Consider the following 57,671-nt stretch of genomic DNA (forward strand, 5'->3'; position numbering starts at 1 on the left):
GTCAAGCACCGCCAGGTCCAGTTCGGCGACCGGCGAGAGCAGCATGATGCCGGCTGTGTTGACCACGACGTCGACACCGCCGAAGGCCGACTCGGCCGCCTCGAACAGCGCCGCGACGTCGTTCTCGTCTCCGACATCGGCTCGCACACAGATCGCGCGGCCGCCACGACCGGTGATCGTCTCGGCCAGCAGCTCGGCCTCGGCCGGCCGTCCGGCGTAGTTGATCACGACGGCACATCCGTCGTCGGCGAGACGCTGACAGATCGCCTGGCCTATGCCGCCGGAACCTCCGGTCACCACCGCCACCCGGTCACGTGCCGGGCGCACTTCCTGCTGATCGGTCATGGCTTGCCTTTCTCTGTCGCCGCGGTGCGGGACGAATATCGTTCGGTTCCCGGCGACCGAGTGCCGCGTTCGGTCCCTCGAGACGCGTTCATCGTGTTCCGAGCGGGCCCGAGCCCTCTTCCGCCAGACGACCGGTCCGGCCACGGGTCCGGGGAACGACAGCAGGCATCGTGTTGCGAGCGGGCCCGAGCCTTCTTCCGTCAGATGACCGGTCGGGTCCCTGATCCGGGAACCGACAGCAGGACAGCGAAACGATGTTCTGCCTCGCCCGGCGGCCCAGGCCGGCCGCGAATGTGCAGCGTCCGGCCTGACTTACGGCGGGTCGACGACGCCCGAAATCCCGTTCTCACGCGGCGACGAGCCGGCCGACAGGTCGTGTGACAGAAGACCGCACGGCCACGGCAGGCCCACGATGGCCAACGCCTTCCAGGCAACGCGAACGAAAGGACTGACCCATGCCCGACAACGCTCTGAGGGGGAAGACCATCCTGGTCACGGGTGGTGCGAAGAACCTCGGTGGCTCGATTTCACGTGACCTCGCCGCCGCCGGGGCCGGCGTGGCCGTCCACTATCACAGCCGCTCCGACAAAGGCCTCGCCGAGGACACGGTGGCCGCCTGCATCGCGGCGGGAGGTGACGCTTTCGCGATCGAAGCCGATCTGACCTCGGTAGCAGAGATCCGCCGGGTGCTCGACTCGGTGATCGGCCGCTACGGCTCGCTCTACGCCACCGTGAACACGGCGGGGCTTGCGAAGGGCCACTCGATGACCGAGGTCACCGAAGACGAGTACGACGCTCACTTCGCCATCAACGCCAAGGCCGCGTTCTTCGTCATGGCCGAGACCGCCAAGCGGATAGACGATGGCGGCAAGATCCTCAACTTCGTGTCATCCCTGCTGGCCGCCTACACCGGCCGGTACTCCGTGTACGCCGGCAGCAAGGCCCCGGTGGAGCACTTCACGCGGGCATTGTCCAAGGAGCTGGCCGGCCGCCGAGTCTCGGTCAACAACCTGGCTCCCGGCCCCATGGACACGTCGTTCTTCTGGGACGCGGCGGCGCCCGGCGAGGATGCCTTCTCCAAGGCTCAGACGCCCTATGGCGAGCTCACGAAGGTCGAGGACGTCGTTCCGTGGGTCCGGTTCCTACTGACCGACGGATGGTGGCTCAACGGCCAGACCGTCTTCCTCAACGGCGGTTTCGCCACCCGTTAGCGCTTGACGTGGCACGCGGGGCCGCCGGGGGCCGGCCCCGCGCCGCCCGGATGGGGGCGCGGCTAGTCGCCGCCGAGATCGGCCAAGCGCAACTGGCCGCGGGATGTGATGCCGAGCTTCGGGAAGATCCGGTGGAGGTGATAGCCGACGGTCCGGTGAGACAGGAAGAGTCGCATCCCGATCTCACGGTTGGTCATCCCGCTTGCCGCCAGTTTGGCTATCTGCAATTCCTGCGGGGTGAGTCCGTCCAGGGTGTCAGGCGCCGGCCGGGCAACCGCTTCGCCCGCTGCCCGAAGCTCGACGCGCGCGTCCTCGCCGAACGCCCTGATGCCCAGCGCGTCGAAGCTCTCCATGGCCGCCCGCAGCGGAGGGCGGGCCTCGATGAGGCGGCGCCGGCGCCTCAGCCACCGGCCGTAGGCCAGCAGGAGCCGTGCCCTGTGGAACGGCCAGCTCGACAGCTGGGTCTTGAGGGCCCGCTGGTAGAGAGGCTCGGCTTTGTCGTCGGGGGCGACAAGAGGGTGGGCATAGGCGGCCATGGCCTTCAGGTAGGGCGCGCTCGTCTTCTCGGCCAAGGCGTCGAGCTGTGCGAAGTAGCGTTCCGCTTCATCGTCATGGCCGGCGCGAGCCGCCGCCTCGATCAGGTCCGCGATCCCCAGGTAGCCCACGAATGGGTGATAGGCGATGTCGGACGGGTCCAGGACCCGAGCCAGCTGCTCGAACGCATCGCTGTGCAGGTTGTTGACCATGGCATATCGTCCCCGGGCAAACTGGGCGAAGCCGAGAATGGACTGAGCGCCCACCGACAGCAGCTCCGCCTCAGTCGCCCGGATGAGCTCGTTCGCGGTTTCATAGTCCCCGCGCTCGCTGGCCAGCGTGGCCGTGGCCAGGTCGGCGACCAGCGCCCAGCGGGGCCGACCGGCGTCGCGGGACAACCGGCTGGCTTCGTCCGCCGCGGTCGCCGCCAGCCGGTGCTTGCCAAGGTGTATCGCCGCCCACGCCTGGGACGCCAGGGCTTCACCGAGCAGTCCGAGGCGACCTTGCAGGCGAAGGCCGTCGACGGCCGCGCACAGGAACGGCCAGGACAGGTCGAAGGCCCATATGGCGGTCATCGAGGCTCCCAGCGCGTGCTGCTCGGCAGGGTCGTCCACCGTCTCCGGCACGATCTCGGCCATCGTGCCGACGACCCACGCCGCTTCTTCCACCGGGTCCGCGCAGGCGGCAATGGAGAGGACCATGGGGTCGCTGTCGCTTCTCTGGAGGCGCTGCGCCGTCTTGACGACAAGGTCACGCGTCTCCTGGGCCGGGTTGCCGTACCAGCAGCCTATGGACAGGGGCCACAATGCCCTGAGCGCGAGCGCGGCGCCGTCGCTCTCGGCGCCGGCCAGCTGGTCTGCCACGTCGGCGAAGGCCCGTACCCGCTCCGGACTGAACCAACTCTCCTCGTTGAGGGCCTCCATCCACAGCGTGAGGCGAAGCCGTTCTCCTTCCTCGAGCTTCGCGGATTTCGCCTCTGCCAGCTGCCGGCGCGCGACCGCGGCGTCGCCGAGGTCGAAGTTGATCTCCGCGGAACGCAGCAGGAGGCGACCCCGGTTCGTGTTCGAGTCGCTCAGCAGCGCTGCCCGTCGCAGTGCCTCGGCTGCGGCACGCGGAGCTCCCCGGTCGAGTGCCATGAGGGCGGCTGCTTCGAGGTCGAGCGCCACGTCGTCGTCTGGACCGGGGCTGGCCGCCGCCCTGTGCCATGCCCGGCGTTCCTGGTGGTTTTCCAGCGCCCTCGCCAGCGCCGCGTGCGCGGCCAGTCGTCTCGACGGGGTGGCCGCCTGGTAGATGGCGGAACGGACGAGGGAATGCCGGAAGCGCACTTCATGCCCGTCCAGTTCGATCAGCCCAGCCATGACGGCAGGTTCCAGGGAGCCGACCGAGGGGGCCGTCCCGTCAAGGAACTCTGCGGCCCTGAGAATCTCGGCGAGGTCGCCTTCGTCGTCAGCCGCGGCGATCAGCAGAATGGTCCTGGCCGATTCCGGCAGCCCCGAGGCACGGGAGAGGAACGTGCGCTCCAAGCGGCGAGTGGTCGGTAGCCACGGCATCAGCGTCCGCGAGATGCCCCTGTCCTCGCTGAGCGCTGCCACGAGCTCGACCAAGGCCAGCGGATTGCCGGCAGCCTCGGCCAGAAGGCGGCCGCGAACGGCGTGGTCGAGGTCAGGCGCGCGCGCATCGAGAAGTGCCGTCGCCGCGTCGTCGTCCAGCCCCGCGAGCGGCAGCTCGGGCAGGCCCGCGTCGTCCAGCACGGTGTCATGCCCTTCACTCACCGCGAGCACCATGACCGCCCGCTCCGTGTCCAGCCGTCTGGCGATGAAGGCGAGGACCTCACTGCTCGGCCTGTCGACCCACTGGGCGTCGTCGATCATCACGATGACAGGCGACTCTTCGGCCAGGCCGCTTATCAGCTCCAGTGATGCCAGTCCGACCGAGAACATCTCCGGTGCGACGCCCTCGGCCATCCCGAATGCCGCCAGCAGCGCCTGCCGCTGACGGGCCATCAGGGATGAGGCACGGTCGAGGACCGGCCGCAGCAGCTGATGCAGCCCGGCGAAGGGAATCGACGCCTCCGACTGCACGCCGACCGCCGACAGAGCGCGCCAGCCCTGCTCGACCGCCGCGTCCCGAGCCTCGCCAAGCAGGGCGGTTTTCCCGATGCCGGCCTCTCCCCGCAGCACCAGGGCACCACCTGCCCCAGCCAGACCGCGGGAAGTGAGATCGGACAACAGCTGCAGCTCAACGTCGCGCCCGTAGAGCATGGCCCCTTCCACCCCAGCTTTCCTCGACCACCTGAACGCAGAACACCGCGAACATCAGGCAGGTGACGTGGCCGTGGCACCGAGCCGTCACGTCGCCGACGCTACCGACGGCGGGGGCCCGGCGGCATAGGTCAAGTGACCATCGGACGGCTGCCTGCCCTGGCGACCCGGCGGACGGCTCAGCCGGGCCGGCACCGGGAACGCCCAGGTCAGCCGCTAGCCTTCGCTGTGTGGGACTCATCGGACGCAGCGAGGAGACCAGCCGGCTACATGACCTGATCGACGCGGTACGCGAGGGCGGCGCGGCGCTGTTACTTCGCGGTGAGCCCGGCATCGGCAAGACGGCCCTGCTCGCGGAGGCTGCCGCGACCGCGCGCGCGTCCGGCCTGCGCGTACTGAACACGGCGGGCGTGGAATCCGAGGCCCACCTGCCCTATGGCGGGCTGCACCAGCTCCTGTGGCCGGTGCGCGACCGGTTCGGCGTGCTGCCGGCCCGGCAGCGGGAAGCTCTGCGGGCGGCGCTCGGCATGACCGATGCGACCGCGCCCGAGGGCTACCTCGTCGCCCTCGCCGTCCTGAACCTGCTCGCCGAGGTGGCCGAGGCCTGCCCGGTCCTGATCCTCGTCGAGGACGCGCACTGGCTTGACCCGTCGACCGCGGACGTGCTGGCGTTCCTCGGCCGGCGGCTGGAGTCCGAGCCGATCCTGCTGCTTGCCTCGGTCCGCGCCGGCATCCCCGCCCGGCTGGACGAGGCGGAGCTGCCGGACATGGTCATCCCGCCGCTCTCCGCGAAGGACGCCGCCGCGCTGCTCGACGCCACCGCGGCGGACCTGCCCGGCGCGGTGCGTCGACGGCTGCTCGCCGAAGCCGCGGGGAACCCCCTGGCGCTGATCGAGCTGGCCGCCGCAGTGGACGGCACGGACGGCGCCGCCATCCTCACGAGCCCGTGGCTGCCGCTCACCGCCAGACTGGAGAGAGCGTTCATGCAGCGGTTCGCCGCGCTCCCGGCAGCCACGCGGGCGGTCCTGGAGGTCGCCGCGATCAACGACAGCCCGGACCTCGCGGAGACGCTGACAGCCGCCCATGCCCTCACGGGGCTGCCCGTCACCGTCGCCGACCTCAGGCCGGCTGTCGATGCCCGCCTCGTCGGTCCCGATGAGAGCCGGCTGACGTTCCACCATCCGCTCGTCCGCTCCGCCATCCACAACCTGGCCAGTGCGGACCGGCGCCGTGACGCGCACCGCGCTCTGGCCGGAGTGCTGGCCGACCAGCCCGACCGGAGAACGTGGCACCTGGCGGCTGCGAGCGACCGGCCGGATGAGGACATCGCGACCGCCCTTGAGGCGGTCGCGGTCCGGGCGCAGCGCCGGGGCAGTGGTGCCACGGTCGTCGCCGCCCTCGAGCAGGCCGCGCGGATGAGCCCGGATCCGGACCAGCGGGCCGACCGGCTCCTGCGGGCCGCGGACGGCGCGGTCGAGCTCGGCCGCCCGGAAATCGTCGGCCGGCTCCTCGACGAGGCGGCGAAGCTCGACCTGTCGGGCCAGCGGCGCGCCCGCCTGGTCTGGATCAGGGCCGCGTTCGACGACGGCCTGCGTGACCGGGCCACGGACGCCACAGCGCTCGCGGACCTCGCCCAATCCGTCGCAGCCGACGGGGACACCGACCTCGCGGTCCGCATCCTCTGGAGCGCCGCGCTGCGATGCTTCTGGACCGAGCCCGGCATGGCGGCCAGGGACCGGATCGTCGACGTGGCCGAACGACTCCCGCTCGACCCGCTGGACGCCCGGCTGCTCGCCATCCTCGGTTACGCGGCCCCAATCGCCCGCGGCGCGGTCGTCATCGAGCGCTCGGAGCGACTGCTCGCGCAAGCCGTCCTCGACCCGCAGGCCGTTCGGCTCGTGGGCAGCGTCGCGGTGCTCGTCGGCACCTTCGACGTCGCGATCGCGCAGTCCGCCGCGTCGCTGGCCGGCCTCCGGGATCAAGGCCGCCTGCAGCTCCTGGCCCGCGCACTCGCGGCGCAGTCATGGGCGGCAGCGCAGCTGGCCGACCTCACTGTGGCCCTACCCGCCGCCGAAGAGGCGAGCAGGCTTGCCGGCGAGACCGGCCAGCCGTTCCTACGCGGCCTCATCCTCGCCACGCAGGCGAAGATCGCCGCCTTGCGCGGCCACTTCGACCAGGCCCGCGAGCTGGCAGCCGAGGCAGAGAAGCTCGGCACGCCGGTCAGCGCGCGAAACGTGCTCGCCACAGCACAGCACGCACGCGCCCTCGCGGCGCTGGGCGAGGGCGACTACCCTCAGGCGCTCGCCCGGCTCCTGCGCATGCACGACATGACCGATCCCTCCCATCAGCTGGCCCTGAGCTGCCACACAGTCGCCGACATCGCCGACGCGGCCAGCCGCAGCGAGCGTCCCGGCGACGCGGCCGGTGTGCTCGCCCAAATGGAAGCAGCCGCGAAAACCACGACATCGCCGTCCCTGCACGACGGCCTGCGCCTGGCCAGGGCCCTCCTGGCGGGCCAGGACGAGGCAGAGAGCCTCTTCCACGCCGCTCTCGCCGCAGACCTGACGCGGCGGCCGTTCATGCGGGCACGCACGGAGCTCGCCTACGGCGAATGGCTCCGCAGGCAGCGCCGCGCCACGGACTCGAGGCAGCACCTCCGCGCGGCTCGGGACGCATTCGACGCGCTCGGGACGTCACCGTGGGGCGAGCGGGCCCGCGGTGAGCTCCGCGCCGCCGGCGAGCGCAGCAGCGAACGGCAGGCCGCCACCAGCGACATCCTCACCGCACAGGAGTTCCAGATCGCGCAGATGGCCGCCGAGGGTCTCACCAACAGGGAGATCGGCAAGCGTCTCTACATCTCGCACAGGACGGTTGGCGCCCACCTAGCCAAGATCTACGCCAAGCTGGGCACCACGTCCCGCGTCCAGCTGCACACCGCACTCGAATAACACCGTCCCCGCCAGGTGCCACGACATGAATCAGATGCATGACCAGAGGTGGCCGGCGCGCCCGGGGACGACCGGCGGGCTTGTGGCCTGCGTCAGGGGGTGACGGGCGTCCGCGGCCGCAGCGACACGCCAATCTGCGCGAACCACTGGCGCAGGCCTGGCACCTGCGCGGGATCGGCCGCGACCCGGGCCGCGTACTCCTCGACGTCGACCTCCTTGCCCGTCGCGTCGCGCAAGGTGGCGGGGCCGGTCCACGACAGCGTCCACCGGGCCCTGCCGCTACCGATCAGCACGCCCTCGACGGCGCGGGCGAGGACCTTGGCCACAAGGTCCGGCGACGGCCGCCACCCGAGGCGGACGAGCTCCTCGTGGAGGGCGGCGGCCTGGCCGCGGGCCAGCGCCTCCAGGGCGGCGTCCAGGGACGGCTCCGGCCCGCCCGCGACCCGCTGGCCCGCGGCCGACAGGTCCCGCAGCGCCTCGTCGTTGACGCCCGCGTACATGCCCTGGGCGACCATCTCCTCCCAGGGCAGCGGGCGCAGCCTAAGCGCCTCCTCCGTCCAGAAGGTCTGCTCCACAGCGCGCGTGGCGACGGCGGGGTCCCGCAGGAGCGCCAGCGCGGGGCGCGGGTCGCGGGCGTGCGGGACGTCCTGCAGGACGGCGAGCGCGGCCAGCCGCTCCGGCAGGCTCGGGTGGGAGTCGTACGGCCCGGCCTCCTCGCCGCCTCCGTCCGCCTGGGCGATCTTCATCCGATGCGCGTCGGCGAGGGCGTGGAAGCCGCCGAACAGGTCGGCTGGACGACTGCCCGCCATGCCCGTCATGCCGACGTACCGCTCCATGAACAGATCCCAGACGTCCGCCGTGCCGTGCACCTTGCGCAGGGCGGTCCCGGCGGCCTCACGGCTCGCGACGGCGGCCGCGAATCGGTCGGCCTCCAGCTCCTGCCGGCGGGAGACGGCCTGGGAGACCCGCAGGAACAGCCTGGCGTACAAGGAGAAGAGCTTCTGGATGAAGGCGTGGTTCCGCAGGGAGGCGACCGCCGCCAGCACGGCGATCCTGCCGCGATACACCGGCGCGCCCAGCCGCGTGTGCGCACCGCTGTAGTGGCCGAGCTCGTGTCCCAGCACCGCGCGCATCTCGTCCACCGAGAGCGTCATCAGCAAGGGCAGACCGATGTACATGATGCGCCGGCCCGCCCGCAGCCCCAGCCAGCTCGTGTCCTCCCGCACCGCCGCGTTCACCTCGGCGACCAGCCGGATCTCGTCCGGCGGGCGGGTCCCCACCCGTGCGGCCAACTCCTCGACCGTCTGCCAGAGCACCGGCTCGTCCCCGCGGCCGACCGCGACGCCCGGCTCCTCCTGGCGCCCGCGGCGGTTGACCAGGATGAGGCCGCGCAGCAGCGCCAGGGCGGCCAGGGTGAGCACGATCGCGATCTTCGCCGAGCCTGCGGTGACGTGCCGCAGGACGGCGGCGTCGACGAGCACCGTGGCCCCGAACACGGCGGCGACCAGCACATAGAAGCCCGCCAGCAGGGCGAATGCGATTGTCGCGCGGAAGGCGGTGACCATGTCATAACTCCGGTGGCGGTGAGGACGAGAGGCCGAAATTAACGAATCTTGTCGGATTTGTCATCCGGAGCGCGAAAGACAGTGGGGCCCGCGCACCTGCCGGTGTACGGCAGATCCTCACGTCCACAGCCGACCTCACGGCCTGAGGTTCCTTACGGCATCACCCGGCGCGGGTGGAGTCCATGATCCAGTTGGTCTCCCAGGTCTGGCCGCCGTCATAGGAGAAGGCCTGCTCCCAGTGGCACGAGTCGGGCGTGATCCCCGACCAGATGAACCGGACGCGGATCGGGCGGCCGTCGTCGGTGTCGTCGGCGTAGAAGGTGCCGACCCCGTCGACGAAGCGGCCGACGACCGGGACCGGGTCCAGACCGCGCCTGCTGTTGACCCAGTAGATGGACCACTCGTCCCGCTCGGCGTCGTACGTCCGGACCGTCGCGCCGTCGAAGTCCTTGGTGGGCAGCGTGAGCGTGTCGAAGCTGCCCGCGCCGTCGAAGAAGCCGTACGCGACGCAGCGGCCGGGGAACTCCTCCCACTCGTCGCTGCCGACACCCCGCTTCAGCAGCCTCCGGTTGGCCACGTCCCACTCGCCGACGAGGAAGTCGAAGTCCTTCACCGTCCCGCCCCTTCCTGCCGGGTGCCGGCCAGGTGGTCGCGGCGGTCCGGGGATTCGCCCCTCGGCAGGAATGCCCGCCCGGGCCGGTCGTCGTGATGCCGGTCGTCGACCGCGATCGGGTCGAGCGGCCGCGTGATCTTCTGGATGAACGTCATGCCCGGGACAGTACGGCCCGTCCACTGACACGTATCGTCAGTGGATGTTGTCGCCCCGCCCTTGTGGACAGTGAGCACGCGTGCGCTGAAGAAAGCCCGGCGTTCCACGGCGGTGCTGGTGGCACCCATTCGCCACATGCGGGCTGGACCACCGGCGGCGCTCCAGCGCGAAGGCGCGGTAAGGAGGCGACGTAGGCTCCGCGTCAGGCTGGAGCGAGGACGCAGAACTCGTTGCCCTCAGGGTCGGCGAGGACGATCCACGACACATCGCCCTGGCCGACGTCGGCGAGCGTCGCGCCGAGGGTCCGCAGCCGGGCGACCTCCGCCGCTTGATCGTCACCGCGGTACGGCATCAGGTCGAGATGGACGCGGTTCCACACGGTCTTCACGCCGGGCGTTGTGCGGAGGAACTCCAGATATGGCCCGACACCCTTGGCCGAACGCAGCACCGCGTGATCGTCGGTCACCTCGTGCAGGGTCCAGTCCATCGCCTCGCCCCAGAACCGGGCCATGGCCCGCGGGTCCGCGCAGTCGACCACCACCCGGGCGATCGGCCCGGTGTCCCGGTAGATCTCCCGAGGCTCCAGCACGCAGAACACGTTGCCCTCCGGGTCGGCCAGAACCGTCCACGGGACATCGCCCTGGCCCACATCGGCGGGCGTCGCACCGAGCTCCTTCAGGCGCGCGACCAACTCCGCCTGATGGGCCGCGGAGGTGGTGGCGAGATCGAGGTGCACGCGATACTTCACCGTCTCAGGGTCCGGGACGGCGACGACACAGACGCAGACGGCGACGGAATCGGGCCAGACGAATCCCATCGGCCCGACGCCTGTCACAGTGGGTCCCTCGCTGAAAACACCCCAGCCGAGCGCCTCCGCCCAGAACCGGCCGAGCGCCGAGTTATCCCGAGCCTTGAAATTCAGCAGACCAAGCCGCAGCGCCATGCCGCCCACCCTATGTTCAGCAGATCAACCGGAGTGAACCCGCGCACCTCCGGCTCGATTGGCGGCAACGGGCAGGGAAGCCGAGAGCCACCTCCCGAGGGTCTCCATGCGGAGCGGTCAGTCGCTGACCAGGAGACCCTGGAAGGTGACGTCGCCTTCGTCGCCGTCCCATCGGTAGGCGAGCCCTTCGCCGGTCTGGATCAAGGTGATCCTGCCCGCGGCGCACTTGTCCAGCCGGAAGACGAGTGCCGTGCCGGAGCTGCGCGTCAGCGTCAGACTTCCCCGGCATGAACTGTTGGTGTCCTTCCAGCTTCCGGTGCGCCTGCCCGGCTCCAGCACGATCTGGACGTCGGTCTCGCTGGTTCCCACGAGCTGGTCGGGCTCGAGATGGCCTCCCCAGGTGCCGGCGAACGCGGCCGGAACCGTCCCGCCCGGCGTGGTCGACGGCACGGGAGTGGCCTTCGGAGTCGCTGTGGCATCCCCCGCGGCGTCGTCCGTCGTCACCGTGTCGTCCTGCCCCGCGCCGTTGTCGTCCTGCCCCGCGCCGCCGTCGGCCGTGACGGTCTCCCCCGGCGTGGTGTCGGCGGGCGGTGCCGGTGAGCCGGCGGTGTGCGAGACGGTCGCCGTCGTGGCGGCGGTCGACGGAGTGGCGGCCTTGTCGACGGACAGCAGGCGCGGCCCCAGCAGAGCGGCGGTGACCGATACCGCGGCCACGGCGACCACCGCCCCGGCGACGATCCCGGTGCGGGAAGCCTGCCGACGGCCGCCCGCCCCGGTGGTCTCCGGGTCCGGCGGAATCGCCCCGGCCGGACCGGGAGCCGGGAAGGCCGGGAGGATCGCGGTCATCCCACCCTGCCGCACGCCTTCCGGCCTGGTGGTCGCCGCGGCCGCGCCCGCCTTGAGCGGGTCGGGGGCGGACCCGACGAGTTCCAGCAGCAGGTCGCGGGAGACCGGCCGGCGCGCGGGGTCCTTGGCGAGGCATCGTTCTACCACCCCGCGCAGCGGCCGGGGCAGCGCCGAGGCGTCGGGCTCGGCGGTCAGGATCCGGTGCATGACGGCGGGGACGCCGGCGGCGCCGAAGGCCGGGCGGCCCGTGGCGGCGAAGACGATCGTGGCTCCCCAGGCGAACACGTCGGAGGCGGGCGTGGCCGGGTCGCCGGCGATCTGCTCGGGAGCCAGGTAGGCCGGGGTGCCGACCGGACCCGCCGTGATCGTGTCACTCGCGCCGTGCCTGGCGATGCCGAAGTCCACTACCCGGGGGCCGTCCGGCCCCAGCAGCACGTTGGCCGGCTTGAAGTCCCGGTGCACGATCCCGGCCGCGTGAACGGCCGTCAGCGCCGTGGCCGTGCCGACCGCGAGGCGTTCCAACTCGCCGCCCCGCAGCGGACCGCCGGAATCGACCCGCTGCTGCAGAGACGGCCCGTCGATGAACTCGCTCACCACGTACGGCATCCGCCCATCGACCACCGCGGTCAGCACCCGGGCGGTGCAGAAGGGCGCGATTTCGCGCATCGCGTCGAGCTCGCGGACCAGCCGCTCCTTCACCGACGAGTCGAGCCCCGACTTGAGCACCTTCACCGCGACCGATTCCCCGCGGGGCGACCGGCCGAGGAACACCACCCCCTGCCCGCCCTCGCCGAGCCGTCCCCTCAGCGTGAACTCACCCAGTACGCGCGGGTCATCAGGCTCAAGGGGGGTGACCATGACACCGAACCCTAGCGACGCGGGGGCGACCGACCCCAGTGCACAAACAAACCCCCGAACCCGTAGGTTCGAGGGTTTCCGATGTCCTGCGACATCACAATGGTGCCCCTGCGAGGCACGAACCAGACCTGCGCGCGGGCTGCCCGGTCGCCATACGGCCGAGGACCGAAGGATTGGGTGCCGGCGGGTGAGCCGGTTCGACAGGGCGACAGAACCCTTCCACGGCTACCAAAGATAGGATGACTCCTCGCGGCCAGGCGCGCCCACGGATGAAGAGGAAAGCAACCGACGGTAGGCGTACACCTCGCGGTCGCCGTCCTGGCGCTCGACCTTCCTGCCGATGAAAGTTTCATTCAGCTCCCACAAAAGTCGTCGGCCGTCCCGTCGACGCGACGGGTTACGCGGCGCTCGCGATTGTTTCCTTGACCCAACACATCAGACGTCATACGTTGCACGAAACCGAGCCTATTCATGGGATGTCCTCCGGACAAACCCCTGTGTTCTTGCCTTCGGAGGCACCCCTTTGACTGCATGCCCTGCATCAGCGTGTCCCGTCGAGTGGCGGCCGTACCGCGGCGGACCAGCCGTGGCGGTACCGGCGGTGCTCGGCCGCAGGCATCACCCCCCGACTCGCCACCAGGAGCTTCAATGAGCGTGCCGCTGAATCGTCGACACTTCATCGCGACCACTGCGGCGACCGTCGGCGCTGCCGTGCTCCCCTCGGCGATCTCGGCTGGCCGGGCCGCTGCCGCCGTGCCGCCGCAGCTGACGCTGCCGCAACGCGGCATCTACGACACGGCTGCCGCCGCGAGTTGGACCGATGCCTTCCTGAGCGGCAACGGCGAGTACGGGGCCATGCTCTACGGCGCGCCCACCCTGGAGAAGGTGGTCTTCACGCATCATCGGTTTGTGATGCCCAACGGCACCCGTGACCTGACTCCGCCGGTGCTGTCAGGCCGGTTGCCGGGCGTCAGGGACAAGGCACTTGCCGGTGACTTCAACGGTACCACCAGTGACTTCACCTCCGGCTGGTCGTTGCGCTGGACCCAGACCTTCCATCCGGGCTACGAGCTGCGGATCAGCACCCCGGGAATGACGACGGTCAGCGATTACACCCGGATGACCGATTTCAGGACCGGGGAGGTCACCTCGACGTGGACCGACAGTTATGGTGCGTGGACGCGCCGGGCTTTCGTCTCCCGAGCCGACCGGGTGATCGTCCACGAGCTCACTCCCGCGCCGGGGCGGACGATCGACACCACGCTGAGCGTCAACACGGCCCTGAGCGGCGTGCCGGGGTCCGTCGGCTTCACCACGCTGGCCACGGTCGGCAACGGTGACGGCTACCTGAACCTGCGGGGCACGTACCCCGCCGGGCAGGGGGCGTTCGGCTATGAGGGCGTCACCCGGGTGGTCGCGACCGGCGGCTCGGTACGGGTGAGCGGGTCGGCCATCGTCGTGGCCGCGGCGACCAAACTCGTGCTGCTGACCAAACTCGATCGCTACGAGTCGTCCACGGCGTGGGACGCGAAACCGCTGCACACGGCGCTGGGCGCGCAGAGCGCCGACTACGCGACGTTGCTCGCGCGGCATGCCGCCCTGCACACCCCGCTGTACGACCGGTCACGTCTCGACCTGAACGTCAGCGCCGCCGATCGGCAACTGTCGACCAGTGAGCTGATCGCGCGGCAGAATTCCAACCGCAACGTCATCGACCTCGCGTTGCTGGAGCGGATGTACGACTCCGGCCGTTACCTGTTCCTCAGCTCCAGCGGCGTCCTGCCACCACGGCTGACCGGCCTGTGGACAGGCGCCTGGGACGCGGCGTGGGCCGGGGACTTCACCACCGACGCCAACGTCAACTTCCAGGTCGCCGGCGGCAACGTCCTGTCCCTCACCGAAGCCATGGACGGCTACTTCAACCTGATCCTCGGACAGATCAACGACTGGCGTACCAACGCCAGAAACCTCTACGGCACTCGCGGCCTGCTCGCTCCCTCCCGTACCGACGGCGAGTACGGCAAGATGCTGCACTTCGACAGCGGGTTCCCCGGTCACACCTGGATCGGCGGCGCCGACTGGCTGCTCTATCCACTGCTCGAGTACTACCAGGTCACCGGTGACGCCACCTTCTACCGCACCAAGCTCGCCCCGGTTCTGATCGAGCTCGCGTTGTTCTATGAGGACTTCCTCACTCGCACCGACGCGGGCGGCAAGGTCGTCTTCGTGCCGTGCTTCTCCATGGAGAACAGCCCCGGCAACACCGGCAGGCAATTGTCGATCAATGCGACCGGCGAGATCGCCGCAGGCAAGCACGCGCTGCAGGCCGCCATCGACGCCGCCGACTTCCTGGGCACCGAGCAGGGCCCAGGCCAGGGCGTGCAACGCTGGACCGCCTTGCTGGCCAAGATGCCCGACTATCGGATCAACGGCGACGGGGCGCTCGCGGAATGGTCGTGGCCCAGCCTGACCGACCGGTACAACCACCGTCACGTCCAGCACATGTACCCGGTCTGGCCGCTGCACGAGATCAACCCCGAGGACAAGCCCGACCTGATCCGCTACGCGAGCCGCGCCCTGGATCTGCGGGGGGACGAGGGCGGGGAGGCCCACGGGGCGATCCACCGCAGCCTCGCCCGAGCCCGGCTCAAGGACGGCGCCGGCGTGTACGGCAACCTGCGGAAGATCCTCGGCAACAACATGATCTTCCGGTCGTTGATGACCTCGCACAACCCGAACCTGTCGATCTACAACGCCGACGCCGCCAACTCGCTGCCCGCGATTCTCGCCGAGGCGTTGATCTACACCAGGCCCGGCGTCCTGGAGTTGCTGCCCGCGCTGCCCGACCAGTTCGCCAAGGGCACGATCACCGGCGTGCGCGGCCGCAACCGCATCCGGATCGAGTCGCTCACCTGGGACATCAGCGCCCGGACCGTCACCGTCACCGTCGTCTCCGACGTCGCCCAGACCGTGACGCTCATCTGCCGGCGCGGGATCACCTCCGTGACCACCAGCGCAGGCGTCGCCACCTCGCCGTTGGGCAGCCATGCCCGGCAGGTGTCACTGACCGCGGACACGACGACCCAGATCACCGTCGAGCTGGGCGCCGGCGGCCCGTCCAGCGGCGTCGTCCGCCTGGTCAACCGCAACAGCGGCAAGGTGCTGGACGTCTACGGCGGCTCCACCGCCGACGGCGCCGCCGTCGTCCAGTGGCCATGGACCGGCGGCGCCAACCAGCAGTGGCGGATGACGCAGAACTCCGACGGCTCGTTCCGGCTGACCAGTGTCGGCAGCGGCAAGGCCCTCAGCAGCCCGAACGCCAACCAGGGCGCCGCTCTCGTCCAGATGACCGACGCCAACGGCACGAACCAGCGGTGGAAACTCGTCCCCGCGGCCACGAGCGGCTACTACCGGCTCGTCAACGTCGGCAACGGCCTGTGCGCGGACGTCGAAGGCGGCTCCACAGCCGACGGCGCCCGGATCATCCAATGGCCCGAGAACGGCGGCACCAACCAGGAATGGCAGATCGTCACCGTGTGACACCGGGGACCCGGCCGCGTTCCGTCGCACTACCCCGCTATCCGGCCCCTCGGCCCGCAAGGTGCACGGCCCTGCGATCGACGTCCGCAACTGCAAGACAGAGGCGCCCCGCCCGCGCAACGGCACATCCCGATGAGTTCTGCCAAGGCGGGGTGATCTCGCGGCGAAAATCTGCTCGGAACCAGCGAAAGGAACAGAGCGTGAAGTCAGCCCTGTCCACCACTGAGAAGGCGTTAGCAGCGCTCGCGGTGTTCGTCGCCGCTGTGTTGCTGCCGACCTTCGCAGGCAGTACGCCGGCCTCGGCAGCGGCCCAGGCAACCTACTACGTCGCCCCCGACGGCAATGACGCCGACCCTGGAACGATCACGTCACCGTTCAGAACCCTGCAGCGCGCGAGGGACGCCGTTCGCACGGTGAACGCCAACATGACAGGCGACATCTACGTGTACCTCCGCGGGGGGAACTATCCAGTCAGCAGCACAATCGACTTCACGCCGGCCGACTCCGGCACGAATGGTTACCGGGTCATATACGCCGCGTACCAGAACGAGACGCCGATCCTCAGCGGAGGCGTTCAGGTAACCGGATGGACGCAGCACAGCGGTAACATCTGGAAAGCCCCGCTGAGTCGCAGCAACAAGCTCCGTGCGCTCTATGTCAACGACAAGCGAGCGTACATGGCTTCGAAGACAATAGGCTCGCAGGGGTGCTACGGAACCTACACCATCACGGCAGGACAGGCGTCCTGGGCGTGGGAATCGGGTTCGCAGTGCGCGGGGGCGAAGTACAGTCTGGGCGACTTTCCCGCTATCGCCGCCAATCAGGACGACATCGAAATAGAGACGTCGACGACCTGGACCACGGCCATCGTGGGAGTCCGGCAGGTCACCTCTGACGGCACGAACCGTATAGCTCTGTTCCAGCAGCCGGGAGCGGCCATCGCCCAGGGCGCCTTCAACGGGAACGCCCAGGTCGGCGGCACCCACAAGGTCATGAACGCCTACGAGTTCCTGGACACGCCGGGCGAGTTCTACTTCGACAAGACGAGCAAGACCTTGTACTACTACAAGGCGAGCTCGGAAGACATGACGACCGCGGCGGTCTGGGCACCGAACAATGTGTCCACCCTTCTCAGGGTCGCCGGCACGTCCACGAGCAACCGCGCCCGGAACATCACATTCTCCGGCCTCACGGTCCAGCACTCCGACTGGAACCTGTTCAACGTGGCCGGCTCGGTGCTCAAGCAGGCCCAGCAGGGCAACCTCGGCGCACTCGCCTATGCCAAGCAGAACTTCCACGTCTATTACTACCGCAATGTCGACCTGGCGCCCGGCATGATTCAGATCGAGAACGCCGACGGGCTCGTCCTGCAGAACAACCGGATCCAGCACACCGGCGTCGACGGAATCACCTTGGCCAACGACGTGGTGAACACGCAGTTGATCGGGAACTACACCAACGACATCGCCGGATCCGCCATCTCTGTGGGCCATCCCCAGCATGTCTACATCGGGGACTACACCGCGACGAATCACGAGAAGTATCCGGCTCAGGCCGAAGGAGCGCCCAAGAACATCGAGATAAAGAACAACTACATCTACGACAGTGCTGTTCTGTTCAACGGGCACAGCCCCATCTCGGCGTACTTCGCCGACGGCTTGACCATCCAGCACAATCGGATCGAGAAAGCCCCGTGGTCCGGCATAACGCTCGGCTGGGGGTGGTGGAACTTCGACGGATCGTCAGGCTCGATCCAGCCCAACCGGCCGACCACCACGGCGAAGAACAACAACATCAGCTACAACCACATCATCGACACGGTGCAGCGCCTGGGCGATACGGCTCCCATCTACACGCTGGGCAGCCAGCCGGGAACCACGATCAGCAACAACTACCTGCAGGGCGTCCCGGCCGGTCACAAGTACGGACTCCACCCGGACGAAGGCTCTGCGTACATAACCTTCCGCGACAACGTCCTGAGCGTGGACAAGAATGTCACGTGGCTCATCAACTCCGACGACTTCGGGCGTAAGCATGATCTGAGCATCACGCAGACATACGGCCCTATCAACAAAGTCTCCAACAAGAACCTGCCGAACAGCACGATCCAGGACATCCTCGTATCGTCCGACTACGTCTGGCCGTCGCAGGCGTATGGCATCGCCGTGAACTCCGGACTCGAGGACACGTACAGGAACATCATCCCCCAGAGCAATCTTTCTCTGCCGGACTACGTCCTGCCCGCCAGCACGTTCGTCGGCGCCGGTGTGACATCGATTCCCATCCGGAGCACGGGCGACGCGAGCAAGACGGTCTGGCTGGCTCCCTCGGGTACGACCTCCTTCACCGCCGGCAACACGATGACCAGGGCAAGCGGAACCGCGACCTCCATCGCCGTTCCGACGTCGACCGGTGAGTATCGGCTCTACGTGGTGGACGCCCAAGGGAACCGATCGGCTGAGTCGAAATCGCTCGTCAGGCAAGGCAACGGCGGGAGCGGCCAGCAGAGCGGCTCGATCGTGGGCGGCCAGTCGGGTCGATGCGTGGACGTCAGCGGCGGCACTGCGACCAACGGCGCTCAGGCGCAGCTGTGGGACTGCAACGGACAGACCAACCAGCGGTGGACGTACACGTCCAGCAAGCAGCTGCAGGTGTTCGGCAGCAAGTGCCTGGACGCCTACGGCCAGGGCACCTCGAACGGCACGCAGGTGGTGATCTGGGACTGCAACGGACAAACCAACCAGCAGTGGAACCTGAACTCCAACGGCACCATCACCGGTGTGCAGTCCGGGTTGTGCCTGGACGCCAACGGCGCCGGCACCGCCAACGGTACGAAGATCATTCTGTGGTCGTGCAACGGCGGCGCGAACCAGCAGTGGAGCCTGCGCAGCTGATGTGAGGTCCTACCGGGCCGCGGACGGTCATACGCACCGCCCGCGGCCCACCCTGCCGACGGTCGGGATTCCGTCCGAAGGCGTTGCTGCCCTCGTGCAAGATGGGGACGACGATGCGGTCTCCGGGCTTGATCTCGTCACCGCGGATACCCTCGATCGACTCCCGCGAGCTGTAGCATCCATCACCCGTCGTGTGCGACACGGCGGCGGCGACCGTGATCCCCAAGCGTTCCTGCTCCGCTGGGACGGCAGGGCCTTTCGTCCACAGCCAACCTCGTCGGATGTCGGTTCCGGTTGAAGCCTGGCTCTGGCACTAATTTCGTGATCTTCCCGCGCTCAGCTGCCAGTGCTGCTGATCATGCTGGGTGACGATCTCGGAGTTGCTCGCGGTCCTCTTCCCTCACCTGTCCGGCCTGCAGATCGACGGCGTGTATGCCGACGGCGCCGCCCGGGATGCAGCGCCGGTCACCGTCCACCTGCAAATGAGCCCGCTCGTCCCGAGCGGCGGTCCGGCCGTCTGGCCAGGCGGACCCGCCACAGGTGTTCCCTCATCCACCAGTTACTCGCACAAGGCCGCGACCATGTCCGCCGTGGGCGGGGCGAAGATCTACACACCTCGTGCCCCGTTCGTCGCGGCGCGGCGGCGGAGCCGTACGACCAGGACGTGGAGCAGTTCGAGGGTGATCGCGGCGACCGAGAGCGCGAAAGTGAGCTGCCGGACGTGGGCGTTCGCCCATCCCGGCAACCAGTCCAGCAAGGCGTCCGGATCGCGGAGGAGGTCTCCGATGACGGCTGGGCCTCCCTCGAGAGACGACTGGCGGAGCCGGTCAGCGACCACCTCCCGCTACGCCCCGCACGTCACCGCCCACTCCCGCGTCACCGGCCCGATCGTGCGCGACAACCTTCCGCCACGCTCGTCAACGATCTCCACGTCCGCGTGGTCAACGCCACCACCGGAGAGCTGATCCGCGAGCTGATCACCGATCCCACCCGCGACTACCAACCCCAGTACACAAAGAAACCCCCGAACCCGTAGATTCGAGGGTTTCCGATGTCTTGCGACATCACATGGTGCCCCCTGCAGGATTCGAACCTGCGCACCCGGCTCCGGAGGCCGGTGCTCTATCCCCTGAGCTAAGGGGGCTCAACCGCTGATAAGGCTACCAGCACTTGAAGGCCGTTCGTGACACCATTACGGCCGCCGGAGGACGCGGGCGTGTGGATCAGCGAAAACCGCGCGCCCACCCCGTCTCATTGGCTAACTTTGCCGCCGTGGGCGAGCTTCTGGGACGCGTGCTGGTCGTGGATGACGACGAGGTCATCCGGCAGCTCATAGCGGTCAACCTGACCCTGGAGGGGTTCGAGGTCGAGACCGCGTACGACGGGCAGGACTGTTTGGACCGCGTCCATGACGTGGATCCCGATGTGATCACGCTCGACGTGATGATGCCGCGTCTGGACGGATGGGAGACGGCCACGCGGCTGCGGGAGGACCCGAGCACCCGGCACATCAAGGTCATGCTCATCACCGCCCGGGCCCAGGAGGACGACCGCAGGCGGGGGTACGACATCGGCGTCGACGCCTACCTCACCAAGCCGTTCGACCCGGCCGAGCTGATCCAGATCGTACGGGACCTCGCCAAGGGCCCCGAGGCGCTCTGAGCCGCATTGGTCCACGGACACGGGCACCGATTGGCCCGGGTGTGCGGGCCGGGACGCTTCTAGCCTCGGCAAGCGTGATCGATGCCTCGACGTTGCTGGTGTACGCGGCCGCCTCGGCGGCGGTGGTGGCCGTGCCGGGCCCCAACCATCTCTACATCGCCGCCCGGGGCGTGGCCCAGGGCCGCCGCGCCGGGATCGCCTCGGCCCTCGGTGTGGAGACGGGCACACTGCTCCACATCGCCGCGGCGGCGGCGGGCCTGTCCTATCTGCTCGCGCGGTCCGCGGAGCTGTTCGCGGCGGTGAAGTGGGCCGGCGTCGCCTACCTCGCCTATCTCGGCGTCCGTGCCCTGACCGGCCGGGGCTCCGACGGCGACGAGCCGCGGCCGCAGCCGCTGCGCCGGGTCTTCCTCGAAGGCGTCGTGGTCAACGTGCTGAACCCCAAGACCGTGCTGTTCTTCCTGGCGTTCCTGCCGCAGTTCGTGGATCCCTTCGGCGACGTGCCGGGGCAGGTCCTCCTTCTCGGGCTGGTCCTCGCCGTCATCGGGCTGGCCTCGGACCTCGCGTACGCGCTCACCGCCGGGTCGCTCGGCCGCCGCCTGCGCGCGAGCACGCTCAGGTACGCCTCAGGGCTGGTCTACCTGGCGCTCGCCCTCGTCGCCGCGCTGAGCGGGGCCGGGCGTACGGCGCGGGGCTGATCAGGCCGCGCAGGAGGACAGGTCCCGGGCCGCCTCGTCGATGAAGCGGGCCAGCCGTGCGGGATCGGCGAGCACGGTCAGATGGCCCCGGCCCGGCACGTGGGTGAGGCTGCCGTCGGCGCAGGCCCGCAGGAACGCCTGCTCGTCGGCCCGGAAGGGATCACGGGTGCCGTTCAGCAGCCAGACCCGGCCGGGGTAGGCCGCCAGCGATGCGAGGGGGTCCTCCGCCGTGACCGCCGCGACGACGGACGCCACGACCTCGCTGCTCAGCCCGCCCTCGATCATGGCGTCTCCGGCGGCCCCGGGCAGCATCCGGCGCAGCGCGAAGCGGCTCACCCGGTCGGCCAGCGCGGGGTTTCGGGCGGCCAGACGCCCGGCGAGCCGGTAGGCGTGCATCCTGGGCCGGTCCGGCCGCACCGTGCAGCCCATCGCGACCAGGCCTGCGACGAGGTCGGGATGCCGCGCGGCGGCGGCGATGCCCACGTAGCCGCCGAGGGACAGCCCCACGACGAGGGCCCGTCCACCCAGGTCCGCGATCGCCTCCGCGACGACGTCGCAGGCCGCCTCCGTGCCGTACGGCAGGCCGCGGCGGCGGCCGTGGCCGGGCAGGTCGGGGGCGGCGGACGGGGCCCGCAGCAGCGCCCGGACCGGGGACCACATCGTGCCGCTCAACCGGGTGCCGTGGACGAAGACCACCGGCATGCTCATGACGCACCTCCACAAATAGCAACGCAACGTTGCGTTGCGAACGCCATTAAAACACAACGGTGCGTTGCAGTAGGCTCCCGCCATGGCCCCACGCAAGAAGGACGACATCCTGAACGCCGCACTGCGCCTGCTGGCGGAGAAGGGCTACGAGGGCTTGACCATCGAGGGCGTGGCCGAACGGTCGGGGGTCAACAAGACGACGATCTACCGGTGGTGGCCGTCGAAGGCCGCCCTGCTCGGCACGGCGCTGGTCGAGGCGCGGGCGCTCGACTTCGACGTGCCCGACACCGGGAGTCTGCGGGGCGACCTGCACGCGCTGCTGGACGGCCTGGCCCGGCTGCTCACCACTCCCCCGGCGGCGGACATCGCCGTCGCGGCGCTCGGAGCCGCCGCCAACAGCCCCGAGCTCGCGGAGGCGGCCAGGGGCTTCTTCGCCGACCGGTTCGCCCGGGAACGGCCGATCTTCGAACGGGCGCGTGAGCGCGGCGAGATCGGTGATTCCGCCGACCCGATGACGATCATGGATTTGCTCGCCGGCGCGGTGTGGCTACGGGTGGTATTCCGGCAAGTGCCTCTGGACGATGGCTTTACCGAGCGGGCGGTGAACGCCGTAGTCGATGGGGTAGGGCGGCCAGGGGATCCGAAGGCGGGCCGACCGGCGCGGACCGGCGGCTGACTGAACAGATCGACCGAACAGATCGACCGGCCAGATCGACCGGACGGCCCGGCCAGGAGCGCCACTGGCCGCGGCCCTCCGCGACGGGTTCGCGTCGCGCGCTCCATGCGCGGCCGCGTAGGCCCGGCGCGTCGTTCCCGCGGACGTTCCATGACCTGCAACGGTCACGTCCGCTCACGTCATTCGCGCACATCCCAGCCGCGCCGGCCACGTCAGGCCGCACCGTGTCATGTCGCACCGTGTCATGTCGCACCGTGTCATGTCGTGCCCCAGCGCCGAGTGGAGGGAGCACACCGATGACCATGTCCAGCAAGCCGCCCAAACCTCACGGCAAGCGGCCCCGGCTTCTCCTCGGAATCGCCGCGGCGCTCACCCTCGCCACCGGCGCCGGCCTCGCCGCGGCGGGCGCGCCGGGCCACGACCAGCCGCGGTACGCCCAGGGGGGACAGCTCCGGCCCGGTCCGGAGCAGTTCGGCATGAACGAGCTCGGCCTGCTCCAGCTCGGACAGCCCCAGCTGCCGCGCACGTCCCGCGACTACCAGACCTTCACCAGCCAGACGGGTGCGGTGGACTCGGTGCAGAGCGGCTCCCTGTCGGTGGACGGCCGCACCTACACGGTCGACGAGTCGACCAGGATCGTCGCGGACTACAAGGGCCTGCAGGGGATCCAGCAGGGCGACCAGGTCTGGGTCGTGGGCACGACCGGCGGCAGCCCGAGGGCGATCATCGTCGCGGACGCCAGCCGCCCGACGCTGCCGGGGCACGGCGGCGGCGCACCCCCGCCGCAGACCCCGCAGACCCCGTCCGCGCCCGCCACACCCGGTGAGTCCGTCACGCCCGGCGGATCGCCGTCGCCGGAGACCGTCTCGCCCACAGGGTGACGCCGAGCGCCGCCCATGGGCGGGGACCCGCAGCGGCCCCCGCCCATGGCGTGACGATCAGGACGTGGCGAACGTGAACCAGTTGAGGTTGACGAAGTCGGCCGGCTGACCGCTGCTGAAGGTGATGTAGACGGTGTGGGTGCCGGTCGTCGGCGTGATGTTGGCCGGGACGGTCGTCCAGCTCTGCCAGCCGCCGGTGTTGCCGACGGCGAAGTCGCCGATCGGGGTCGCCGTCGGGCTGTCGAGCCTGACCTGCACGAGGCCGCTCACGCCGGCCGCCGCGCCGGAGGCGACCCTGGCCTTGAACTGCCGCGCCGCCGTCGAGCCGAAGTTGACGCCGTCGAAGCGCAGCCAGTCGCCGTTGGAGATGTAGCCGACGTTCTGGCCGCCGCCGCTGTCCTGGGTCGTCTCCACCTGCGTGCCGCTCTGCGCCTGGTAGTTCTCCGCCTGGATGGTGGAGCGGGCGTCCACGCCGCCCGGCGGGGGCGAACTCGGCGACGGGCTGCTGGTCGCGCCGCTCTGCCACACGGCCACGTAGTCGACCACCATCGGCCGCCCGGACACGGTGGCGGAGGTGGGCGTGGAGAACCCGGCCACGCCGTTGGGGAAGCCGCCGCCGATGGCGACGTTGAGCAGGATGAAGTATCCGGCGTGGGAGGTCATGTTCGACCACGTCGTGGCGTCGAGCTGGCTCTGGCTGATGCTGTGGAACTGCTGGCCGTCCACGTACCACCGGAGCTGGTTGGGGCTGACGCTGCGGTCCCACTCGAACCGGTAGGTGTGGAAGGCCGACTGGCAGGTCGAGCCGGGGCAGGCCCGGCTGCTGCCCAGGCCGTTGGTCTCGTTGCACGGCCCGCCGGGGTTCACCCCGCAGTGCAGGGTGCCCCAGACCGTGTTGAGCCCGTTCACGTTCTCCATCAGGTCGAGCTCGCCGATGGAGGGCCAGTTCTGGTAGTTGCCCCGGTAGGGCGCGCCGAGCGCCCAGAAGGCCGGCCAGTATCCGAGGGCGGCGTCGCCCGTGACGTTCGGCATCTGGATGCGGCCCTCGATGCGCAGGACGCGGCCGTCGGCCGGCTTGAAGTCGGCGCGGCGGGTCTCGATCCGCGCGGAGGTCCAGTTCTGGCCGCTGCCGATCGGGGTGATGCGCAGGTTGCCGCTGCCGTCCAGGCTCAGGTTGGAGGTGCTGGACGTGTAGTTCTGGATCTCGCCGGTGCCCCAGTTGCCCGGGCCTCCGGGGTACGAGTGGCCGGTGTCGATGATCCAGTTGGTGGACGACGGAAGCGTTCCGGCCGTGCCGTCGAAGTCGTCCGACCAGACGAGCGACCAGCCGGACGGCGTCCCGGGCACCGACGCGTCGGCGGGGCGTACGGCGAGGGCCATGACCGCGGCGGCCACGGCGAGCAGCGCCAGCACCGAGCGCCGCCATGGGGAGTGGAGCACACGCATGAGTACCTCTCTCCTCGGTCCGGTCGTCGCGGCGGGGGGGATTGGGGGGTGCGGGCGGCCTCACGGAGCGAAGACGGTGGACGCCTGAAGGCCGGACGGCGGTGTCCGGAGAGGGTCGTGAGGGCCCGCGCACCGCGATCGCGGACCGCTTGAGCGACACTTTCCCCTCTGAATCTCACTCGCGTCAAGAGGATCTGTGAAATCCGAGAGAGCGTTCTCAGCGAGTACCGTGCGGTGTGAGCAGTGAAGAGAGAGCGCTCTCCAATCTGCTCCCGGAGGGAGCCCCGACCCGTGCCTCGGCGCCCCCTCCCCGGTGTCAGGCGGAGTCCGGTCCCGCCCTGCGTCCCGTCGCCGACGCCAGGCGGAGCCCCGTCGCGCCCAGCGTTCCGAGCAGTGCGGCCGCGGCCAGGACCAGGGCGGTCTCGCGGAAGCCCGTGAGCGGCGAGCCCGTCGCCGCGCCGCGAGTGGTGAAGAACGTGACGAGCAGCGCGATCCCGAACGATCCCGCGAGCCGCTGCGCCACGCTGAACAGCGTGTTGGCGTCCGGGACGCGTTCCGGCGCCAGGCCGCCCAGCAGCGCGATCACCAGCGGCTGGCTCGTGAACCCGATGGCCAGGCCGCGTCCGCACAGGGCGAGGGTCATCGCCCGCGCGCTGTCCCGCACCAGGTCGAGCGCCAGGGCGGCCTGCGGCCGGCGGCGGGCCCACAGCACGTAGGCGGCCAGGAGCGCCAGGCCGATGGGCCACGACGGGGTCGCCCAACCGTGCGCCGCCACCCGTTCGACGCCGTAGGTCGCCAGCCCGAGCCCGGTCGCCAGCAGCATCAGCCCCGGCAGGTCCGGGCGCACGGCGCGGTCGCCCCGGACGCCCAGACCGGCCCGGTACGCCGCGAACGCGCCGGGCAGGGCGAGCAGCCCGATCGGCAGGTTGATCAGGAAGATCGAGCGCCAGCCGTACGCGCCGATCAGCAGGCCGCCCAGGGAGACGCCGAGCGCGGGCGCCGCGAAGAACGCGAGACCCGCGGCGAGCGGCACCCTGCCACCCGAGCCCGTCGCGGCTCCGCCCTCCCCGATGAGCAGGCCGATCGCCAGCGGCACGAGCGGCGCGCCGCCCAGGCCCTGCAGGGCTCTGCAGCAGATCAGCGCGCCGGCGTCGGGGCTCAGCGCGCACGCGGCGGACGCGAGCGTGAACAGGGCCAGGCTGCCGATGTACGTCGGAACCAGCCCGAACCTCCTGGCCAGGAAGGACGTGAGGGCCAGGCCGACCGCCAGGGCGAGCAGGTAGCCGCTCACGGCCCACTGCACAACCTCTAGGGGCCGGTTGAGTTCGCGTGTCAGGTCTTGCACCGCGAGGTTGACCACCGACGAGTCGACCATCGACAGGATCGGGCCCGCGACGAGCCCGAGGGACATGAGGCGGGTGGGCCTGCAGGCCTCGGCGCCTGTCATAAGGACTCCCGCGACGCGGGTTCCGGAAGCGCCGCCTCCAGTTCATCCAGCCAGGCGAGTTCCAGCCGGTGGCGCTCGATGTTGAATCGGAGGACGCGCAGGCCCCACGGCTCGTGTCCCGCGGCCGCGGCCAGCTCCTCCTGCGCCGCCAGCGAGTGCTCCACGCACTCCCGCCGCACCTCGATGATCCTTCGGCGGTCGGGCGCGGGCAGCAGATCGAACAGGCCCACCCTGACCTGGAACTCCTCGTCCTTCATGAGGAGCATCGGATCGGCCGTGCGCAGCAGCGCCGGGCAGGCGGGGGGTGCGGATCAGGAGCCGCGGCCCCACCGGTAGACGCCGTAGCCCATCAGCAGCAGGCTCACCGCGCCGGCCACGGCCCGCCAGGAGTTCCACGTGGTCCACCGGCCCGAGTAGTCCGACCAGATCCGGGCGGCGGCCCCGGCCGGGTCGCCGTGGGCCGCCGCGGCGGCCAGGGCGTCGTTCATCGGCACGTTCACCGCGGCCGTGATCAGGATCACGCCGACGACGTACACCGCGGCCGCCGCGAAGAACGGCCAGGCCGCGCCGGAACGAGGGGTGGCCAGCAACAGGCCCCCCGCCCCGGCGGCGGCGACCGGGGCGAGGACGAACGCCGCCAGGAACACCGGGTTCTGGATCTTCACGTTGAGGGCGTTCATCGCATCGATCGCCGAGGAGGCCGACGCCGCGTTCAGTCCCGGCATGACCCCGACGGAGAACCCGAAGAAGGTGCCCGCCATCCCGGCGGTCATGAGCATGGACAGGGCCGCCGCGACAGCGGCCAGAAGACATGTCATGACGCCTCCGCCGCGGCCCGGGCGCCGATGCCGGCGGTGGTGACCAGAATGTCCGCTGTCGTCGTCATGGCGATAAGTCAACCGGCGGACCGCTCCGGGCGACATCGCCGAGACGCTCGACCGCATATCCGGCCGTCTACGATCTGGGCATGGACGCGCTGGCCGACCTTCTGGACGGGCCCCGGGCGCGGGGGGCCTTCCTGCTGCGGGCGACCCTGAGCCCGCCCTGGTCGGTCCTGATCCAGGACGAGGCGCCGCTGTGCCTGGTGGCGATGGTGCGCGACGAGGCGTGGATCACCCCGGACGAGGACCGGGCCGTACGGGTGGGGCCCGGCGACGTGGCGGTCGTGCGCGGTCCCGCTCACTACACGGTCGCCGACGACCCGGCGACCGCGCCGCAGGTCGTGATCCACCCCGGGCAGGTCTGCACCACGCCGGACGGCCGCGCCCTGTCGGCGGAGATGGACCTGGGCGTCCGCAACTGGGGCAACGACCCGGACGGATCGGCCGTGATGCTCATCGGCACCTACCAGATGCGCGGCGCGGTCACCCAGCGGCTGCTGGCGGCGCTGCCCACGCTGCTGGTGCTGCGCGGCGACTCCTGGGACGGCTCCCTCGTCACGCTGCTCGGCCGGGAGATCGTCAAGGACGAACCGGGCCAGGAGGTGGTGCTCGACCGCCTGCTGGACCTGCTGCTGATCGCCGTGCTGCGGACGTGGTTCTCCCGCCCGGACGCGCAGGCCCCGGGCTGGTATCGGGCCCACGGCGATCCGGTGGTCGGGCCGGCGCTGCGGATGCTGCACGCCGACCCGGCCCATCCGTGGACGGTCGCCGAGCTGGCGGGCCGGACGGGAGTCTCCCGCGCCGCGCTGGCACAGCGGTTCGCGAAACTGGTCGGCGAGCCGCCGATGGCCTACCTGACCGGGCTGCGGCTGGCGCAGGCGGCCGACCTGCTGCGCGAGACGGACGCGACGCTGGAGGCCGTGGCCCGGCGGGTCGGCTACGGCACCGCGTTCGCACTCAGCTCGGCCTTCAAGCGTGAGCGCGGCGTGAGCCCGCAGCGGTACCGGGAAGGCCTGAGCCGCCCGGCCGGCTGAGCTCCGCCCGGGACGAGCGAGAGCGCTCTCTGGCCGGCGTGAGCCGATACCTCCGCCCGCCGGACGGGTTTTTCCCGGTTCCCCCTCACCGGTCGGCACGACGCTCCCACGCTGCGTCGATAGCCGTGGGAGCGCTCTCACCAGCGCTTACGTCGTTCGGAGATAACGGGAATCGTTACTGATCAGACCCTTGACGGCCCCACGGACGACTCCCACTCTTGTGCGAGAGCGCTCTCTTCATGATCCATTTCATATGCGGAACCCAAGGAGGGTTCATGGGCACTCCCCACGCGGGCCGCCGGGTCGTCCGGTTCGTCGCCCCCATGCTCGCCGCCTCCCTGCTCACGCTCACGGCGTGCGGCGGGGGCGGGTCCGACGCCACGACCGGCGGCGGCCAGTCCACGGAGAAGATCAAGCTCAGCGTCGGGCTCTTCGGCGACTTCGGCTTCAAACCGCTCTACGAGGAGTTCAAGAAGACGCACCCGAACGTCGAGATCGAGGAGCGCCAGGCGGCGTACGCCGACCACCACACCAACCTCGCCGCGCACCTCGCCACCGGAGCGGGCGCCGCGGACGTCGAGGCGATCGAGGTCGGCTACATCAGCCAGTTCACCTCGCAGCCGGACAAGTTCCACGACCTGAAGCAGTACGGCCTCGACAAGCGCCAGGGCGAGTACCTCGACTGGAAGTGGCAGCAGGGCGTCGCCCCCGACGGCGCCCTCATCGGCCTCGGCACCGACGTCGGCGGCCTGGCCATGTGCTACCGCACCGACCTGTTCGAGAAGGCCGGCCTGCCGAGCAAGCGCGACGAGGTGTCGGCCCTGTGGCCCACCTGGGAGCAGTACATCGAGACCGGCAGGAAGTTCGCCGCCAAGGCGCCCAAGGACGCCAAGTTCTTCGACAGCCCCGGCGAGATCTTCCGGGCCATCATCGCCCAGGCCCCGGTCGGCGTGTACGACGCGCAGAACAACATCGTCGTCGCCACCAACCCCGACGTGAAGAAGGCGTGGGACCTGTCGGTCCAGATGATCGACGCCGGCCTGTCCGCCAAGATCGGCGCCTTCACGCCGGAATGGAACACCGGTTTCGCCAAGGGCTCGTTCGCGACCGTGATCTGCCCCGCCTGGATGACGGCGTACATCCAGGACCAGGCCAAGAACGCGGCCGGCAAGTGGGACATCGCCACCGTCCCCGGCGGCGCGGGCAACTCCGGCGGCTCCCACCTCACGGTGCCCAAGCAGAGCAAGCATCCCAAGGAGGCCGCCGAGCTGATCGAGTTCCTGACCTCGGCGCAGAACCAGGCCGCGGTGTTCAAGGCGATCGGCAACTTCCCGTCGATCCCCTCGCTGTACGACCAGCCGGACATCCAGAACTTCACGAAGGACTTCTTCAACGACGCCCCCGTCGGCAAGATCTACTCCGACGCCGCGAAGAACCTCAAGCCGCAGCACCTCGGCCCCCGCGAGGGCGACGTGCGCACGGCGGTCGGCAACGGCATCGGCCGGGTCGAGCAGGGCAAGCAGTCGCCCGACGAGGCGTGGGCCCAGGTCCTCAAGGACGTGGAAGGCATCAAGTAGTCCGTCGCAGGCAGGGCTCCCGGGCGATCCGCTCCGGGGGCCCTGCCCGAAGGAGGATCTCCCATGGCATCACCCCCGGGCGGGTCCCTGCGGACCGCGACGCCCTCCCCCGGCGGCCCTCCGGCCGCACAGTCGTCCCCTGGCGGCCCTTCGGGCACGGGCACCCCCGCACACCCGCGAGCGGCGTCGGGCTGGCGCTCCCGCCTCCACCGGCTGGACCGGCAGGCCTCGCCGTACGCGTACGTCGCGCCGTTCTTCCTGCTCTTCGCGGCCTTCGGCGTCTTCCCCCTCATCTACACGGCGTGGGTGTCGCTGCACGACTGGAACCTGCTGAGCAGCGACAACCCGTTCATCGGCCTGGACAACTACAAGGCCCTGTTCGCCGACGGCTACTTCTGGAACGCGGCGTTCAACACGCTGTCGATCGGCGTCCTGTCCGCGGTGCCCCAGCTGCTGCTCGCGCTCGTGCTGGCACACCTGCTGAACCGGCCGCTGCGGGCGCAGACGCTGTTCCGCATCACGCTCCTGCTGCCCAACGTGACCAGCGTCGTGGCCGTGGTCGTCATCTTCAGCCAGCTCTTCGGGCGCGACTTCGGGCTGATCAACATGGTGCTCGACTGGCTCGGATTCGGTCGGATCAACTGGCAGGCGGGCGTGGCCACCTCGCACGTCGCCATCGCCGTCATGATCATGTGGCGGTGGACCGGCTACAACGCGCTCATCTACCTCGCCGCCATGCAGGCCGTGCCCAGGGAGATCTACGAGGCGGCGACCCTCGACGGCGCGTCCAGCCTGAAGCAGCTGTGGGGCATCACGCTCCCGATGATCCGGCCGACCGTCATCTTCACGGTCATCGTCACCACGATCGGATCGATGCAGATCATCGCCGAGCCGCTGCTGTTCGGCGCGCAGGTCAGCAACGGCGCGGCGGCCACGGGCGGCACCGACCGCCAGTTCCAGACCCTGGCCCTCTACCTGTACGAGAAGGGCTTCCGCAGCTTCGAGTTCGGCTACGCCTCGGCGGCGGCGTGGATGATGTTCCTGCTCGTGGTCGTGGTCGTGGCGTTCAACTACCTCGTCGTACGGCGTATGCGTGGAGGACTCGATGTCTAGAGCCCGGTCGGTCAAGGCGCTGCGCGGGCATCCGCTCACCTATCTCACCCTCGTGGCGGTGGCGTTCTTCTCGGCGTTCCCGGTCTACTGGAGCGTGATCGTCGCCTCGCACGACAACGCGGCGCTGGCCGAGGTGCCGCCGCCGCTGCTGCCCGGCGGCAACTTCTTCGCCAACGTGCAGCGGGTCTTCGACACCGCGCCGTTCGCGCTGGCGCTGCTCAACTCGTTCGTCGTCGCCGGGACGATCACCGTGTCGGTGATGTTCCTCTCCACCCTGGCCGGCTTCGCGTTCGCCAAGCTGCGCTTCCGCGGGCGCAACGTGCTCCTGCTGATGACCGTCGTGACGATGATGGTCCCGACGCAGCTCGGCATCATCCCGCTCTACATGCTGATGATCAAGCTGGAGTGGACCGGCACGATGTACGCCGTGATCGTCCCGGCGCTGGTCAACGCGTTCGGCGTGTTCTTCATGACGCAGTACCTGAGCCGCGCGCTGCCGACCGAGCTGCTGGAGGCGGGCCGGATCGACGGGTGCAGCACGGCCCGGCTGTTCTGGCACGTCGTGATCCCGGCCGCCAGACCGGCGGCGGCGGTGCTCGGCATGCTCACGTTCATGACGGCGTGGAACGACTACTTCTGGCCATTGGTGGTCCTCACCCCGGACAATCCCACTGTGCAGGTCGCGCTGTCGCAGCTCGCCAGCGGCTACGTGCGGGACTTCACGCTCGGTCTCACGGGCACGGCGGTGGCGACCCTGCCGCTGGTGCTCATCTTCGTCCTGCTCGGCAAACAGATCATCGGAGGCATCATGCAGGGGGCGGTCAAGGGATGACGGCGACGACCATGGCTTCTCGGGGGACCGGATCGTCGAAGATGGTCTTCCCTGACGGCTTCGTCTGGGGCGCCGCCACGGCGGCCTACCAGATCGAGGGCGCCGCCGCCGAGGACGGCAGGGGCGCCTCGATCTGGGACACGTTCTCCAAGGTCCCGGGCAACGTGGCCGACGGCCACACCGGCGACGTCGCCTGCGACCACTACCACCGCTACGCCGAGGACGTGCGGCTCATGGACGGCCTCGGCCTGGCGGCCTACCGGTTCTCGGTGGCCTGGCCACGGATCCTGCCGACCGGAGCGGGGCAGGTCAACGCCGCGGGCCTCGACTTCTACGACCGGCTGGTGGACGAGCTGCTCGCCCACGGCATCACGCCCTACCCGACGCTGTACCACTGGGACCTGCCGCAGGCGCTGGAGGACGCCGGCGGCTGGGCCGTACGCGACACCGCCGCGCGCTTCGCCGACTTCGCGGCCGTCGTGCACGAGCGGCTCGGCGACCGCGTCGGCACCTGGACGACGCTGAACGAGCCGTGGGTGGCCGCCTTCCTCGGCTACTGCTCCGGCGTCCACGCCCCGGGCAGGCGCGACCCGGCCGCCGCCTTCCGCGCCGCCCACCACCTGCTGCTCGGCCACGGGCTGGCGGCGCGGGCCCTGCGCGCGGCCGGGGCCGCCGAGGTCGCGCTCACCCTCAACCTCGCGCCGGTCGTCCAGACGGACGACGGCCACGAGGAGGCCGCACGGGTGGACGCGCTGATGAACCGGCAGTTCCTCGACCCGGCGCTGCGGGGCCGCTACCCGGAGGAGGTGCTGGAGATCGCCGCCCGCCACGGCGGCCTCGACCACATCCGGGACGGCGACCTGGCCGTCATCCAGCAGCCGATCGACCTGCTCGGCATCAACTACTACAACCCGTCCTTCGTGTCGGCCGCGCCCGGCGAGCCGGCCAACCCCGCCTTCCCCGGCACGGAGGGCATCCGGTTCGAGCCGCCGACCGGCCCGACGACCGCGATGGACTGGCCCATCGAGCCGTCCGGCCTGGAGACCCTGCTCGTACGGCTGTCGCGCGACTACCCCGAGGTCGGGCTGCTCGTCACGGAGAACGGCGCGGCCTTCGACGACCACCTCACCGATGGCGTCGACGGGGACGTCGCCAGGGACAGAGTGCACGACGACGACCGGATCGGCTACCTCGACGGCCACCTGCGGGCGGCGCACGCCGCGATCTCCGCCGGTGCGGACCTGAGGGGTTATCTCGTATGGTCGCTCCTGGACAATTTCGAGTGGGCCTACGGCTACCACAAGAGATTCGGCATCGTGTACATCGACTTCGAGACCCAGCGACGCGTTCCCAAGGACAGCGCGCTGTGGTATCGAGACGTCATCAAACGCAACGGGCTTATGGGGGAATGAATGAAGCGACCCACTCTGGAGGCGGTTGCGGCGCGGGCAGGGGTGTCCCGCGCCACCGTCTCCCGGGTCGTCAACGGGCAGATGACGGTGACACCGCAGATCAGGGATGCCGTGATGCGCGCCGTGGACGAGCTGGGATACGTTCCCAACTCGGCGGCGCGCAGCCTCGTCACCCAGCGGACCGACTCGATCGCGCTGGTCGTGTCGGAGCCGCCGACCAGGGTCTTCTCGGAGGACCCGATGTTCTCCACGGTCATCCGCTCGGCCAGCCTGGAACTCGAGGCCGCCGACAAGCAGGTCGTGCTCATGCTCGGCGGCTCGGCCCAGAGCCACGCGAGGATCGAGCGCTACATCGCCAGCGGCCACGTCGACGGGGTCATGCTGATCTCGATGCACGGCGCCGACCCGCTGCCCTCCGCCATCGCGCGGATGGGCGTCCCCGTCGTCTCGTACGGCAGGCCGGCCGTGCCGGTGCTCCTGCCGTACGTGGACAACGACAACGTGGGCGGTGCGAAGAAGGCGGTGCGCCACCTGCTGGACAGCGGACGGCGGCGCATCGCCACGATCGCCGGGCCACAGGACATGATCGGCGGCCAGGACCGGCTCAAGGGCTACCGCGAGGCGCTGAGCGAGTCCGACCGGCGTTCGATCGTCGCCGTCGGGGACTTCACCCGCGAGTCCGGCGCCGTCGCCATGCGCCACCTGCTGCAGGACGACCCGGACCTGGACGCCGTCTTCGTCGCCAACGACCTCATGGCCATCGGGGCGCTGCAGACCCTGCGCCAGGCGGGCCGCCGGGTGCCGGACGACGTGGCGGTCGTCGGGTTCGACGACATCGAGGCGGCCCGCTACACCGAGCCCCCGCTGACCACGATCAGGCACCCGATCATCGAGCAGGCCGCCGCGATGGTCCGGCTGCTGCTGGGCCTGTTCAAGGACGGCCCGGCCGACCCGGTGATCCTCCCCACCGAGCTCGTCGTCCGGGGCTCCGCCTGAGCGGCCGGAACGATCAGGACGCCGTGGTCAGCGACTCGACCGGCAGGCCGGCCTCGACCCAGTCCTGGATGCCCTCCCGATACTTGCGCACGTCGGTGTATCCGAGCGCGGTCAGGCGGTTGGCCACGGCCTGACTGTTGGGGCAGGAGGGATTCGAGCAGTAGGTGACGATCGCGGCGTTCTTGTCCGGCAGCAGTTCGGCGGCCCGCTCGGCCACCTCGGCCTCCGTCAGCGGGATCGCTCCCGGAAGGTGCTGCTGCGCGTAGTAGTCGCCGCCCAGCGCGTCGACGACGGTGACGGTGCCGGCGTCGATGGCGGCCTTGAGCTCGTCCCTGCTGATGAGAGCGGTCATTGCGTCCTCCAATTAACTGGACTACAGTCCGTTTGTGTGAACAGCTCGGAACTTACCGGACCGCAGTCCGGATCGTCAAGAGAGCTCGCCTCCCTGCTGGCGGACCCGCCCCGTGAACGTGCGGACGCCGCGCGTAATCGGCGACGGGTGCTGGAGGCGGCGGCGAAGCTGTTCCGGGAGCACGGTGTCGAAGCCGTCTCGATGGACGCGGTGGCGGCGGCGGCCGGGGTGGGCAAGGGCACGCTCTTCCGCCGGTTCGGAGACAAGTCGGGGCTCGTGGCGGCCCTGCTCGACGACAAGGAACGGGAACTGCAGGAGCGGATCCTGTCCGGGCCACCGCCGCTGGGACCCGGCGCCTTACCGGGCGATCGGGTGCGGGCGTTCGTCGCGGCCTACGCCGACTACCTCTTCGCGCACCTCGACCTGCTGCGCGTCTCCGAGACCGCGAGCCCCGGAGCCCGATATCGGATCGGCTCCTATCGCTTCTGGCACCGCCACCTGTCGATCCTGCTGGCCGAGGCACGCCCCGGCGCCGACGCCGACTACCTCGCCCACGCGCTGCTCGCCCCGCTGGCCGCCGAGCACGTCACCGCCGTGCTGCGGGAGTGCGACGCCGCACGGGTCGCCGCAGGTCTGGCCGTCCTCGCGGACGCCCTGATCGCCGACCGGCCGTAAGCGGCGGCCTGCTCGGAGATGACCCGTGTGACAAGGCGCCTGTGGCACCCTTGCTCACATAAAGCTGTGCCCCGGCTGCGTACCGTAGCAGAGGCAACACCGGGGCTTATGTCACCGACAGTAGCACAGGGGGCACGAGCGCGAAATGGAAGAGGCCGAGGCCATACGGCTGCGGGAGGTGCTGTCGGTCGCTCGTATCGCCGAGTACCAGGCACGGTGCGACGGACAGACCATGGCCGCGCTGCGCCTGCACTGCTGGAACACGGAGATCTGCGCGGCGTTCTACGGCCCACTGCAGTACCTGGAGGTCGCGCTGCGCAGCGTACTCAGCCGTGAATTGGTGAGGCTGTTCGAGCGGGCCGACTGGTGGGAGGATGCGGACCTGCATTTCGGCGCCGAGCGTAAGATCAGTGAGGCCCGTGATCAACTGCGCAGGCAAGGCAGTACGGCCACCCCCGACCAGATTGAGAACGAACTGCCCTTCGGCTTCTGGGCCTCCCTGCTCGGCCCCGGCAACAACTACGACCAACGCCTGTGGCGTACGGCCCTGCACCGCGCCTTCCCCGGCTACCGAGGCGGGCGCAGGGAACTGCACCGCAATCTCGACCACCTACGCGTGCTGCGCAACAAAATCGCTCACCACTGCCCGATCTACCACCGCCACCTGCAGGCCGATCACCACACCATCCTGCAGTGCCTCGGCTACATCGACGCCGACCTCGCCGACTGGGTCGACCGCTACAGCCGCGTACCCGGCGTTCTCGCCCGCCGACCGTAACCCCGCCCCGAAAGCCAGGCGTCATCGCTCGATTCGACCTATATACCGCTGGCCGCCTCTGCAGACTTCCCCAGGCGAACCATCGCCGTCTCCGTGGACATTGGTGCCCCATCGGTCTATGGCCCTCGGGCCGCCGCCGGGCGGAGGTGGCAAAGCCTGAGCGAAGATGACGTGGCGTCCCCGGCGCCGTCAGGGCCGGCGGACGGGTGACCGGCCCGTCGAACACCTCGATCCAGGCTTCAGGCGAGCGCCTCGGTGATGCGGCCGAGCGCCTCGAAGGACACCAGGCCGTACGCGTAGAAGTCGGCGGCCCCGGCCCCGGCTGTGCGGGCAGCGCGCACCTTGGCGGCCAGCCGGTCGGCGGAGTCGGTGTCCGGGCCGCCCGGGCGCAGCACGACCCTGAGCTCCGGGTTCTTGCCCACCGAGCGGCGGTAGGCCGCGACGTCGTCGGCCACCCGGGCGGGGTCCCTGGCGTACCCGAGGACCGCGAACGACGGAACCAGGTCGCCGAGCGCCACCAGGTCGATCCCGAGCTGCCAGGAGTCGTGCGCGGCCAGGCCGGCAGAGGGCAGCCCGTGGGCGTAGCCCTTGACCGCGCCCGTCGCGTCCATGAACGTCAGCCGCGCGCCTTCGGCCGTCACCGCCGCCGCGACCTCCCCCACCAGCGACGTGACGCTCTCGGAGCGGGCCCTCGCGTACGCCACCGTCTCCGGGCCGGCGTAGGCCGTCAGGGCCGCCCGCGTGACCTCGCCCTCCGCTGGAGGATCGCCGTCGAGCACGCCCCCGACGATCCTGGCGCACTCCTGCCTGGCCACCTCGGCGTTCACCCCGAGGTCGGCGGCCCGGCGCATGCAGTGGGCGCAGAAGCACAGGCCGAACAGGAAGGCGTCCATCGGGCCGAGCGCCACGAAGCACCGCTCGTACGCGAAGGCCCCGAAGTGCAGCGACTCCGCGACGACCGTGTCCACCCCCTGCCTGGCGACGGCCCGGGCCAGCGCCACCGCGTACGCCCGCACGTCGGGATGCGAGGGGCACAGGTCGGACGGGGAGCCGTGGTCGCCGAAGCAGTTCTCCACCGTCACGTCGGGGTGAGCCAGGCCGAGGGTGGCGTTGTTCAGGAACACGGTCCAGCCGTGCAGCCGCATCCCCCGGTCCGCGCAGGCGCGGCGGAGCTCGTCGATCGGCCGGTCCTGCGCTCCCGGCTGCACGGGCGGGGTCAGGCGCAGCCCGTCGAACAGGTCGTCCGGAGGCGGGAAGTGGACGCCGTCGCGACGCAGCGTCAGCCGCGACGCGCCGTGCGGGGTCACGTCCCTGGCCTGGTGGTAGGCCGCGGCCACCGCGACGCCTCGCACGCCGTACGCCGAGGCCCGGTCGAGCAGCCCCCGCACACCCTCGGCGCGCAGGTCCTCGACGAAGACGTACAGGGCGCTGTCCATCGTCAGCGGCCCGCGTACGCCACGAAGTCGATCTCGACGAGGATGTCCATGAGATCCGAGCCCACGGTGGTGCGCACCGGGTAGGGCCGGGTGAAGTAGGACTGGTAGGCCTCGTTGAACGCGGCGAAGTCCTCCTTGAGGTTCTGCAGGTGGACCGTCGCCTTCACCACGTCGTCGAACGTCAGGCCGCGAGCCTCCAGCACCGCCCCGAGGTTGCGCATGGTCCGGTGCGTCTGGGCGGCCACGTCGTCGCCCACGACCTCGCCGGTCTCGGGGTCGAGCGGCCCCATGCCGGAGGTGTAGAGGAAGTCGCCCACCACGAGCCCCTGGGAGTACGCGCCGATCGGCGGGGCCCCGGCGGTCGTACGGATCTCCTGCTTGCCAGCCATTGTCACCGCTCCATCAGAAACACGTATTGATCAAATCAATCACGATGTCGTCGTCGTCCACCACGGGGATGACGCGCCATTTGTCGAAGGCCGTACACGGATGGGACAGCCCGAACGACACCAGGTCTCCCGGGCGCAGCCCGGCGTCGCCGTCGAGATAGGCGTGCTGGTCCTGCACCTTGACGACGGTCACCCCGGTCAGCGGCTCGGCCGGACCCCGGCCACCGCGCCGTACGGCCCTGGGAAACGGCAGGTGGATGTCATGGGGAACGTCCCGCTTGCCCATGCCGACCAGCACGAGACCGGGCTCAGGCGCGGACAGGACCTGGGCCCAGACCTCCAGTGCCGGCCGCAGCTCGCCCTCCAGCCGGTTGTACGGCGTGCGCTCCCGGTAGTAGCCGTCGTCGTGGGCGATGTAGGCGCCGCTGCGCAGCACCACGGTGGCGCCCAGCTCCCCGGTCAGCGGCGCGAGCTCCTCGGCCACCAGGTCGAACCACGAGCTGCCCCCTGCGGAGACCACCATGGGGCCGGCCACCTCCGGAGCGAGCGTCCGGGCCGCGCGGGCCAGGTCGCGCAGGAACCCGCGCACCTCGGCGGCCTCGTGGTGGGTCCCCTCGTATCCGGCGACCCCGGCCGGCTCGGTTCCCCGGGCCTCCCGCGCCGCGCGGGCCACCGCCAGCAGCTCGTCCTGGCCGCGGCAGCCGGTCCGGCCACCCGGGTGGCCCAGCTCGACCAGCACGCGGAACGGCACGTCGCCGGCCATCTCGTCGAGCACGCGCACGCCCTCGACCGAGTCGACGTAGCAGAGGAAGTCGAAGCGCCCGATCTCGCCGGCCAGCCAGCGCAGCGCGCCGCGGTCGAAGATCTCGTTGGCCAGCAGCACGCGGGGGACGCCGAAGGAGCGGTGGACGAGCACCTGACCCGGTGTGGCGGCGGTGATCCCCCATGCCCCGGCGTCGAGCTGGGCCCGCACGAGCTGCGGCGACATCGTGGTCTTGGCGTGCGGCGCGAAGGCCAGCCCGTGCCGGTCGGCGAAGCGCGCCAGCGTCGCGATGTTGTGGTCGAGGGCCGAGCGCCTCGCCGTCATCACCGGCCAGGTGAACGCGCCGTCGAACAGGGAGTGCCGGGCCTCGGCGAACTCCCGTCCGCCGATCGGCTCGCCCGGCCGCAGGAAACCGCGCGTGCGCGCGTCGACGACGATGTCCGGGAGTCCCCGCGGCCACGTCGGCGGACGCTCCGCGCTGTCCTGTGGGGAGACGTCCGCGAAACCCACGCCGCCCCCTCGTCGTCCCGGTTCAGATCACCTCGTGGATCGTACTGGACCACCGCCTCGGAGGTAGACTCGCGACCTCGCAGCGCGGTGATCACGATGGGATCGGGATGAGCGGCGACTTACGACTCGAACGGGCCGGGGCTCTCTACGAGCGGGCGGTCTTCGGCGGCGACGCCTCGGCTCTCGCCGAGGCCGACCGGGAGCTGGACGCGGTGGAGGCCGACCTGGCCACGGCGGGAACGGGACGGGACATCGGCGCGGTCGAGGCCGCTCTCGCGCTGGCCCGCGGCCGGGTCGTCCACGCGCGGTTCCTCGAACACCGTGAGGAGGACCCCCGCGAGCTCGAGCTGTTCGAGCGGGCCGCCGATCTCTATCGGCGGCTCGGCGACGGACGCGGCGAGGGCGAGGCGCTCTTCTGGATCGGCTGTTTCCACCAGGTCGTCCGACACGACGACGAGGCGGCCGGGCCAGCGCTGCGGCGGTCGTACGAACTCGCCGCGAGGGCCGGCGACAGGCTGACGATGTCCTACGCGCTCAGGCACCTGGGCATCGCCGAGCACAAGGCCGGACGGCTGGAGGCGGCGCGGGAACGGCTGGAGGAATCGGTCCGGCTGCGCCGGGAGCTCGGTTTCGATCCGGGTGTCGCGGCCAACCTGGTCGGGCTGGCTTACATCGCCGCCGCCGAGGGCCGGCGGGACGACGCCCTGCGGCTGCTCGACGAGGCGGCCGCCCTCGCCGAGGCGAGCGGGGCCCTGGGCATCGCGCGGCAGGTGGAACAGGCGCGTGCGGCCATGTGACCACGCTCGGACGGCAGCGCGTCGCATCACCACGCCGGTTCCGCGAGCCGGCCAGAATTCGATGACACGTTCGAGATAGGGTGGGGTGCCTCACACGCGTCGAAGAGGAGCGACCCCATGACCGAGCCCAAGACCCACACCCTCGAGGTGCCCGGCTGCGTTCTCCACTACGACGTGCGCGAGGCCGAGGGAACCACCGAGCCGATCCTGCTGCTGATGGGATCGCCGATGGGCGCCGCCGGGTTCGCCGCCCTCGCGCGGCACTTCCAGGACCGCACGGTGGTCACCTACGACCCGCGCGGAAGCGACCGGAGCACGCGGACCGACGGCACCACCGAGTCGACCCCCGACCTGCACGCCGACGACCTGCACCGCCTGATCGACGCGCTCGGAGGCGGGCCGGTGGACATCTTCGCCAGCAGCGGAGGCGCGGTCAACGGGCTCGCGCTCGTCGCCCGCCATCCCGAGCAGGTGCGCACGCTCGTGGCGCACGAGCCGCCCGCCGCCCAGGTGCTGCCGGACCGGGAGCGGGCGCTGGCCGCCGTCGCCGATATCCGGCGGACGTACGACCGGGAGGGTTTCGGCCCGGCGATGGTGAAGTTCATCGCGGTCGTCGGCCACCAGGGCGAGATCCCGGCGGACTTCGCCGATCAGCCCATGCGGAGCCCGGCCGAGTTCGGGCTGCCGGCGGAGGACGACGGTGCGCGTGGCGACGTGATGTTCGAGCAGAACCTCATGACCTGCACACACTTCGAGCCCGACTTCGAGGCGCTCCGCGCGGCCCCGACCCGCATCGTCGTCGGCGTCGGCGTCGAGTCGGAGGGGCAGCTGGCCCGCCGCGCGGGCGAGGCGGTCGCCGAGCGGCTCGGCACCAAGCCCGTGATCTTCCCCAGCAACCACGGCGGGTTCCTCGACGACACGTTCGGCACGCCGGGTGACCCGGACAACTTCGCCGTCACGCTGCGCCAGGTCCTGGCCGAGTAGGCCGGAGGCGATCGGCCGTGCTGACCGCCGCCTGCACCGCCTCGCCCGCCCGCGAACGCATGCCCGTACGGACACCGCTCCGTCATCTACGGCCGGCGGCCCTGATGGCGCCGCGGCCCGGCGCGGCGGCGTCTGCGGCCGGCGCACGCCGGGCGCCGGCCGCACCCCGGGTGCGGGCCGTGGATGCGAGTGCGAGCAACAGCAGGAGCGCGCAGGCCCAGGCGAACCAGTCGCCGAACCTGGTGTAGAGCGTGTCGGCCGAGCGGGTGGGCAGCGTGGTGAGGGCGGTCACGAACGGCGCGTCCGCGCTGTGCGCCTCGGTCCGGATCCGGCCGTTGGCGTCGCTCACGACCAGGTCGCCGTCCCGCGCCGCGCGCGCCACGGTGAGCCCGGTCTCGACGCCCCGGGTGACCGCCATCCTGCCGTGCAGCCAGCGGTCCCGGTCGAAGTCCCAGGCGGGCACGAAGATCGCCGTGGCGCCGCTCCTGCGGTAGTCGCGCACCAGGCCGGGCAGGTCCAGGTCGAAACAGATCGCGATCCCCCAGCGGGCGCCCGAACCGGGCACGAAGGCCTTGCGGTTCCCGGGTTGGAAGTCGCTTTCCAGTCCGGGGATGAGGTGGTGCTTGAAGTACTCGACCGGCCGGCTCCCGTCGGCGGGGAAGTCGACAGCCGCGTTGCGGAGGCTGCCGGACCGCTTGAGGATCAGCCCGACGATGATGTCGACGTGGTGGTCGGCGGCGAGCCGCGCCAGCGGTGCCGCCAGGACGGGCAGCGTCGCGTCGTCGGCGATGAAGACCTTCTCCGGCATGACCACGACCCGCGCGCCGCGTGCGGCGAGGCCCGGGATCCGCGCCGTGTACCGCCCGAGGAGGTCACGTCCCTCCGCCGAGGCGACCGGGACCCAGCCGTCCCGGTCGGTGGCGAGCAGCGCCACCTTCTCCGAGCCCTCACCGTACGGCGCGCGCAGCCGCCAGGCGCCGTACCCCACTGCCAGGGCCAGGATGGTCGCGGCGGCGACCGCCACCCGCAGCCGCCCGGCCGCCCGCGGTGCCAAGAGCACGGCGGTGGCCGCGGGAACCCCGAGGACCAGGAAGGTGATTCCCCACGGCCCGGTGACCGAGGCGGTCTGCAGGACCGGAAGGACGTCGGCCTGGGTGTAGGCCAGGCTCCACCATGCCCCGTTCGGCGACAGCACCGAGACCGCGTACTCGACGGCGGCCCAGGCCGCCGGCACGACCGCGGCGGCCGCCAGCGGACGTCCCCTCAGCATCAGGGCCCGTGACAACAGGACGACCAGCCCGAACAGCAGGGCCGACCCGACGATCATCGACACGACCATCGGCGGCGGGATCCGCACCGTGTCAAGGAAGTAGCCCCACATCGTCGTCTCACCGCCGAGCCACGCGGCCGACGCCGCGAGAAACGCGGCGCGGGCGCCGGCATGGTGAGCGAGGACGAGCACCGGCAGCGGTGCGAGCCAGGTGAGCCAGGGCACCGGTGTGAGCCCGGTGCCGAAATGGAACAGCGTCGCCGACAGCGCCATGGCGGCGAGCGCCACGGCCAGACGCCGAATCGGTGAGTTCATCGTGCAGCCTCCTTCTCCAGCCGCCTCGACCCTCCAGGCATCCGGCCCTGACACACATCACCGGCGGGAGCGATCCGGGTGTCGCTCGCAGGGACCGGGACCTCTCGGAGAGTCGTGGCACCGGGTTTCACTCGAAGGAGTGAGACGGCCATCAGCCGAGCGGTGGAGGCGACGGCGGGCGCCGCCCGCATAGTCTTGCCGGGTTCCCTCTGACACCCCGGAGCCGGTCATGCGGGCGAGCATCCTCAGTCCATCAAGGGCCGACGTCGCGATCGCCGTCGTCGTCACCGTGATGACGGTGACGCCCGTCCTCGTTCCACACCGGCAGCCGTGGTGGGCCGTGGCGCTCGCCGCCCTGATGTCGGTGCCCGTGCTGTGGCGGCGCCGCGCCATCCTCCCCGTCGGGGCGGTCGTGGGTTGCGCCACGACGCTCCTGGCGATCGCGGCGAAGTCGCTGCCCCACTCCGGGGCTCTGGTGCTGCTGCTGCCATACGGCGTGCTGGTGTGCACCTACACGTTCGCGGCGGCGGATCTCTCCCGGGTGCGGCGCGCCGGGGGCATCGCGGGTCTCGTCGCCGGCGTGGCCGTGTCGCTCGTCGTCCCGCACGAGAATCTGGAGACCTACCGTTACCTCCTCACCGCGATCGTCGCCGCGTACGCCGTGGGCGCCGGCGCACGGGCCCGGAGGGCCGGCCGGGACGCCGAACGGGAGCGCGAAGCCCGCATCCGCGAGGAACGCGCCGCCGCGGTCGCACGCGAACGCACCCGGATCGCCCGCGACATGCACGACATCGTGACCCACTCGGTCGGCCTCATGGTGATCCAGGCGGAGACCGGCCCGCTGGTGGTGCGCGATCACCCGGACAAGGCCGAGGCGGTCTTCGAGGCGATCGCGGCGGCTGGGCGGGACGCGATCGGCCAGCTCCGCCTGATCCTCGGCGCGCTGCGCGGAAGCGAGGCGCCCGGTGGTCCGGCTCCGGCCCGGGGGCCGCAGCCCGGGCTCGACGCCCTGTCCGGCCTGTTGGACAACGCCCGCCGGGCGGGCCTGGACGTCTCCGCCGACGTGCGTGGCGAGCCGCGGCGCCTTCCCTCCGACGTGGACATCGCCGCGTACCGGATCATCCAGGAGGCGCTGACCAACACGATCCGGCATGCTGGAGCGAGCACCGTCCGCGTGGGGCTCCGCTGGTCCGGTGACACCCTGGACGTCGAGGTCGCCGACGACGGCCGGGGCGGACGGGAGCTACGGGAAGGACACGGCATGATCGGCATGCGGGAGCGGGTCACGGCGTGCGGCGGCCGGTTTGCCGTCCGGCCGGGGAACCCGGGTCTCACCGTCATCGCGACCCTGCCGATCGGCTGACGGCATGCTGCGCGTACTCGTCGCCGACGACCAGGACCTGTTCCGCGGCGGCTTCGCGATGATCCTCAACGCCCATGACGACATCACCGTGGTCGGCGAGGCGTCCGACGGCGCCGAGGCCGTCACCAAGGCGGTCGAACTGGAGCCGGACGTGGTGCTCATGGACATCCGGATGCCCGGCGTGGACGGCGTCGAGGCCACCGCACAGGTGTGCCGCAGGACCGACGCGAAGGTGCTGGTCCTGACGATGTACGACGTCGACGAGTACGTCTACGACGCCCTGCGCGCCGGGGCCAGCGGCTTCCTGCTCAAGGACGTACGGCGGGACGACCTCGTACGCGCCGTCCGCCTGGTCGCCAAGGGGGAGTCACTGCTGGCCCCCGCGATCACCCAGCGCCTGATCGCCGAGTTCGTCGGGCGTGGACGCGCCCGGCCCCGGCTGCGGCAGCGACTCGGTGAGCTGACCGACCGGGAGATGGATACGCTGCGGCTGCTCGCACGCGGCCGGTCCAACGCCGAGATCGCCGCGGAGCTGGTGGTCACCGAGCACACGGTCAAAAGTCACGTGAGCAACCTGCTGACGAAACTGGACCTGCGCGACCGCGCCCAGGCCGTCGTCTTCGCGTACGAATCCGGCCTGGTCGTCGCCGGCGACCAGGACATGTCCTGCACCGATCGACGATGATGAGTCGATGCCCAGGCAGCGGCAGTGGGGCGGGCAGGGGGCTGGCAGGGTGCGGGCCTTCAGGCGGGGCGCAGCGCGCGTCCGGGGGTGGCGCCGGTGAGTTCGCCGCCGCGCAGCACCGGCACGCCGCCGACGAGCACGTCGTCCACGCCCACGGCGAGCGATCGGGGCTTCTCGTAGGTCGCCGTGTCGGCCACCGTGGCCGGGTCGACGACGACCAGGTCCGCGACCTGGCCGCGCCGTACGAGGCTGCGGTCGGGCAGCCGGAAGCGGCGCGCCGGATGTGAGGCCAGGTGCACGGCGGCCTGTTCCCAGGTGAGGTCGCCGAGTTCGCGTACGTGCCGGCCCAGGTAGCGGGCGAACGCGCCGAAGCCGCGCGGGTGCGGATGGCCGCCCACGTAGATGCCGTCGGAGCCGCCGGTGTGGCCGGGGTCGCGCATGACGGCGCGCACCGACTCCTCCCCCGCCGGACCCTCGTCGGGGCGGGCCCGCACGCAGCCCGCCTGGAGCCGGGTCTTCACCAGCAGCACCCGGCAGAACTCCGCGGGGGTGACGCCGTACTCGGCCGCGGCGGCGGGCAGGGTCATCCCCTCGGCCCACTCGAACCCGGGGGCGTGCGAGAGGGTGATCCGCGGCCACAGGTCGTCGCGTCCGGCCCACTCCCCGGCGAGGCGCTCGCGTTCTGAGGACAGCTCGGAGGACAGCATCGCCACGGCGCGGTCGGGGTCGGCGGCGGGCACCCACGGCGGCAGCGTCACCATCGCCAGGATCGTGCTGGCGCGCAGGTAGGGATAGGTGTCGAAGGTCAGGTCGACGTCCTGCCGCCGGGCGTCCTCGACCAGCGGCAGCAGGATGGACGCCGGGCCGTGGAGGTGCGAGACGTGCACGGCCGCGCCGGATCGCCGGGCGATCTCCACGACCTCCGTCATCCCCACCGACGCGGACGCGCCGTAGGCACGCATGTGGGTCACGTACGGCAGGCCGCCCAGCGGCGCGCACAACGCCGCCAGTTCGGCGGCGTCGGCGTACCGGCCGGGGGCGTACTCCAGGCCCGACGACAGTCCGGCCGCCCCTTCGGCCAGGCCCCTCTCAACCGCGCGCAGCATGGCGCGCAGCTCGTCCCCGTCCGCGGCGCGTTCCGCGGGGCCCATCGCGTCGAACCGGATCGTCGCGTGCGGCAGCAGGTAGACGGTGTTGAGCGCGGCCCTGCCGTCGTATCCGGCGAGCAGGTCGGCGACGCTCACCGGCCCGTCCACGTGCGGGTGCGGGCCGTTGACCGCCGCGAAGTAGCGGCTCGCGTAGGCGAAGGCGGCCGGGGAGACGGCCGGCGCGAACGACAGCCCGTCCTGCCCCAGCACGAACGTCGTGACCCCCTGCCGCAGCGCGGCGTGCTGCACGAGAGGGTCGAACACGGCCGCATCGCCGTGCGCGTGGCAGTCGACCAGGCCCGGCAGCACGAGTTTCCCCGCCGCGTCGATCCGCACCGCCGCCTCGGCCGCGCCGAGGCGGCCCACCGCCTCGACCCGGCCCCCGCGCACGCCGACGTCGGCGCGGAACGCGGGGGCTCCGGTGCCGTCCACGACGCGGCCACCGGTGATCAGCACATCGAAGGTCACGTCTCGATTAGATCAGTCGTCCGGACCGGGCACACGCGACGAGCCGGGGCAGTCGTCGGGCCGCACGACGGGCCGCCGCTCCAGCACCTCCCGGGCGCGGGCCCTGGCGAGGTTCCAGCCGTTCCAGGGGTCCGGCGTGGACAGGTCGTTGACCGCCACCACGTCGCTCAGCACGCAGCTGCGGTCCGGCTCGGGCAGGCGGTCGAGGATCGGCACGGCCTCCGCGCCCAGCTCGCTCAGGTAGCCGTGGTCGAGCCGCTCCACACCCCGGACCGTCAGCTGGGTCTCGGCCACCCGCGCGTCGGGGTCCCACACCGCGAACGCCAGCAGCGAAACCCCGGTGAGCAGCACGAGCGTGCGGAAGAACCAGGACGTGCCGCCGCCGGACAGGCGAACCGCTCCCGCCGCCAGGACCAGCACGAACACCGCGCCGAGCCACCAGATCGTCGCCTCCACCGAGGCCCGCAGCCGCGACAGGCCGTACGCGTCGGTGTAGAGGCCGAGCCGGTGCAGCGCCGAGGCGAGGATGACCAGCGTGAACGCGCACAGCAGGCCGAGCAGCACGGCGAGCAGCCAGCGGTCGGCCCGGCTCTCGCGGCGCAGCAGGGCGACCGCGCCGGCCACGATGCCGAGCACGAAGAGGCTGACCGTGACGAGTTCGAAGAAGCCCGACCTCGCGTACTGCGCGTAGGTGAGGCCCGCCGTCGTCAGCACCCTGCGGCTGCCGCCGAACAACACCGTGATCTGCACGGTCACGAACGCCGCGAACAGCAGGTTCAGCCCGAGCAGCGGGATCACCCACACCTGGCGGCCGAGGGACATCCGCAGGTCGGGCGCGGCGGGCTCGGCCACCGGCCGCAGGCCCACCAGCACCGCCGCCCCGGCCGCCGCCGCGAACACGCAGAACACGAAGACCCGGTATGGCAGGCTCTGTGCCCATTCCGGCGTCCGCAGCAGGTCGCTGAGGAAGGCCGAGAAGACGGCGTCGGCGGAGGAGAACAGCAGGCCGAAGACGGCCAGCAGGACGACGGTCACGACGGCGCTGACCAGCGTGGGCAGCATCCGCCGCCGCCGCGTCAGGGTCCGGAGCGGCCCGGCCAGGAACCACGGCAACGGCAGCACCGCGAACGCGACCGAGACCCCTCCCCTGATCACCGCGAGCCAGCCTCGTCCGCCGCCCGACACCGCGAGGGACCCGACTCCGAACGCGGCCAGCAGCACCGGCCCGACCAGCCAGTCGGCGTCGCGGAAGAGCGCCACGGAGACCAGCGCGTACGCCAGGAGGCCGAAGGCCACCGTCCACGGCGTGATCCGGCCACGCCGGAGCGGCAGCACCGCCGGGAACGCCGCCGCCCCCATCGCGACCGCCGTCAGCGCGAATCCCAGCCCGGGCGACGCGTACGGCAGGGCGACGGCGGCGACCAGGCCGGCCGCCGCGGCGGCCGGCAGCAGCCACCGGGGCGCGTCCGGCAGCTCCGGCCGCGGGAACAGCGGCGGCGGAACGTACGCGGGCGGCGGCGGGTATCGCCCCGGCCCCTGCGGGCCGGTCACGGGCGGCGGCGGGGAGACCGGCCGCTGCTCCGCGGATGCCGGGGCGGTGAGCACCGCGGGCGGCGGGGAGTCGCCCACGCCCTGGGCGGCGGCCTCGGCGGAGCCTATACGAGCGACCGGCGCGGGCGTCGGCACGGGCGTCGGCACGGGGACGTGCCAGGGCGACGGCGGCACGCCCGCCGCCGCCGCGGCTCGCTGGGCCGATGACGAGCCGCGCACCACTCCCGCGATCGTGCCGGCGACGGTGAACAGCAGCAGCGTCATGACGCCCAAGCCGAGGATGACCGAGACGACCAGCCCGGTGAGGAATCCGGCGAACATGCCGAGGCCCGCGCCCAGCGCCGTCCGCGCCAGGTGCCCGGCACGGTCGTAGCCAGGGTATGGCGCGGGCATGTGTGACGCGGGCATGTGTGGCGCGGGCATCCGCGGGCCGGCATCGTCGGCCGGCGCGGCCGCGTACGTCTGGTCGGCTCGTGCGTGGACCGGGTCGGGCCGCCGGGACTCCATCCGGTCCTCGCCGTCGCCGACGGCACCGGTGCCGTCCGGAGAGCCACCGTGGTCACCGAGGTGGGAGGCAGCCGTCTCCGCGCTCTCGGTCCGCGGGGACGGAGCCCAGCCCTCGTGAAAGGGCTCCGACCTGAGAGGCTCCGACCTGAAGGGCTCCGATCTGAGGGGCTCCGATCTGAGGGGCTCCGGTTCGAGGGGCTCCGGTCTGTCCCCCTGGCTGTCCTCCGGTCGCTCGCCGCCGTCCGGGGTCCCAGACGGCCGGGCGTCCTCGTCCCGCGTGCCGTGTGCGTGCCGCTCCGCGCCCCCGCCTGCCCGATCGACCGCGGCACCGGTCTCCCCCGGCCCCTCGGCCGCGACGATGGCGCCTTTGCCCAGGTCGGCGCCGTCGTCCCCGGCTGATTCCTTCCCGCCGGGCCGACCGGCGGTGCGGCCCGCGCCCGCTTTCCAGACGTCCATGTCTCCCCTTCCGGCGTGGACGGGTCCGTCCACGCTCTCCCCGGCCGCGGCCTCCCCGTGACGCGGCAGCACGACGACCATCCGGCACCCCGGGGCCGTCCTCCGGCCTCCCCCTGCGGCCCGTCTCGCGGCAGTGAACGCGGCGGAAATCGCGGCCGGGACCGGGTCCGACACCGCGATCGATCCGCCGTGCAACTCGACGATCTCCTTGGCGATGGCGAGCCCGAGCCCGGCCCCGCCCGCGTCGGCGGCCCGTCCGGCGTCGAGCCGCGAGAAGCGTTCGAACACCCGGGCCCGCTCCGCCGCCGGGATGCCGGGGCCGTCGTCGGTCACGCTGATCTCCAGGTTCGGCCCGGCCTGCCGCGCCTCCACCCGGACCGTCCCGCCGGGCGGGCTGTGCCGTACGGCGTTGTCGAGCAGGTTGGCCAGCACCTGGGCGAGCAGGGCCGCGTCGGCGGACAGCACCGTCCCCGGCGTGACCGCGCTCGCCACCGTGACGTCGTCACGTGCGAGAGCCGCCTCTGAGACGGCCTGGCGGCACAACGACGCCAGGTCCAGCTCCTCCCGCTCGATCAGCCGCGCCCCCGAGTCGAGCCGCGACAGGTCGAGAAGCTGGGCCACCAGGCGGCCGAGCCGCTGCGTCTGGGCGAGGGCCGTGCCCAGGGTGTCGAGGTCGGGCGGCGTGACGCCGTCCACGATGTTCTCCAGCACCGCCTGCAGGCCGGTGATCGGCGTGCGCAGCTCGTGGCTGACGTTGGCCACGAGTTCGCGCCGTTGGCGATCGACCTCGGCGAGGTCGGCCGCCATGGCGTTGAAGGCCCGCGCCAGTTCCCCCACCTCGTCCCGGGACGTCGCGCTCACGCGCAGGCCATAGCGGCCCTTGGCGATCGTCTGCGCGGCGGCGGCCATCTCGCGCAGCGGGCGGGTCATGCCGCGGGCGAGGAGCTGCACCATGATCAGCGCGAGCACGACGGCGATCGCGATCCTGAGGTCCCGGGACAGGCCGCCGTTGATGCCGACCTCGTTGACGACGAACGCCGCGACCACGGCGAGCACGATCACGATGCCGAGCTTGACCTTGATCCGGCCGAGGAAGTCGAGCGGCCTCAACGCCTGGCTCTCCTTAATGAAGCGTCACGGGCGGACGAGCGCGTATCCCACGCCATGGACGGTGCGGACGACCTCCGGGCCGAGCTTGCGGCGCAGCGCGCGGACGTGGCTGTCCACGGTCCGGGTCGCGGCGGCCTCGGAGAAGCCCCAGATGTCCGACAGCAGCCGTTCGCGCTCGAAGACCTGGCCGGGCCGCTCGGCGAGACGCCGCAGCAGGTCGAACTCGGTCCGGGTGAGCTGGGCCTCGGCCCCGCGGACGAACACGCGGCGCTCGGCCGTGTCGATCTCCACGTCGCCGACCCGGATCACCGTGTCCTCGTGGGCCAGCAGACTGGCCCGCTCCACCCGCCGCAGCAGCGCGTGGATCCTCGCGACGAGCTCCCGCATGCTGAACGGCTTGGTGATGTAGTCGTCGGCCCCCACGCCCAGGCCGACCAGCACATCCGTCTCCTCGCCCAGCGCGGTGAGCATCAGCACCGGCACCGGCCGGGCGGCCTGCATCCTGCGGCACACCTCGAGCCCGTCCAGGCCGGGCAGCAGCCGGTCGAGGACGACGACGTCGGGCTCCGCCTTCGCGTAGGCCGCGAGCGCCCCCTCGCCGTCGCTCTCGACACGTACGTCGAAGCCCTCCGCCACGAGCCGGAGCCGTACGGCGTTCGCGATGGTGTCGTCGTCCTCGACCACGAGGACGCGACGTTGCTGAGGGGTAGCCATGGAGGGAAGCGTAGATGCCCTCTGTGCAGAGCCGTCGTCCGGAAATGTGCAGATCCCGTGCATCGGTGAACGCCGGCCGCCCGCGCCGGGCGCGTCGGGACCGCGGGCCGTGACACCGCCCCCGTGAGCCGAAATCGCAGGTCAGGGGTTTCGCTCCCCGGTTGCGGGTAGCCCCGATATGACCAGAAAGGAGGCGCTAATGGACCGCCAGTCAAGGCCGGAGACCATGCGGGAGAACGACGTGATCGATCTCCTGACGCAGCAGCACGTTCTCATCCGGGACCTGTTCGACGAGGTCGACAGATGCCAGGGGGAGCAGCGCAGGGAGGCCTTCAGCCGCCTTGTCCGCCTGCTCGCCGTCCACGAGACGGCGGAGGAGGAGATCGTCCACCCCTACGCGCGGCGCAAGCTGGTCGGCGGCGACACGATCGTTGACAACCGCCTCCAGGAGGAGGAAGAGGCGAAGGAGATGCTCAGCCGCCTCGACGACATGGACGTGACCACGCCGGAGTTCTCCCAGGAGCTGGAGAGACTGCGGGCCGCCGTGTTCGCCCACGCCGCCGCCGAGGAGCGCTACGAGTTCTCCGAGCTCAAGGCGAGCACGTCCGAGGGCGAGCGCCGGGCGATGGCCGTGGGCGTCAAGGCAGCCGAGGCGATGGCTCCCACGCACCCGCACCCCGGGGTCGAATCGGCGACGGCGAACATCCTGGTGGGGACGCCGGTCGCGATCATGGATCGCGCCCGCGACCTGATCCGCAAGGCGATGGGCAAGTCGGAGTCCGGCGAAGGCTGAGTCTCCGGGCGGGCCGCCGTACGGGAACGGAGATCGTCCCGTCGACATCGGGAGCGCGGCCCATGCCGGAGACCGGGGAGCGTGCGCGGCGTCGCGGAGCCGGGCGGAGACGGTCACCCGTCTCCCGGGCGCCGCGGCGCCACGGCGCGGAAGAGCGCCGGGCCGGGACCGGGCGTCTCCCCCCGGGCGCTCGCGGAACTCCGCCGGGACTTCGGACGTTCTCCCAGGCGACGCGGGACGACGTCCCGCGCGGGACCCGACACGAAAGGCCTGACGATGTCGCCACTGGGCAAGTACTACGTGGGCGCGGCGGTGGTGGCCGTGCTGGTCTTCATCCTTCCGGTGCCGACGCTCCTGGCCTGGCTGATCGCGATCGGCGCGCTGGGGGCGCCGATCGTCGCCTACTTCATGCTCGACGAGTCGCAGCGGGCGCGGCTGCGGCGCATCCGCCGCCGCCAGATCGGCGGCTGAAGCCCCGCGAAGACCCGACGAAGGAACACCGGCCGGGCGGCCGTCGCGGCGCCCGGCCGTTCCGCTTCGCTCAGGAATTCGCTCAGGAAGCGGTGGCGATCCTCCTGCGGACCCGCTCGGTGACGTTCCGCTCCAGGATGAAGGACAGGAACGGGATCGTGCCCGCGATGAGCACCAGCAGCAGGTAGCCCACCGACCAGCGGGCCTTGATCAGGCCCAGGTTGATCGCGGCCACCAGGTAGACCATGTACAGGAAGCCGTGGATCGGCCCGACGACCGCGACCATCGTGCCGCTGTCGAAGCCGTACTTGACGACCATCGCGGCACACAGCACGAGCAGCATCACGCCGACGATGTACGCCATGACGCGATAGAAGTTGAGCGCGGATTCCACGTCGATCTTCACCTCTGCTGGGGAAACGGTCACCACACGATATCCGTGCCACCCGGCGGTCCAGGCTTCAGGGCCGATCAGGCCTCCACGGGCGCTGCGGGCTCGGCCGGCTGCGGCGCCTCACGCTCCCGCTCCCGCTGCCCGCGCAGGGCGTCGCGGACGAAGTGGAACCACATGTACACGGCGAACAGCGCGAAGATCCACCACTGGAGGGCGTAGGCCAGGTTGCGCCAGGTGAAGCCGCCGCCTTCGGTCGGCGCCGACACGGCCACCGGCGTGACACGGGACGGCGGCTCCTGCGCGGTCGCGACGACGAACCCGTCCCGCACCCGCGCGTCCGGCCACACGTTGATCAGCTCCGCCGTCGACACCGTCGCCACCTGGCCGCGTGGCAGGTTCCCGCTGCGCATCACGTCGTCGGTCTGCTCGGCCGGCCGCAGCCGGCCCGTCACGGTCACGGTGCCCTCGGGCACGGCCGTGGCGGGATCGGCCGCCGCGGGAACCCAGCCGCGTACGACGGGGACGACCGTGCCGTCCGCGAGCCGCAGCGGCGTGAGCAGCCAGAACCCGCTCCCCCTGGCCGCCCGGCCGCCGGGGGCGGCGACGTCCGCGACCCGGTCGGCCACCAGCAGCTGGTTCGCGGCGTCATAGGTCCCCGTGGCGGTCACCCTGCGGCTGATCGCGGTGCCGCCGACGTGCTGTCCCACCCGGGTCAGCTCGGTGACGGCCACGGGCGCGGGGTCGGGGGCCCGCCGCGGGCCGCCCGACGCCTCGAAGACGCCGAGTTGCCAGCGGCCGAGGAAGGTGAAGGACACGAGCACCCCGATGACCAGCAGGTGCAGGGCCACCAGCCGGGGAGCCAGGAGGGTGCGGAGCATGGATACAACGCTATCCGCCGCCCACACCGGTCCGGTATTCGCGCCGGTGTCTCGGGTGAACACCAAGGCACCATCAGGAGAGGGCAAAATCCGACAAATCACAGCCAGGCTGCACCATGTGTCGCTAGAGTCATGCCCATGTCCGACCCTCAGATCGACCCGGCCGGAAACACCCAGGCTTTCCGGGCGTTCGCGCAGCAGCAGGACACGGAGGCCTCCCGGGAGCAGCCGTCCCGCCTGCCGATTTGGATCGCCGTCGGTGCGGCGCTCGTCGTGATCCTCGCCGTGGTGGCGTACCTCCTGGTTCGCTGACATACCTGTACCAGCCGCCGACGACCGCGCCCGTCGGCGGCTTTGTCATGCTCGCCGACGGATCGGCCCCTCACTGCCACGACATACAGTGACGGGGTGCCCACCGGCGTCCCACGACGGCCCCCGGGAGCACTCCCGGCTGCTCCGGCCGTACGCATCGGCGCCTGGACCCAGCCCGCCCACAGGAATATATTGGACAAATCTTCCAATAGGACGGGGAGGACGTATGCCCAGTCCGGGCGTCACGATCATCGGTTCCGGGTTCGCCGGGCTGTGCATGGCCATCAAGCTCAAGGAAGCCGGCTATCACGACTTCGTGATCCTGGAGAAGGCCGGCGAGCTCGGCGGCACCTGGCGGGACAACACCTATCCCGGCTGCGCCTGCGACGTCCCCTCGCCGCTGTACTCCTTCTCGTTCGAGCTCAACCCCGGCTGGTCGCGGCTGTTCTCCCCGCAGGACGAGATCTGGGACTACATGCGGGCCTGCGCCCGCAAGTACGGCCTGGAGCCCCACCTGCGGTTCGGCAAGGAGGTCTGCGGGCTGGAGTACGACGACGAGCGGGCCCTGTGGCGGGTGTCGACCGGCGACGGGGAGACCTTCGAGACCCACGCCGTCGTGTCCGGCGTCGGCGCCCTGCACGTGCCGTCGCTCCCCGAGATCCCCGGCCGTGAGCGCTTCACCGGCACCGCGTTCCACTCCGCCCGGTGGGACCACTCCGCGGACCTGAACGGCAGGCGCGTCGCGGTCGTCGGCACCGGCGCGTCGGCGGTCCAGTTCGTCCCGGTCGTCGCCGAGCAGGCGAGCCGGCTCACCGTCTTCCAGCGCACCCCGCCGTGGATCCAGCCCAGGCCGGACCTGCCGATCGACGGGCGGCTGAAGCGGGCGATGGAGACGCCGGTCGGCGCCCGCCTGCTGCGCGACGCCGTCTACTGGCTGCTGGAGGCCCGGGCCGTGGGCTTCACGATCAACCCCCGGCTGATGAAGGCCCACCAGGCGATGGCCGAGCGGCACCTGGCCCGGCAGGTGCCCGACCCCGGGCTGCGCGCGAAGCTGACGCCCGACTACACCATCGGCTGCAAGCGCATCCTGCAGTCCAACGACTACTATCCCGCGCTGACCAGGGACAACGTCGAGCTGGTCACCGACCGGATCACCGAGATCAGGGAGCGGTCGGTCGTGGACCCCGCGGGACGCGAGCACGAGGTCGACGTGATCGTGTACGGCACCGGCTTCCGGGTGGTCGACTCCCTCAACGAGCAGCGGATCGTCGGCAGGAACGGCGTCAAGATCCAGGACGCGTGGCGCGACGGCATCGAGGCCTACTACGGGATCACGACCGCGGGCTTCCCCAACCTGTTCTTCCTGCTCGGTCCCAACACCGGTCTCGGGCACACCTCGGTCGTCTTCATGATCGAGTCGCAGGTCCGGTATGTCATGGACTGCCTGCGGCTGCTGTCGAAGACCAAGGCGAAGGCCCTGGACGTACGGCCGTCGGCGCAGCGGGCCTTCAACGACCGCCTGCAGCGGCGGCTCGACCGGCTGGTGTGGAGCGACGGCGGCTGCACGAGCTGGTACCTCGACGAGCACGGCAGGAACCGCACACTGTGGCCCGGCTTCACCTTCGAATACTGGGCGCGGACCCGGAAGATGAAGCCGGCGGCCTACGAGCTCATCGGCGCCCGAGGCCGACTGGGGGCTGATCGAATCAGCGACGCGGGGTGACCACGAGGGCGCTGCCTCCACCACGCCTGGCGGGCTCGGCGACCGCCTGGACACGGCCGTCCCGCAGGAACTCCAGGCCGGTCGCCGCGCCGATCTCCCCCGCCGGCGGCCCGGGGACGTCCGTCAGCGTGTGACCGAGCGCGGTCAACTCCGCGCCGTACCGCTCGGTGAACGCGGGCTCGGCCTGCGTGGCGGCGGTGTTGCGCTGAGAAGCGCGCGGCGCGGCCACGGCCTCCGGGAGCGACATGCCGAAGTCGAGCCGGTTCACCAGGATCTGCAGCACGGTCGTGATGATCGTCGACCCTCCGGGCGAGCCGACGGCGAGCAGCGGCCTGCCGTCCTTGAGCACGATGGTCGGGGCCATGGACGACCTCGGGCGCTTGCCGGGAGCGGGCAGGTTGGGGTCGCCCGGCGCCGGGCCGAAGGTGAAGTCGGTCAGCTCGTTGTTGAGCAGGATGCCGCGGCCCGGCACCACGATCCCGCTGCCGCCGGTCTGCTCGATCGTGATGTTGTAGGCCGCCACGTCGCCCCACCGGTCGGTCACCACGAGGTGCGTGGTCTCCGGCCCCTCCTTCTTCTCCTCCGGGACCGAGGCCCCCGGGGTCGCTGAGGGGCACGGCGCGTAGGAGCCGTCGGGCGAACCCGGCGCGGCGGGGTGCGCCATCGCCCGCGGGCCGATCAGGCAGGCGCGCTCCTTGGCGAACCCGTCGGAGAGCAGCTGATCCAGCGGCACGTCCACGTACGCCGGGTCGCCGACGTAGGCGTTGCGGTCGGCGAAGGCGAGCCGGGACGCCTCCAGGTATTCGTGCAGGCCGACCTTCGGGAGGGCCTCCAGGATCTTCAACGCCTCCCCCACGGTGGATCCGCCGGACGACGGCGGCGCCATGCCGTACACGTCGAGGCCCTTGTACGTGACCTTCGTGGGCGGCCGTTCGAGCGCCCGGTAGGCCCTGAGGTCGGAGACCTCCATCAGGCCGGTCCTGACGTTCCTGGTGGCCCCCTGGCGCACCGGCGGCTTCTTCACGGTGGCGACGATCTCCCGGCCGAGCGCCCCGCCGTACAACCAGGCCGGGCCGCGGATGCCCAGCTCACGGTAGGTGCGTGCGAGGTCGGGGTTGCGGAAGACCGAGCCGACCGGCGGCGGCTGCCCGCCCGGCAGGTAGAGCGAGGCGGTCGAGGTGAAGTCGGCGAAGCGGCCGGCGTTCTGCTGCGTCTGGTCGTGGAACGTCTGGTCGACGACGAAGCCCTTCTCGGCGATCTCGATCGCGGGGCGCAGCGCCTGCCGCAGCGGCATCGTGCCGTACCGGCGCAGCGCCGTGTCCCACTGCGCCACGCTGCCCGGGACGCCGACCGACAGCCCGCTGGTGACGGCCTCGTCGAACGGGATGCCCTCGAACGCCGTGGAGGTCATCGCCCGCGGGGCGGTCTCCCGCCCGTCGATCGTCGTCACCTTCCGCTTGCGGGCGTCGTAGTAGACGATGAAGCCGCCCCCGGCCAGCCCGGCCGAGTAGGGCTCGGTCACGCCCAGCGCCGCCGCCCCCGCCACCGCCGCGTCCATCGCGTTGCCGCCCTGGCGCAGCACCGAGAGCGCGGCCGTGCTCGCGTCCAGGTCCACGGTGGCCACGGCCCCGCCGTACCCCTCCGCGACCGGCCGCTTGACCTCCGCCGCGGACTCCACCGGTGCGGCGTGGACGGGCGGCGCGAGGAAGCCCGCCAACGTGACCAGCCCCAGCGACGTGACGACGACGCTCCTCATGCCCCGGCACCTCCACCACTTGAGCGATCACTCCAGCATGACTCACGGACGTCAATATCGCTGCGGGATTGTCCGCTTTTGGACGCCGACGCGGGCTACTCCTCCCGGCGTACGGCGGACTGCCGCGCCGGGCGGATGCGGTGACCAGCGGCGATGGCCTAGCGTGCGGTTGTGCGTTCCCGTTCCGCGATGTACCACCGCATCGATCCCGTTCTGCCGGTCATCATCGGGATCCTCCAGGTGTTCCTGACGATGGCCGCCCAGTACTGGCAGTTGCGGAACCCGGACCTCGGGCGGGTGCCGCTGACCGGGTGGGGCTACGCGCTGCTGCTGGTCGGGCCGCTCGCGATCGCGGTGCGCCGCCGCGCGCCGGTCGCCGCGCTGGTCGTCACGCTCACCGCGACCTCGGTCTACATGCTGCTCGGCTACTCGTACGGGCCGGTGTTCTTCAGCCCGATCATCGTGATCTTCAATGCGGTGCTGTCGGGGCACCGTCGCGCGGCGTGGCTGTCGTCGGGGGCGTTCTTCCTGTTCGTGGTCGTCTACGCCACCTGGTTCATCCCCCACCGGGCGAGCCTCTTCCACCACACCGCGGTCGCGGCCTACCTGCTGCTCACGCTCACCGTGGCGGAGTTCTACCGGATGCGCCGCGAGCGCCTCGCCGAACGCGAGCGGGTGGCGCGTGAGGAGGCCAGGCGGCAGGCGAGCGAGGAACGGCTCACCATGGCCCAGGAGCTGCACGACGTGCTCGCCCACAACATCTCGCTGATCCACGTCCAGGCGTCCACCGCCCTGCACATCCTGGACGACCACCCCGAGCAGGCCCGCACCGCGCTGACCACGATCAAGCAGGCGTCCAAGGACGTGCTGACCGAGATGCGCGGCGTGCTGAGCCTGCTCAGGGACGGCGCGCCGCGCTCCCCCACGGCCGGGATGGCCCACCTGGCCGACCTCGCCGAGCGCAGCGGCCTGCCGGTCACACTGGAGGTCACCGGGCAG

The 57,671-nt window shown here is 71.1% G+C and carries 49 protein-coding genes and 1 tRNA gene (2 of these 50 cut by a window edge); 25 read left to right on the forward strand and 25 right to left on the reverse strand.

What is annotated here, in order from left to right; all coding sequences use genetic code 11:
• Positions 1-345, reverse strand: partial view of an SDR family oxidoreductase gene (locus FH610_RS30355; protein ID WP_139578448.1) — the 5' portion only. Its footprint begins 411 nt before the window's first position; the window shows 345 of its 756 coding nt (coding positions 1-345); its start codon is at positions 343-345; the stop codon falls past the left edge of the window.
• Positions 346-800: 455 nt separating this feature from the next.
• Here FH610_RS30355 and FH610_RS30360 point away from each other — a divergent pair, with 455 nt between their 5' ends.
• A complete protein-coding gene (locus FH610_RS30360; RefSeq protein ID WP_139578449.1) occupies positions 801-1,556 on the forward strand; it encodes an SDR family oxidoreductase in 756 nt (251 codons plus the stop codon).
• Between the two features lie 62 nt (positions 1,557-1,618).
• Here the strand turns inward: FH610_RS30360 and FH610_RS30365 are convergent, their stop codons facing one another.
• Positions 1,619-4,351 (reverse strand): helix-turn-helix transcriptional regulator, encoded by a 2,733-nt coding sequence (locus FH610_RS30365; protein ID WP_139578450.1) that lies wholly within the window; start codon positions 4,349-4,351, stop codon positions 1,619-1,621.
• Between the two features lie 230 nt (positions 4,352-4,581).
• Between FH610_RS30365 and FH610_RS30370 the strand changes: the two genes are divergently transcribed.
• Positions 4,582-7,299, forward strand: coding sequence for an AAA family ATPase (locus FH610_RS30370; protein WP_139578451.1), 2,718 nt, complete (start codon positions 4,582-4,584; stop codon positions 7,297-7,299).
• Between the two features lie 92 nt (positions 7,300-7,391).
• On the opposite strand, the gene FH610_RS30375 is transcribed toward FH610_RS30370, so the two are convergent.
• The 5 genes from FH610_RS30375 to FH610_RS30390 form a co-directional block, all read right to left on the reverse strand.
• Positions 7,392-8,864 (reverse strand): M48 family metallopeptidase, encoded by a 1,473-nt coding sequence (locus tag FH610_RS30375; protein ID WP_139578452.1) that lies wholly within the window; start codon positions 8,862-8,864, stop codon positions 7,392-7,394.
• A 160-nt stretch (positions 8,865-9,024) separates the two neighbouring features.
• Entirely contained in the window at positions 9,025-9,477 is a 453-nt protein-coding gene (locus tag FH610_RS30380; RefSeq protein ID WP_139578453.1) for a hypothetical protein, read from the reverse strand.
• On the reverse strand, positions 9,474-9,632 hold the full coding sequence (locus tag FH610_RS43000; protein ID WP_161628111.1) for a hypothetical protein: 159 nt from the start codon (positions 9,630-9,632) through the stop codon (positions 9,474-9,476). The genes FH610_RS30380 and FH610_RS43000 overlap by 4 nt, the downstream gene beginning before the upstream one ends.
• Positions 9,633-9,835: 203 nt before the next feature.
• The gene (locus tag FH610_RS30385) at positions 9,836-10,576 is read right to left on the reverse strand and encodes a VOC family protein (protein WP_139578454.1); all 741 of its coding nucleotides are present in this window, start codon (positions 10,574-10,576) and stop codon (positions 9,836-9,838) included.
• Positions 10,577-10,693: 117 nt separating this feature from the next.
• Positions 10,694-12,280 carry a serine/threonine protein kinase gene (locus FH610_RS30390; RefSeq protein ID WP_139578455.1) on the reverse strand — a complete coding sequence of 529 codons (1,587 nt, stop codon included), beginning with the start codon at positions 12,278-12,280 and terminating at the stop codon, positions 10,694-10,696.
• A 648-nt stretch (positions 12,281-12,928) separates the two neighbouring features.
• On the opposite strand from FH610_RS30390, the gene FH610_RS30395 reads away from it, so the two are divergent.
• Positions 12,929-15,820, forward strand: coding sequence for a glycosyl hydrolase family 95 catalytic domain-containing protein (locus FH610_RS30395; protein ID WP_139578456.1), 2,892 nt, complete (start codon positions 12,929-12,931; stop codon positions 15,818-15,820).
• A 200-nt stretch (positions 15,821-16,020) separates the two neighbouring features.
• A complete protein-coding gene (locus FH610_RS30400) occupies positions 16,021-18,714 on the forward strand; it encodes an RICIN domain-containing protein (protein WP_139578457.1) in 2,694 nt (897 codons plus the stop codon).
• A gap of 607 nt (positions 18,715-19,321) precedes the next feature.
• Here the strand turns inward: FH610_RS30400 and FH610_RS43005 are convergent.
• A complete protein-coding gene (locus FH610_RS43005) occupies positions 19,322-19,471 on the reverse strand; it encodes a hypothetical protein (protein WP_161628112.1) in 150 nt (49 codons plus the stop codon).
• Positions 19,472-19,783: 312 nt separating this feature from the next.
• A tRNA-Arg gene (locus FH610_RS30410) sits at positions 19,784-19,858 on the reverse strand.
• A gap of 149 nt (positions 19,859-20,007) precedes the next feature.
• Between FH610_RS30410 and FH610_RS30415 the strand changes: the two genes are divergently transcribed.
• Positions 20,008-20,376 carry a response regulator transcription factor gene (locus FH610_RS30415; protein ID WP_139578658.1) on the forward strand — a complete coding sequence of 123 codons (369 nt, stop codon included), beginning with the start codon at positions 20,008-20,010 and terminating at the stop codon, positions 20,374-20,376.
• Between the two features lie 74 nt (positions 20,377-20,450).
• The gene (locus tag FH610_RS30420; RefSeq protein WP_139578458.1) at positions 20,451-21,071 is read left to right on the forward strand and encodes a LysE family translocator; all 621 of its coding nucleotides are present in this window, start codon (positions 20,451-20,453) and stop codon (positions 21,069-21,071) included.
• Here FH610_RS30420 and FH610_RS30425 read toward each other — a convergent pair whose 3' ends face one another.
• Positions 21,072-21,779 (reverse strand): alpha/beta fold hydrolase, encoded by a 708-nt coding sequence (locus FH610_RS30425; RefSeq protein WP_240809287.1) that lies wholly within the window; start codon positions 21,777-21,779, stop codon positions 21,072-21,074.
• Between the two features lie 82 nt (positions 21,780-21,861).
• Here FH610_RS30425 and FH610_RS30430 point away from each other — a divergent pair, with 82 nt between their 5' ends.
• Together FH610_RS30430 and FH610_RS30435 are read left to right on the forward strand one after the other, a co-directional pair.
• Positions 21,862-22,455, forward strand: a complete 594-nt coding sequence (locus FH610_RS30430; protein ID WP_139578459.1) for a TetR/AcrR family transcriptional regulator — start codon at positions 21,862-21,864, stop codon at positions 22,453-22,455.
• Positions 22,456-22,751: 296 nt separating this feature from the next.
• A complete protein-coding gene (locus tag FH610_RS30435; RefSeq protein WP_139578460.1) occupies positions 22,752-23,336 on the forward strand; it encodes a DUF5666 domain-containing protein in 585 nt (194 codons plus the stop codon).
• A gap of 57 nt (positions 23,337-23,393) precedes the next feature.
• Here FH610_RS30435 and FH610_RS30440 read toward each other — a convergent pair whose 3' ends face one another.
• The 4 genes from FH610_RS30440 to FH610_RS30455 form a co-directional block, all read right to left on the reverse strand.
• Positions 23,394-24,782, reverse strand: coding sequence for a glycoside hydrolase family 16 protein (locus FH610_RS30440; RefSeq protein ID WP_139578461.1), 1,389 nt, complete (start codon positions 24,780-24,782; stop codon positions 23,394-23,396).
• A gap of 316 nt (positions 24,783-25,098) precedes the next feature.
• On the reverse strand, positions 25,099-26,229 hold the full coding sequence (locus FH610_RS30445; RefSeq protein WP_139578462.1) for an MFS transporter: 1,131 nt from the start codon (positions 26,227-26,229) through the stop codon (positions 25,099-25,101).
• Positions 26,226-26,486 carry a hypothetical protein gene (locus FH610_RS30450; RefSeq protein WP_161628113.1) on the reverse strand — a complete coding sequence of 87 codons (261 nt, stop codon included), beginning with the start codon at positions 26,484-26,486 and terminating at the stop codon, positions 26,226-26,228. Before FH610_RS30450 ends, FH610_RS30445 begins: the two co-directional genes overlap by 4 nt.
• A gap of 54 nt (positions 26,487-26,540) precedes the next feature.
• Positions 26,541-27,047, reverse strand: a complete 507-nt coding sequence (locus FH610_RS30455) for an anthrone oxygenase family protein (RefSeq protein WP_139578468.1) — start codon at positions 27,045-27,047, stop codon at positions 26,541-26,543.
• 149 nt (positions 27,048-27,196) lie between these two features.
• Between FH610_RS30455 and FH610_RS30460 the strand changes: the two genes are divergently transcribed.
• The 6 genes from FH610_RS30460 (at position 27,197) to FH610_RS30485 (ending at position 34,074) form a co-directional block, all read left to right on the forward strand.
• The gene (locus FH610_RS30460) at positions 27,197-28,144 is read left to right on the forward strand and encodes an AraC family transcriptional regulator (protein WP_139578473.1); all 948 of its coding nucleotides are present in this window, start codon (positions 27,197-27,199) and stop codon (positions 28,142-28,144) included.
• Positions 28,145-28,419: 275 nt separating this feature from the next.
• Positions 28,420-29,721: an ABC transporter substrate-binding protein gene (locus FH610_RS30465; protein ID WP_139578477.1), complete on the forward strand. Its 1,302-nt coding sequence runs from the start codon at positions 28,420-28,422 to the stop codon at positions 29,719-29,721.
• A gap of 63 nt (positions 29,722-29,784) precedes the next feature.
• A complete protein-coding gene (locus FH610_RS30470; protein WP_139578481.1) occupies positions 29,785-30,834 on the forward strand; it encodes a carbohydrate ABC transporter permease in 1,050 nt (349 codons plus the stop codon).
• Complete coding sequence (locus FH610_RS30475) at positions 30,827-31,666, forward strand: carbohydrate ABC transporter permease (RefSeq protein WP_139578487.1); 840 nt, start codon at positions 30,827-30,829, stop codon at positions 31,664-31,666. The genes FH610_RS30470 and FH610_RS30475 overlap by 8 nt, the downstream gene beginning before the upstream one ends.
• A gap of 11 nt (positions 31,667-31,677) precedes the next feature.
• The gene (locus FH610_RS30480) at positions 31,678-33,078 is read left to right on the forward strand and encodes a GH1 family beta-glucosidase (protein WP_240809288.1); all 1,401 of its coding nucleotides are present in this window, start codon (positions 31,678-31,680) and stop codon (positions 33,076-33,078) included.
• Positions 33,079-34,074, forward strand: coding sequence for a LacI family DNA-binding transcriptional regulator (locus tag FH610_RS30485; RefSeq protein WP_139578493.1), 996 nt, complete (start codon positions 33,079-33,081; stop codon positions 34,072-34,074).
• A 13-nt stretch (positions 34,075-34,087) separates the two neighbouring features.
• Here FH610_RS30485 and FH610_RS30490 read toward each other — a convergent pair whose 3' ends face one another.
• A complete protein-coding gene (locus tag FH610_RS30490) occupies positions 34,088-34,426 on the reverse strand; it encodes a rhodanese-like domain-containing protein (RefSeq protein ID WP_139578497.1) in 339 nt (112 codons plus the stop codon).
• A 36-nt stretch (positions 34,427-34,462) separates the two neighbouring features.
• Between FH610_RS30490 and FH610_RS30495 the strand changes: the two genes are divergently transcribed.
• Positions 34,463-35,101: a TetR/AcrR family transcriptional regulator gene (locus FH610_RS30495; protein WP_139578503.1), complete on the forward strand. Its 639-nt coding sequence runs from the start codon at positions 34,463-34,465 to the stop codon at positions 35,099-35,101.
• A gap of 145 nt (positions 35,102-35,246) precedes the next feature.
• Entirely contained in the window at positions 35,247-35,879 is a 633-nt protein-coding gene (locus FH610_RS30500) for an Abi family protein (RefSeq protein WP_139578509.1), read from the forward strand.
• Between the two features lie 239 nt (positions 35,880-36,118).
• On the opposite strand, the gene FH610_RS30505 is transcribed toward FH610_RS30500, so the two are convergent.
• Genes FH610_RS30505 through FH610_RS30515 form a run of 3 tightly spaced genes read right to left on the reverse strand, consistent with a single transcriptional unit; the run spans position 36,119 to position 38,977 of the window.
• A complete protein-coding gene (locus FH610_RS30505; RefSeq protein WP_139578514.1) occupies positions 36,119-37,315 on the reverse strand; it encodes a hypothetical protein in 1,197 nt (398 codons plus the stop codon).
• Between the two features lie 2 nt (positions 37,316-37,317).
• Entirely contained in the window at positions 37,318-37,704 is a 387-nt protein-coding gene (locus tag FH610_RS30510; RefSeq protein WP_139578518.1) for a Rid family detoxifying hydrolase, read from the reverse strand.
• 13 nt (positions 37,705-37,717) lie between these two features.
• A complete protein-coding gene (locus FH610_RS30515) occupies positions 37,718-38,977 on the reverse strand; it encodes a type III PLP-dependent enzyme domain-containing protein (RefSeq protein WP_240809289.1) in 1,260 nt (419 codons plus the stop codon).
• 107 nt (positions 38,978-39,084) lie between these two features.
• Here FH610_RS30515 and FH610_RS30520 point away from each other — a divergent pair, with 107 nt between their 5' ends.
• Entirely contained in the window at positions 39,085-39,774 is a 690-nt protein-coding gene (locus FH610_RS30520; RefSeq protein WP_139578520.1) for a tetratricopeptide repeat protein, read from the forward strand.
• Positions 39,775-39,891: 117 nt separating this feature from the next.
• Positions 39,892-40,758, forward strand: coding sequence for an alpha/beta fold hydrolase (locus tag FH610_RS30525; RefSeq protein ID WP_139578524.1), 867 nt, complete (start codon positions 39,892-39,894; stop codon positions 40,756-40,758).
• An 82-nt stretch (positions 40,759-40,840) separates the two neighbouring features.
• Here the strand turns inward: FH610_RS30525 and FH610_RS30530 are convergent, their stop codons facing one another.
• Complete coding sequence (locus FH610_RS30530) at positions 40,841-42,343, reverse strand: nitrilase-related carbon-nitrogen hydrolase (RefSeq protein WP_139578528.1); 1,503 nt, start codon at positions 42,341-42,343, stop codon at positions 40,841-40,843.
• A 229-nt stretch (positions 42,344-42,572) separates the two neighbouring features.
• On the opposite strand from FH610_RS30530, the gene FH610_RS30535 reads away from it, so the two are divergent.
• Together FH610_RS30535 and FH610_RS30540 are read left to right on the forward strand one after the other, a co-directional pair.
• Positions 42,573-43,706: a sensor histidine kinase gene (locus tag FH610_RS30535; RefSeq protein WP_139578534.1), complete on the forward strand. Its 1,134-nt coding sequence runs from the start codon at positions 42,573-42,575 to the stop codon at positions 43,704-43,706.
• A 4-nt stretch (positions 43,707-43,710) separates the two neighbouring features.
• Positions 43,711-44,391 (forward strand): response regulator, encoded by a 681-nt coding sequence (locus FH610_RS30540; protein WP_139578536.1) that lies wholly within the window; start codon positions 43,711-43,713, stop codon positions 44,389-44,391.
• A 59-nt stretch (positions 44,392-44,450) separates the two neighbouring features.
• On the opposite strand, the gene FH610_RS30545 is transcribed toward FH610_RS30540, so the two are convergent.
• The 3 genes from FH610_RS30545 to FH610_RS30565 are packed head-to-tail and all read right to left on the reverse strand — an operon-like array spanning position 44,451 to position 50,345.
• A complete protein-coding gene (locus tag FH610_RS30545; RefSeq protein ID WP_139578537.1) occupies positions 44,451-46,007 on the reverse strand; it encodes an N-acyl-D-amino-acid deacylase family protein in 1,557 nt (518 codons plus the stop codon).
• Positions 46,008-46,019: 12 nt separating this feature from the next.
• Positions 46,020-49,631 carry a DUF4153 domain-containing protein gene (locus tag FH610_RS45865; protein WP_240809290.1) on the reverse strand — a complete coding sequence of 1,204 codons (3,612 nt, stop codon included), beginning with the start codon at positions 49,629-49,631 and terminating at the stop codon, positions 46,020-46,022.
• A gap of 24 nt (positions 49,632-49,655) precedes the next feature.
• Complete coding sequence (locus FH610_RS30565; RefSeq protein WP_139578540.1) at positions 49,656-50,345, reverse strand: response regulator transcription factor; 690 nt, start codon at positions 50,343-50,345, stop codon at positions 49,656-49,658.
• Between the two features lie 199 nt (positions 50,346-50,544).
• On the opposite strand from FH610_RS30565, the gene FH610_RS30570 reads away from it, so the two are divergent.
• Entirely contained in the window at positions 50,545-51,138 is a 594-nt protein-coding gene (locus FH610_RS30570) for a hemerythrin domain-containing protein (protein WP_240809291.1), read from the forward strand.
• Between the two features lie 276 nt (positions 51,139-51,414).
• Positions 51,415-51,609 carry a hypothetical protein gene (locus FH610_RS30575; protein ID WP_139578541.1) on the forward strand — a complete coding sequence of 65 codons (195 nt, stop codon included), beginning with the start codon at positions 51,415-51,417 and terminating at the stop codon, positions 51,607-51,609.
• Between the two features lie 82 nt (positions 51,610-51,691).
• On the opposite strand, the gene FH610_RS30580 is transcribed toward FH610_RS30575, so the two are convergent.
• Both FH610_RS30580 and FH610_RS30585 read right to left on the reverse strand, forming a co-directional pair.
• A complete protein-coding gene (locus tag FH610_RS30580; RefSeq protein WP_240809292.1) occupies positions 51,692-52,036 on the reverse strand; it encodes a DUF3817 domain-containing protein in 345 nt (114 codons plus the stop codon).
• A gap of 44 nt (positions 52,037-52,080) precedes the next feature.
• Positions 52,081-52,881, reverse strand: coding sequence for an SURF1 family protein (locus FH610_RS30585; RefSeq protein ID WP_139578543.1), 801 nt, complete (start codon positions 52,879-52,881; stop codon positions 52,081-52,083).
• A gap of 138 nt (positions 52,882-53,019) precedes the next feature.
• Between FH610_RS30585 and FH610_RS43330 the strand changes: the two genes are divergently transcribed.
• Together FH610_RS43330 and FH610_RS30590 are read left to right on the forward strand one after the other, a co-directional pair.
• Positions 53,020-53,193 (forward strand): hypothetical protein, encoded by a 174-nt coding sequence (locus FH610_RS43330; protein ID WP_167538797.1) that lies wholly within the window; start codon positions 53,020-53,022, stop codon positions 53,191-53,193.
• A gap of 226 nt (positions 53,194-53,419) precedes the next feature.
• Positions 53,420-54,916, forward strand: a complete 1,497-nt coding sequence (locus tag FH610_RS30590; protein ID WP_139578545.1) for a flavin-containing monooxygenase — start codon at positions 53,420-53,422, stop codon at positions 54,914-54,916.
• On the opposite strand, the gene ggt is transcribed toward FH610_RS30590, so the two are convergent.
• Positions 54,900-56,672, reverse strand: coding sequence for a gamma-glutamyltransferase (gene ggt / locus FH610_RS30595; RefSeq protein WP_139578547.1), 1,773 nt, complete (start codon positions 56,670-56,672; stop codon positions 54,900-54,902). The two genes, FH610_RS30590 and ggt, sit on opposite strands and share 17 nt — an antisense overlap.
• A gap of 171 nt (positions 56,673-56,843) precedes the next feature.
• Here ggt and FH610_RS30600 point away from each other — a divergent pair, with 171 nt between their 5' ends.
• Positions 56,844-57,671, forward strand: the 5' portion of a protein-coding gene (locus FH610_RS30600) for a sensor histidine kinase (RefSeq protein WP_240809293.1). Its footprint extends 330 nt past the window's final position; only the first 828 of its 1,158 coding nucleotides appear in the window; its start codon is at positions 56,844-56,846; its stop codon lies off the right edge, out of view.

This window comes from Microbispora catharanthi, from assembly GCF_006334915.2.
In the GTDB taxonomy this organism is placed as follows: Bacteria; Actinomycetota; Actinomycetes; order Streptosporangiales; family Streptosporangiaceae; genus Microbispora; species Microbispora catharanthi.

What these genes read in the sequence shown, in the direction of transcription:
- FH610_RS30445 (WP_139578462.1), bottom strand. Translation starts at nt 26,229, where the DNA reads ATGACAGGCGCCGAGGCCTGCAGGCCCACCCGCCTCATGTCCCTCGGG.
- FH610_RS30360 (WP_139578449.1), top strand. Translation starts at nt 801, where the DNA reads ATGCCCGACAACGCTCTGAGGGGGAAGACCATCCTGGTCACGGGTGGT.
- FH610_RS30510 (WP_139578518.1), bottom strand. Translation starts at nt 37,704, where the DNA reads ATGGCTGGCAAGCAGGAGATCCGTACGACCGCCGGGGCCCCGCCGATC.
- FH610_RS30465 (WP_139578477.1), top strand. Translation starts at nt 28,420, where the DNA reads ATGGGCACTCCCCACGCGGGCCGCCGGGTCGTCCGGTTCGTCGCCCCC.
- FH610_RS30480 (WP_240809288.1), top strand. Translation starts at nt 31,678, where the DNA reads ATGGCTTCTCGGGGGACCGGATCGTCGAAGATGGTCTTCCCTGACGGC.
- FH610_RS30435 (WP_139578460.1), top strand. Translation starts at nt 22,752, where the DNA reads ATGACCATGTCCAGCAAGCCGCCCAAACCTCACGGCAAGCGGCCCCGG.
- FH610_RS43000 (WP_161628111.1), bottom strand. Translation starts at nt 9,632, where the DNA reads ATGACGTTCATCCAGAAGATCACGCGGCCGCTCGACCCGATCGCGGTC.
- FH610_RS30505 (WP_139578514.1), bottom strand. Translation starts at nt 37,315, where the DNA reads ATGGACAGCGCCCTGTACGTCTTCGTCGAGGACCTGCGCGCCGAGGGT.
- FH610_RS43330 (WP_167538797.1), top strand. Translation starts at nt 53,020, where the DNA reads ATGTCCGACCCTCAGATCGACCCGGCCGGAAACACCCAGGCTTTCCGG.
- FH610_RS30450 (WP_161628113.1), bottom strand. Translation starts at nt 26,486, where the DNA reads ATGAAGGACGAGGAGTTCCAGGTCAGGGTGGGCCTGTTCGATCTGCTG.
- FH610_RS30570 (WP_240809291.1), top strand. Translation starts at nt 50,545, where the DNA reads ATGGACCGCCAGTCAAGGCCGGAGACCATGCGGGAGAACGACGTGATC.
- FH610_RS30525 (WP_139578524.1), top strand. Translation starts at nt 39,892, where the DNA reads ATGACCGAGCCCAAGACCCACACCCTCGAGGTGCCCGGCTGCGTTCTC.
- FH610_RS30520 (WP_139578520.1), top strand. Translation starts at nt 39,085, where the DNA reads ATGAGCGGCGACTTACGACTCGAACGGGCCGGGGCTCTCTACGAGCGG.
- FH610_RS30530 (WP_139578528.1), bottom strand. Translation starts at nt 42,343, where the DNA reads ATGAACTCACCGATTCGGCGTCTGGCCGTGGCGCTCGCCGCCATGGCG.
- FH610_RS30590 (WP_139578545.1), top strand. Translation starts at nt 53,420, where the DNA reads ATGCCCAGTCCGGGCGTCACGATCATCGGTTCCGGGTTCGCCGGGCTG.
- FH610_RS30535 (WP_139578534.1), top strand. Translation starts at nt 42,573, where the DNA reads ATGCGGGCGAGCATCCTCAGTCCATCAAGGGCCGACGTCGCGATCGCC.
- FH610_RS30500 (WP_139578509.1), top strand. Translation starts at nt 35,247, where the DNA reads ATGGAAGAGGCCGAGGCCATACGGCTGCGGGAGGTGCTGTCGGTCGCT.
- FH610_RS30475 (WP_139578487.1), top strand. Translation starts at nt 30,827, where the DNA reads ATGTCTAGAGCCCGGTCGGTCAAGGCGCTGCGCGGGCATCCGCTCACC.
- FH610_RS30485 (WP_139578493.1), top strand. Translation starts at nt 33,079, where the DNA reads ATGAAGCGACCCACTCTGGAGGCGGTTGCGGCGCGGGCAGGGGTGTCC.
- FH610_RS30375 (WP_139578452.1), bottom strand. Translation starts at nt 8,864, where the DNA reads ATGGTCACCGCCTTCCGCGCGACAATCGCATTCGCCCTGCTGGCGGGC.
- FH610_RS30455 (WP_139578468.1), bottom strand. Translation starts at nt 27,047, where the DNA reads ATGACATGTCTTCTGGCCGCTGTCGCGGCGGCCCTGTCCATGCTCATG.
- FH610_RS30585 (WP_139578543.1), bottom strand. Translation starts at nt 52,881, where the DNA reads ATGCTCCGCACCCTCCTGGCTCCCCGGCTGGTGGCCCTGCACCTGCTG.
- ggt (WP_139578547.1), bottom strand. Translation starts at nt 56,672, where the DNA reads ATGAGGAGCGTCGTCGTCACGTCGCTGGGGCTGGTCACGTTGGCGGGC.
- FH610_RS30385 (WP_139578454.1), bottom strand. Translation starts at nt 10,576, where the DNA reads ATGGCGCTGCGGCTTGGTCTGCTGAATTTCAAGGCTCGGGATAACTCG.
- FH610_RS30365 (WP_139578450.1), bottom strand. Translation starts at nt 4,351, where the DNA reads ATGCTCTACGGGCGCGACGTTGAGCTGCAGCTGTTGTCCGATCTCACT.
- FH610_RS30430 (WP_139578459.1), top strand. Translation starts at nt 21,862, where the DNA reads ATGGCCCCACGCAAGAAGGACGACATCCTGAACGCCGCACTGCGCCTG.
- FH610_RS30575 (WP_139578541.1), top strand. Translation starts at nt 51,415, where the DNA reads ATGTCGCCACTGGGCAAGTACTACGTGGGCGCGGCGGTGGTGGCCGTG.
- FH610_RS30425 (WP_240809287.1), bottom strand. Translation starts at nt 21,779, where the DNA reads ATGAGCATGCCGGTGGTCTTCGTCCACGGCACCCGGTTGAGCGGCACG.
- FH610_RS30460 (WP_139578473.1), top strand. Translation starts at nt 27,197, where the DNA reads ATGGACGCGCTGGCCGACCTTCTGGACGGGCCCCGGGCGCGGGGGGCC.
- FH610_RS30470 (WP_139578481.1), top strand. Translation starts at nt 29,785, where the DNA reads ATGGCATCACCCCCGGGCGGGTCCCTGCGGACCGCGACGCCCTCCCCC.
- FH610_RS30565 (WP_139578540.1), bottom strand. Translation starts at nt 50,345, where the DNA reads ATGGCTACCCCTCAGCAACGTCGCGTCCTCGTGGTCGAGGACGACGAC.
- FH610_RS30390 (WP_139578455.1), bottom strand. Translation starts at nt 12,280, where the DNA reads ATGGTCACCCCCCTTGAGCCTGATGACCCGCGCGTACTGGGTGAGTTC.
- FH610_RS30395 (WP_139578456.1), top strand. Translation starts at nt 12,929, where the DNA reads ATGAGCGTGCCGCTGAATCGTCGACACTTCATCGCGACCACTGCGGCG.
- FH610_RS30440 (WP_139578461.1), bottom strand. Translation starts at nt 24,782, where the DNA reads ATGCGTGTGCTCCACTCCCCATGGCGGCGCTCGGTGCTGGCGCTGCTC.
- FH610_RS30490 (WP_139578497.1), bottom strand. Translation starts at nt 34,426, where the DNA reads ATGACCGCTCTCATCAGCAGGGACGAGCTCAAGGCCGCCATCGACGCC.
- FH610_RS30540 (WP_139578536.1), top strand. Translation starts at nt 43,711, where the DNA reads ATGCTGCGCGTACTCGTCGCCGACGACCAGGACCTGTTCCGCGGCGGC.